At 60.3% G+C, this 56709-nt stretch carries 52 protein-coding genes and 3 tRNA genes (2 of these 55 only partly in view); 35 read left to right on the plus strand and 20 right to left on the minus strand.

Annotated elements, in window-relative coordinates; translation table 11 throughout:
- The 6 genes from bamC to N5D61_RS14930 all read left to right on the plus strand — a co-directional run.
- A protein-coding gene (gene bamC / locus N5D61_RS14905; protein ID WP_108235661.1) for an outer membrane protein assembly factor BamC crosses the window boundary here: on the plus strand, positions 1–583 show its 3' portion. The gene continues 533 nt to the left of window position 1, outside the view; only the last 583 of its 1116 coding nucleotides appear in the window; its start codon lies beyond the left edge, outside the window; its stop codon occupies positions 581–583.
- Positions 584–1342, plus strand: coding sequence for an MBL fold metallo-hydrolase (locus tag N5D61_RS14910; protein ID WP_279893369.1), 759 nt, complete (start codon positions 584–586; stop codon positions 1340–1342). It begins immediately after the preceding gene.
- A gap of 87 nt (positions 1343–1429) precedes the next feature.
- Positions 1430–2143, plus strand: a complete 714-nt coding sequence (gene purC, locus N5D61_RS14915; RefSeq protein WP_062382684.1) for a phosphoribosylaminoimidazolesuccinocarboxamide synthase — start codon at positions 1430–1432, stop codon at positions 2141–2143.
- Positions 2144–2233: 90 nt separating this feature from the next.
- Positions 2234–2323: transfer RNA gene (locus N5D61_RS14920), tRNA-Ser, on the plus strand.
- 99 nt (positions 2324–2422) lie between these two features.
- Positions 2423–2635, plus strand: coding sequence for a hypothetical protein (locus N5D61_RS14925; protein ID WP_177410976.1), 213 nt, complete (start codon positions 2423–2425; stop codon positions 2633–2635).
- A 205-nt stretch (positions 2636–2840) separates the two neighbouring features.
- Positions 2841–3140: a chorismate mutase gene (locus tag N5D61_RS14930; RefSeq protein WP_108235659.1), complete on the plus strand. Its 300-nt coding sequence runs from the start codon at positions 2841–2843 to the stop codon at positions 3138–3140.
- 66 nt (positions 3141–3206) lie between these two features.
- Here N5D61_RS14930 and N5D61_RS14935 read toward each other — a convergent pair whose 3' ends face one another.
- The 3 genes from N5D61_RS14935 to N5D61_RS14945 form a co-directional block, all read right to left on the minus strand.
- Positions 3207–3833: a LysE family translocator gene (locus N5D61_RS14935; protein WP_108235658.1), complete on the minus strand. Its 627-nt coding sequence runs from the start codon at positions 3831–3833 to the stop codon at positions 3207–3209.
- A gap of 457 nt (positions 3834–4290) precedes the next feature.
- On the minus strand, positions 4291–5529 hold the full coding sequence (locus N5D61_RS14940) for a saccharopine dehydrogenase family protein (RefSeq protein WP_108235657.1): 1239 nt from the start codon (positions 5527–5529) through the stop codon (positions 4291–4293).
- Between the two features lie 26 nt (positions 5530–5555).
- Positions 5556–6653: a carboxynorspermidine decarboxylase gene (locus N5D61_RS14945; RefSeq protein ID WP_108235656.1), complete on the minus strand. Its 1098-nt coding sequence runs from the start codon at positions 6651–6653 to the stop codon at positions 5556–5558.
- 388 nt (positions 6654–7041) lie between these two features.
- Here N5D61_RS14945 and N5D61_RS14950 point away from each other — a divergent pair, with 388 nt between their 5' ends.
- Positions 7042–8730, plus strand: a complete 1689-nt coding sequence (locus tag N5D61_RS14950; protein WP_279893370.1) for an NAD-dependent malic enzyme — start codon at positions 7042–7044, stop codon at positions 8728–8730.
- A gap of 199 nt (positions 8731–8929) precedes the next feature.
- Here N5D61_RS14950 and N5D61_RS14955 read toward each other — a convergent pair whose 3' ends face one another.
- Both N5D61_RS14955 and N5D61_RS14960 read right to left on the minus strand, forming a co-directional pair.
- Entirely contained in the window at positions 8930–9304 is a 375-nt protein-coding gene (locus N5D61_RS14955) for a DUF2931 family protein (protein ID WP_108235654.1), read from the minus strand.
- Positions 9304–9759: a PAAR domain-containing protein gene (locus N5D61_RS14960; RefSeq protein ID WP_279893371.1), complete on the minus strand. Its 456-nt coding sequence runs from the start codon at positions 9757–9759 to the stop codon at positions 9304–9306. Before N5D61_RS14960 ends, N5D61_RS14955 begins: the two co-directional genes overlap by 1 nt.
- 350 nt (positions 9760–10109) lie before the next feature.
- Between N5D61_RS14960 and N5D61_RS14965 the strand changes: the two genes are divergently transcribed.
- From N5D61_RS14965 to N5D61_RS14985, 5 genes are all read left to right on the plus strand, one after another.
- Positions 10110–11759: a phosphoethanolamine--lipid A transferase gene (locus N5D61_RS14965; protein ID WP_279893372.1), complete on the plus strand. Its 1650-nt coding sequence runs from the start codon at positions 10110–10112 to the stop codon at positions 11757–11759.
- Positions 11752–12417 carry a class I SAM-dependent methyltransferase gene (locus tag N5D61_RS14970; RefSeq protein ID WP_108235651.1) on the plus strand — a complete coding sequence of 222 codons (666 nt, stop codon included), beginning with the start codon at positions 11752–11754 and terminating at the stop codon, positions 12415–12417. The genes N5D61_RS14965 and N5D61_RS14970 overlap by 8 nt, the downstream gene beginning before the upstream one ends.
- Before the next feature lie 132 nt (positions 12418–12549).
- The gene (rnd, locus tag N5D61_RS14975; protein ID WP_108235650.1) at positions 12550–13683 is read left to right on the plus strand and encodes a ribonuclease D; all 1134 of its coding nucleotides are present in this window, start codon (positions 12550–12552) and stop codon (positions 13681–13683) included.
- Positions 13680–13973 carry a YcgL domain-containing protein gene (locus tag N5D61_RS14980; RefSeq protein ID WP_108235649.1) on the plus strand — a complete coding sequence of 98 codons (294 nt, stop codon included), beginning with the start codon at positions 13680–13682 and terminating at the stop codon, positions 13971–13973. Before rnd ends, N5D61_RS14980 begins: the two co-directional genes overlap by 4 nt.
- A gap of 126 nt (positions 13974–14099) precedes the next feature.
- A complete protein-coding gene (locus N5D61_RS14985; RefSeq protein WP_108235648.1) occupies positions 14100–15032 on the plus strand; it encodes a D-2-hydroxyacid dehydrogenase in 933 nt (310 codons plus the stop codon).
- Positions 15033–15117: 85 nt separating this feature from the next.
- Here N5D61_RS14985 and N5D61_RS14990 read toward each other — a convergent pair whose 3' ends face one another.
- Positions 15118–15711 carry a nitroreductase family protein gene (locus N5D61_RS14990; RefSeq protein WP_108235647.1) on the minus strand — a complete coding sequence of 198 codons (594 nt, stop codon included), beginning with the start codon at positions 15709–15711 and terminating at the stop codon, positions 15118–15120.
- A 276-nt stretch (positions 15712–15987) separates the two neighbouring features.
- Between N5D61_RS14990 and N5D61_RS14995 the strand changes: the two genes are divergently transcribed.
- Positions 15988–16437, plus strand: a complete 450-nt coding sequence (locus N5D61_RS14995; RefSeq protein ID WP_108235646.1) for a YcgN family cysteine cluster protein — start codon at positions 15988–15990, stop codon at positions 16435–16437.
- An 18-nt stretch (positions 16438–16455) separates the two neighbouring features.
- Here N5D61_RS14995 and N5D61_RS15000 read toward each other — a convergent pair whose 3' ends face one another.
- From N5D61_RS15000 to N5D61_RS15010, 3 genes are all read right to left on the minus strand, one after another.
- Positions 16456–16827 carry a DUF2892 domain-containing protein gene (locus N5D61_RS15000; protein ID WP_108235645.1) on the minus strand — a complete coding sequence of 124 codons (372 nt, stop codon included), beginning with the start codon at positions 16825–16827 and terminating at the stop codon, positions 16456–16458.
- An 81-nt stretch (positions 16828–16908) separates the two neighbouring features.
- Positions 16909–17397, minus strand: a complete 489-nt coding sequence (locus tag N5D61_RS15005; RefSeq protein ID WP_279893373.1) for an RNA methyltransferase — start codon at positions 17395–17397, stop codon at positions 16909–16911.
- A 113-nt stretch (positions 17398–17510) separates the two neighbouring features.
- A complete protein-coding gene (locus N5D61_RS15010; protein ID WP_108235643.1) occupies positions 17511–17888 on the minus strand; it encodes a YajD family HNH nuclease in 378 nt (125 codons plus the stop codon).
- Between the two features lie 144 nt (positions 17889–18032).
- On the opposite strand from N5D61_RS15010, the gene N5D61_RS15015 reads away from it, so the two are divergent.
- A complete protein-coding gene (locus N5D61_RS15015; protein ID WP_279893374.1) occupies positions 18033–18320 on the plus strand; it encodes a hypothetical protein in 288 nt (95 codons plus the stop codon).
- Positions 18321–18358: 38 nt separating this feature from the next.
- Here N5D61_RS15015 and N5D61_RS15020 read toward each other — a convergent pair whose 3' ends face one another.
- On the minus strand, positions 18359–18832 hold the full coding sequence (locus N5D61_RS15020) for a cyclic nucleotide-binding domain-containing protein (protein ID WP_108235641.1): 474 nt from the start codon (positions 18830–18832) through the stop codon (positions 18359–18361).
- Positions 18833–18922: 90 nt separating this feature from the next.
- Positions 18923–20980, minus strand: a complete 2058-nt coding sequence (locus N5D61_RS15025) for a S9 family peptidase (RefSeq protein ID WP_279893375.1) — start codon at positions 20978–20980, stop codon at positions 18923–18925.
- Positions 20981–21122: 142 nt separating this feature from the next.
- Between N5D61_RS15025 and N5D61_RS15030 the strand changes: the two genes are divergently transcribed.
- From N5D61_RS15030 to N5D61_RS15060, 7 genes are all read left to right on the plus strand, one after another.
- Positions 21123–21632 (plus strand): MFS transporter, encoded by a 510-nt coding sequence (locus N5D61_RS15030; RefSeq protein ID WP_279893376.1) that lies wholly within the window; start codon positions 21123–21125, stop codon positions 21630–21632.
- Between the two features lie 36 nt (positions 21633–21668).
- On the plus strand, positions 21669–22442 hold the full coding sequence (locus tag N5D61_RS15035) for a class II glutamine amidotransferase (RefSeq protein ID WP_108235639.1): 774 nt from the start codon (positions 21669–21671) through the stop codon (positions 22440–22442).
- Positions 22443–22455: 13 nt separating this feature from the next.
- Positions 22456–22980: a DUF2937 family protein gene (locus N5D61_RS15040; RefSeq protein ID WP_108235638.1), complete on the plus strand. Its 525-nt coding sequence runs from the start codon at positions 22456–22458 to the stop codon at positions 22978–22980.
- A gap of 190 nt (positions 22981–23170) precedes the next feature.
- Positions 23171–23923, plus strand: a complete 753-nt coding sequence (locus N5D61_RS15045; RefSeq protein ID WP_279893377.1) for a LamB/YcsF family protein — start codon at positions 23171–23173, stop codon at positions 23921–23923.
- Positions 23920–24624 carry a 5-oxoprolinase subunit PxpB gene (gene pxpB, locus N5D61_RS15050; RefSeq protein ID WP_279893378.1) on the plus strand — a complete coding sequence of 235 codons (705 nt, stop codon included), beginning with the start codon at positions 23920–23922 and terminating at the stop codon, positions 24622–24624. The genes N5D61_RS15045 and pxpB overlap by 4 nt, the downstream gene beginning before the upstream one ends.
- Complete coding sequence (locus tag N5D61_RS15055; protein ID WP_279893379.1) at positions 24621–25541, plus strand: biotin-dependent carboxyltransferase family protein; 921 nt, start codon at positions 24621–24623, stop codon at positions 25539–25541. Before pxpB ends, N5D61_RS15055 begins: the two co-directional genes overlap by 4 nt.
- Before the next feature lie 118 nt (positions 25542–25659).
- Entirely contained in the window at positions 25660–26238 is a 579-nt protein-coding gene (locus tag N5D61_RS15060) for a hypothetical protein (protein WP_279893380.1), read from the plus strand.
- A 48-nt stretch (positions 26239–26286) separates the two neighbouring features.
- Here N5D61_RS15060 and N5D61_RS15065 read toward each other — a convergent pair whose 3' ends face one another.
- The 4 genes from N5D61_RS15065 to N5D61_RS15080 all read right to left on the minus strand — a co-directional run bounded on the left by N5D61_RS15065 (position 26287) and on the right by N5D61_RS15080 (position 30767).
- Positions 26287–27132, minus strand: a complete 846-nt coding sequence (locus N5D61_RS15065; protein WP_279893381.1) for a hypothetical protein — start codon at positions 27130–27132, stop codon at positions 26287–26289.
- Between the two features lie 364 nt (positions 27133–27496).
- The gene (locus tag N5D61_RS15070; protein WP_279893382.1) at positions 27497–28675 is read right to left on the minus strand and encodes a VWA domain-containing protein; all 1179 of its coding nucleotides are present in this window, start codon (positions 28673–28675) and stop codon (positions 27497–27499) included.
- Between the two features lie 15 nt (positions 28676–28690).
- Positions 28691–29536 (minus strand): MoxR family ATPase, encoded by an 846-nt coding sequence (locus N5D61_RS15075; protein WP_279893383.1) that lies wholly within the window; start codon positions 29534–29536, stop codon positions 28691–28693.
- Positions 29537–29690: 154 nt separating this feature from the next.
- Complete coding sequence (locus N5D61_RS15080; protein WP_279893407.1) at positions 29691–30767, minus strand: DUF748 domain-containing protein; 1077 nt, start codon at positions 30765–30767, stop codon at positions 29691–29693.
- A 127-nt stretch (positions 30768–30894) separates the two neighbouring features.
- Between N5D61_RS15080 and cysK the strand changes: the two genes are divergently transcribed.
- The 5 genes from cysK (at position 30895) to N5D61_RS15105 (ending at position 36811) form a co-directional block, all read left to right on the plus strand.
- The gene (gene cysK, locus N5D61_RS15085; protein ID WP_108235632.1) at positions 30895–31869 is read left to right on the plus strand and encodes a cysteine synthase A; all 975 of its coding nucleotides are present in this window, start codon (positions 30895–30897) and stop codon (positions 31867–31869) included.
- A gap of 324 nt (positions 31870–32193) precedes the next feature.
- The gene (locus tag N5D61_RS15090) at positions 32194–33132 is read left to right on the plus strand and encodes an aspartyl/asparaginyl beta-hydroxylase domain-containing protein (RefSeq protein ID WP_108235631.1); all 939 of its coding nucleotides are present in this window, start codon (positions 32194–32196) and stop codon (positions 33130–33132) included.
- Positions 33133–33236: 104 nt separating this feature from the next.
- Positions 33237–34151 (plus strand): glyoxalase, encoded by a 915-nt coding sequence (locus N5D61_RS15095; protein WP_279893384.1) that lies wholly within the window; start codon positions 33237–33239, stop codon positions 34149–34151.
- 30 nt (positions 34152–34181) lie between these two features.
- On the plus strand, positions 34182–35564 hold the full coding sequence (locus N5D61_RS15100; RefSeq protein WP_279893385.1) for an alginate export family protein: 1383 nt from the start codon (positions 34182–34184) through the stop codon (positions 35562–35564).
- A gap of 392 nt (positions 35565–35956) precedes the next feature.
- Positions 35957–36811, plus strand: a complete 855-nt coding sequence (locus N5D61_RS15105) for a DMT family transporter (protein ID WP_279893386.1) — start codon at positions 35957–35959, stop codon at positions 36809–36811.
- A gap of 107 nt (positions 36812–36918) precedes the next feature.
- On the opposite strand, the gene N5D61_RS15110 is transcribed toward N5D61_RS15105, so the two are convergent.
- Entirely contained in the window at positions 36919–40392 is a 3474-nt protein-coding gene (locus N5D61_RS15110) for a PAS domain-containing hybrid sensor histidine kinase/response regulator (protein ID WP_108235628.1), read from the minus strand.
- Between the two features lie 232 nt (positions 40393–40624).
- Here N5D61_RS15110 and N5D61_RS15115 point away from each other — a divergent pair, with 232 nt between their 5' ends.
- A complete protein-coding gene (locus tag N5D61_RS15115) occupies positions 40625–41770 on the plus strand; it encodes a TDT family transporter (RefSeq protein WP_279893387.1) in 1146 nt (381 codons plus the stop codon).
- A 154-nt stretch (positions 41771–41924) separates the two neighbouring features.
- Positions 41925–43796, plus strand: coding sequence for an MFS transporter (locus N5D61_RS15120; RefSeq protein WP_279893388.1), 1872 nt, complete (start codon positions 41925–41927; stop codon positions 43794–43796).
- Between the two features lie 146 nt (positions 43797–43942).
- On the opposite strand, the gene N5D61_RS15125 is transcribed toward N5D61_RS15120, so the two are convergent.
- The gene (locus N5D61_RS15125) at positions 43943–44905 is read right to left on the minus strand and encodes a bile acid:sodium symporter family protein (protein WP_108235625.1); all 963 of its coding nucleotides are present in this window, start codon (positions 44903–44905) and stop codon (positions 43943–43945) included.
- A gap of 153 nt (positions 44906–45058) precedes the next feature.
- On the minus strand, positions 45059–45979 hold the full coding sequence (gene rdgC, locus N5D61_RS15130; protein WP_108235624.1) for a recombination-associated protein RdgC: 921 nt from the start codon (positions 45977–45979) through the stop codon (positions 45059–45061).
- A gap of 159 nt (positions 45980–46138) precedes the next feature.
- Between rdgC and N5D61_RS15135 the strand changes: the two genes are divergently transcribed.
- Positions 46139–46214, plus strand: a tRNA-Val gene (locus N5D61_RS15135).
- A 19-nt stretch (positions 46215–46233) separates the two neighbouring features.
- A tRNA-Asp gene (locus N5D61_RS15140) sits at positions 46234–46310 on the plus strand.
- A gap of 321 nt (positions 46311–46631) precedes the next feature.
- On the opposite strand, the gene nirD is transcribed toward N5D61_RS15140, so the two are convergent.
- Together nirD and nirB are read right to left on the minus strand one after the other, a co-directional pair.
- The gene (gene nirD, locus N5D61_RS15145) at positions 46632–47015 is read right to left on the minus strand and encodes a nitrite reductase small subunit NirD (protein WP_177410975.1); all 384 of its coding nucleotides are present in this window, start codon (positions 47013–47015) and stop codon (positions 46632–46634) included.
- Positions 47012–49570: a nitrite reductase large subunit NirB gene (gene nirB, locus N5D61_RS15150; protein ID WP_279893389.1), complete on the minus strand. Its 2559-nt coding sequence runs from the start codon at positions 49568–49570 to the stop codon at positions 47012–47014. Before nirB ends, nirD begins: the two co-directional genes overlap by 4 nt.
- 600 nt (positions 49571–50170) lie before the next feature.
- Between nirB and N5D61_RS15155 the strand changes: the two genes are divergently transcribed.
- From N5D61_RS15155 to N5D61_RS15175, 5 genes are all read left to right on the plus strand, one after another.
- Positions 50171–53968, plus strand: coding sequence for a bifunctional nitrate reductase/sulfite reductase flavoprotein subunit alpha (locus tag N5D61_RS15155; RefSeq protein ID WP_279893390.1), 3798 nt, complete (start codon positions 50171–50173; stop codon positions 53966–53968).
- A 277-nt stretch (positions 53969–54245) separates the two neighbouring features.
- Positions 54246–55034 (plus strand): FKBP-type peptidyl-prolyl cis-trans isomerase, encoded by a 789-nt coding sequence (locus tag N5D61_RS15160; protein ID WP_279893391.1) that lies wholly within the window; start codon positions 54246–54248, stop codon positions 55032–55034.
- Positions 55035–55457: 423 nt separating this feature from the next.
- Positions 55458–55907 carry a YkvA family protein gene (locus N5D61_RS15165; protein WP_279893392.1) on the plus strand — a complete coding sequence of 150 codons (450 nt, stop codon included), beginning with the start codon at positions 55458–55460 and terminating at the stop codon, positions 55905–55907.
- Positions 55908–56130: 223 nt separating this feature from the next.
- Positions 56131–56475, plus strand: coding sequence for a helix-turn-helix transcriptional regulator (locus N5D61_RS15170; RefSeq protein WP_279893393.1), 345 nt, complete (start codon positions 56131–56133; stop codon positions 56473–56475).
- Positions 56472–56709, plus strand: partial view of a hypothetical protein gene (locus N5D61_RS15175; RefSeq protein WP_108235618.1) — the 5' portion only. 137 nt of this gene lie beyond the right edge of the window; 238 of the gene's 375 nt are visible here — the first part of the coding sequence; its start codon is at positions 56472–56474; the stop codon falls past the right edge of the window. Before N5D61_RS15170 ends, N5D61_RS15175 begins: the two co-directional genes overlap by 4 nt.

A 56709-nucleotide genomic window follows, 5' to 3' on the forward strand; every position in this document is an offset into this window, starting at 1 on the left:
GCAGCGCAACACCAGCGAAATCTATATCGTCAGCGCCCAGCGTCCGGCTGGCAGCAGCGACGAGCCGGCCTTTTCGCCGCGCAGCGTCAACGTTGGCCTGGACTCGGTCCTCACCGACGACATGCTGGCCAGCCTGACCCGTACCGCCGAGAAGGGTGGTTCCGTGTCGTTGCTCGCTGCCCGTGACTACGACACCCCGAGCCGGGTATCCCTGAGCGAGGATGGCAGCGGCAACCCGGTGCTGAACCTGGGGGCGGACCTCGACCGCGCCTGGTCCAGCGTGGGCCGCGCGTTGAACCAGGGCGACTGGCGTGTTGAAGACATCAACCGCAGCCTGGGTCTGTACTACATCAACCTGGCAGAAAAAGCCGACCGGCCAGAGAACAAGCCTGGCTTCTTCGCCCGGATGTTTGGCAGCGAAGAGACCAAGGAGCAGAAGGAAGCTCGCGCCGAGCGGTATCAGGTACGCCTGAGCAAGGTGGGTGACAACGTCCAAGTGACCGTCGAGAAGAACATCAACACCGTAGCGCCGACCGACGTCGCCCGCCGCGTGTTGAGCGTCATTCAAGACAACCTCGGCTAAGTGCGTTTCGCGGTTCTGGGCAGCGGCAGCCGGGGCAACGGCACGCTGATCGCGAGCAACGACACGTACGTGCTGGTCGACTGCGGTTTCTCCCTGCGGGAAACCGAGCGTCGGCTGGACCGGCTGGGCGTCAGCGGTCGTCAACTGAGCGCCATCCTGGTAACCCACGAACATGCAGACCACGTGCATGGCGTGGGTTTGCTGTCTCGGCGATACGATGTTCCTGTATACCTCAGCGACGGCACGTTGCGTGGCATGCGCAAGCCGATTGAGGCGGGTGTCAGGCTGCAAGGCGGGCAGGGCGTGCAGATTGGCGGGCTGAACATCGACGTGGTGACCGTGGCTCATGATGCGCTGGAGCCGACGCAGTTCGTCTTCAATGACGGTCGCCGTCGCTTCGGGCTGCTGACCGACCTGGGCTCGTACTGCCCGGCGGTGCTCGATCGTTACCGTGGGCTGGACGCGTTGATGGTCGAGTCCAACCATTGCCGGGATCTGCTTGCGCGAGGCGCCTACCCGTATTTCCTGAAGCAACGGGTCGGTGGCGAGTTCGGGCATTTGAACAATCACCAGGCCGCCAGCCTGGTGAATGAGCTGGGATGGCAGGGCTTGCAGCATCTGGTGCTGGCCCACCTGAGCAGCAAGAACAACCTGCCGCATCTGGCCCGGCAATGTTTCGTCGACACCCTCGGGTGTGACCCGGACTGGCTACAATTGGCCGACCAGGATTCGGGGCTCGATTGGCGCGAAATCGCCTAGCGGCCCAACTGTTTACAGGGCGTCAGTCTCGCCCAGGCTATTTTTACCGGGCATCTGGCCCGACCATTTTTGCAAGCGGAGCCCATCATGGAAAAACGTGAAGAACTCTACCGCGGCAAAGCCAAGTCGGTTTACAAGACCGACGACGCTGACCGCTTGATCCTGCTGTTTCGCAACGACACCTCGGCGTTCGACGGCAAGCGCATCGAACAGCTCGATCGCAAAGGCATGGTGAACAACAAGTTCAACGCCTTCATCATGCAAAAGCTGGAAGCTGCGGGCATTCCCACTCAGTTCGACAAGCTGCTGGCCGACAACGAAGTGCTGGTCAAGAAGCTCGACATGATCCCGGTCGAGTGCGTCGTGCGCAACTACGCTGCTGGCAGCCTCGTCAAGCGCCTGGGCGTGGAAGAGGGTATGAAGCTCAACCCTTACACCTTCGAACTGTTCCTGAAGGACGACGCCAAAGGCGATCCGTTCATCAACGAATCCCACGTCGTTGCCTTCGGCTGGGGCACCGCCGAACAACTGGCGCGCATGAAAGAACTGTCGCTCAAGGTCAATGATGTGCTGACCAAGCTGTTCGACGACGCAGGCCTGCTGCTGGTCGATTTCAAACTGGAATTCGGCGTGTTCAGCGACGGCTCCATCGTCCTGGGCGACGAATTCAGCCCTGACGGCTGCCGCCTGTGGGACAAGGACACCAAGAAGAAAATGGACAAGGATCGCTTCCGTCAAGGCCTGGGTGATGTCATCGAAGCCTATGAAGAAGTCGCCCATCGCCTGGGCGTTCCGCTCTAACGCGCGAGCGCTGCAAGCATCTGAAAAAACGCGAGAAATTTGAAAAAAGGGTTCGCGTTTTTTTAACAAGCTGTTATGATGCGCGCCGTTGGAGAGATGCCGGAGTGGCCGAACGGGACGGATTCGAAATCCGTTGTACCTTCGCGGGTACCTAGGGTTCAAATCCCTATCTCTCCGCCATATATAAGGCCCCGAGCGTTTGTAGCGCTCGGGGCCTTTTTCATTTGGGGGGATTTTGCGGTAAAAGTGCCACCCTCAACCAACGCTTATGATTGCCCCATGGCCTGCCGCGAGAAGCGCGGCAGCACCTGGCGTGCCCAGATCCGTCGCAAAGAATATCCGACCCTTTCAGCCACCTTCGAGACCACGGCGGAAGCCCAGCGCCGGGCTGCCGAGATCGAGGGTGATATGTCGCGCGCGCGATTCGTCGATATGCATGCACCAGAAAGCACCACGCTTGCTGAGGCCCTGGGCCGTTATCTTTTGAGGTGACATCCACGAAGAAGGGCGCCAAATATGAAGAGGTCAGGTTCAAGAGGTGGAAGGAACATCGGATCGCCTCCAAGGCCGTACCTGCGGCGGTGGGCGCTGCGCCGATGCGGAGTTTCTTGGCGCCGCGTAGACCTACCGTTTAAATCTCGATAACGTAAGGTGTTGTAGACCTGAATACCTTGACCAATAAGAGGGATAAAAGACCATGGAAGTGCGTTGCACCTCAATCGATGAAGTTCGTAGAAATATAGATCGCATTGACCACGACGTGGTGGCGCTACTTGCCAAGCGCGCTGATTTCGTTACTCAGGCGGCTGCATTCAAAAAAAATTCCGATGATGTACGAGCTCCAGCGCGGGTGGAGCAGGTGATCAGCAAAGTGCGCTCGATTGCAGAGGATTGCGGCGCATCACCCGATATCGTAGAGAAGGTATATCGGACCATGATTGCGGCATTTATCGAAGAAGAACTAAAGACTCATTCAGACTTGAAAAACAAGCGTTGAGCTCGTCTTTTTAATCAACTTTGGCTCAGCAAGGCGGATAGATCAGCCTTGCTGAGCCGACCTAGCCTACTTTTGGCTAAGCGCCGCTATTGAGACTCCAGAAGCGACAAATGTAAGTCCGGCCCCGACATTCAGACCATTCACGACGCGGGGGCTTTTGCGTAGCACGCGGGACAGTGCAGTGGCAAACACGCCCATCAATGCGAACCCAACTGCCGTAAGTGCGGCGAACCATAGGCCATACACCAGCATTTGAACAGTCACCGAGCCGCGTTGTGGATCGACGAATTGCGGGATGAATGCCAGTACGAACAGTCCAGGTTTTGGGTTGAGTGCAGCCGAAAGCAATCCCGTTAGAAAAATGCTCGGCAATGTCTGCCGAGTTGCCGGTTGAAAGCTGATCAGGCTCCGAGACCGTAGAACCTTTATGCCAAGCCAAAGCAGATAACCGGCGCCTATGATTTTGACAATCCAGAACGCGACCGCAGACGTCTGCATGAGCAATGTCAAGCCAAGCGAAGCAGTCGTGACATGAAACAGAATACCTGCTCCAGACGCCATGCCAGATACGATGGCGGCAATCTTGCCCTGACTCATTCCTCGAGCTACAGCCAAGAGATTGTCTGGCCCTGGCGAAAGTACCAAGAGCAAGCAGGCTGCGGTATATGCAAGCCATATATCGATCGGAAACACTTTAATCTCCTTATGTCTCGACGAAGCATTTATTCACGCGTAGCGGGGGACTGTGCCTGTGCTCAGTTGCAAAGTCAAAGCTGCTGCACCTCTCTTTTAAGCGATTTGCTCACAGTTGCTGGCCCAGCGTTTGACAGCCGATCGACGCAATTTTTGCACGCTGATCGCGATCGCCGCCGGGATCATCGGACACGAAAACGGCGGAGTACTTCACGCGGCTTTGGTGATTGCTGAGGGCGTGCAGCGGGCCTTGGGGTGAAGTGTCCCCGAGCTTTTCCTGTGGACTTTGCGCCTGCGGTTCACCGCTTCGCGCCTCGACGGCTCATGCCAGATGACGTGCTCATCATCTCGGCGATTGCGTGAGTTTCAGCTCGTTCGTATTGAAGCGGGATGCGGGGCATTCGCGCCCCTCATCACAATGAGGTGCGCCCGGGCGGACGCACCTCGTCTTCAAGGCTCAGGCGTCCCAGGGGCGGTCGCCGTTCTCGTCCTTGATGCGGGTCGGCAGACCCATCACGTCCAACGCCTTGAGGAAGGCCTGCGCAGGCAGCTCCTCGACGTTGACCATGCGGTTCACGTCCCACTCGCCGCGGGCCACCAGCAATGCCGCAGCGACAGGCGGTACGCCGGCGGTGTAGGAGATGCCTTGACTGTCAGTTTCGGCAAAGGCTTCTTCGTGGTCGGCGACGTTGTAGATGAATACTTCGCGCGCCTTGCCATCCTTGGTGCCTTTGACCAGGTCGCCAATGCAGGTTTTTCCGGTGTAACCCGGTGCCAGTGAGGCCGGATCGGGCAGGACGGCCTTGACCACTTTCAGCGGAACGATTTCGACGCCTTCAGCGGTCTTGACGGGCTGCTCCGAAAGCAGGCCGAGGTTTTTCAGCACAGTGAACACATTGATGTAGTGCGCACCGAAACTCATCCAGAATCGCACGTTGGGCACGTCGAGGTTTTTCGACAGCGAGTGCACTTCATCGTGGCCGGTGAGATAAAGGTCTTGCGCGCCTACGACGGGCAGGTCGTCAGTGCGCTTGACTTCGAACATGGTGTTGCTGGTCCACTGGCTGTTCTGCCAGCTCCACACCTGTCCGGTAAATTCGCGGAAGTTGATTTCCGGGTCGAAATTGGTCGCAAAGTACTTACCGTGCGAACCGGCATTGACGTCGAGGATGTCGATCGAATCGATGCGGTCGAAATATTCTTGCTGCGCCAGGGCTGCGTAGGCGTTGACCACACCCGGGTCGAAGCCGATGCCGAGGATCGCCGTGATGCCCTTCTGTTGGCATTCTTCGAGGTGCTTCCACTCGTAGTTGCCATACCAAGGCGGCGTTTCGCAGACCTTGCCGGGTTCTTCGTGGATCGCCGTGTCCAGGTAAGCGACGCCGGTGTCGATGCAGGCACGCAGGACCGACATGTTGAGGAATGCAGAACCCACATTGATGACGATCTGCGATTCGGTTTCCAGAATGAGCGACTTGGTCGCTTCGATATCCAGCGCGTTCAAGGCGTAGGCCTTGATCTGTGCAGGCTGCTTCAGGCTGCCTTTGGCGTTCACGCTGTCGATGATGGCCTGGCACTTGGAGATGTTACGCGACGCGATGGCAATACGACCGAGCTCGTCGTTATGCTGCGCGCACTTGTGGGCCACCACCTTGGCGACACCTCCCGCACCAATGATAAGAACGTTCTTCTTCAATTTATTTCTCTCTCCTTTCTGCCAGCTTACGAAAGGCTGGACAGGTAATCGTCGAAACCAAACTCACGAACCACCTCGACTGTACCGTCGAGTTGTTTCACCGCGATGGACGGCATTTTCAGGCCGTTGAACCAGTTTTTCTTGACCATGGTGTAGCCCGCTGCGTCCACGAACGACAGACGATCGCCGATGGCCAGCGGACGATCAAATGAGTACTCACCGAAAATGTCCCCGGCCAAGCAGGATTTGCCACATACCATGTAGGTGTGTTCGCCTTCGCTCGGGGCCAGCTTCGCGTTCAGGCGATAGATCAGCAGGTCCAGCATATGGGCCTCGATCGAACTGTCGACCACGGCCAGGTGCTTGCCGTTGTACAGTGTGTCGAGGACGGTCACTTCCAGTGAGGCGCTCTGGGTAATTGCCGCTTCGCCTGGCTCGAGGTACACCTGCACGCCGTATTTCTGCGAAAAAGCCTTCAGGCGCGCGCAGAACGCATCGAGCGGATAGCCTTCACCCGTGAAATGGATGCCGCCTCCGAGGCTGACCCACTCGACCTTGTGCAGCAGTTGGCCGAAGCGTTCCTCGATGGTCGACAACATCTGATCGAACAGAGTGAAGTCGCCGTTCTCACAATTGTTGTGGAACATGAAACCGCTGACTTGATCGATGACCTTCTCGATCTTTTCCGGATCCCACTCGCCCAGGCGGCTGAAAGGGCGCGCCGGATCGGCCAGCAGGTAATCGGAGCTGCTCACCTGGGGGTTCACGCGCAAGCCGCGAACCTTGTCGGCGCAGGCCGGGGCATGGCGTTCGAGCTGGCTGATGGAGTTGAAGATGATCTTGTCGCAGTTGGCGAGCATCTCTTCGATCTCGTCATCCGCCCATGCGACGCTGTAGGCGTGGGTTTCACCCGCGAACTTCTGACGGCCCAGCTTCAGCTCATAGAGAGAGGAAGAGGTGGTACCGTCCATGTATTGCTGCATCAGGTCGAACACCGACCAGGTCGCGAAACATTTCAGCGCCAGCAGGGCTTTTGCGCCGGAGTGTTCGCGCAGATAAGCGATCTTCTCCATGTTGCGCAGCAGCTTCTGTTTATCGATGAGGTAGTACGGCGTGTTGATCATTTCGTGGCCTCCACCAATGCCTGCCGAAAAAGGACGGGGATTGTGCCTTCACTCGAAGTGGATCGAAAGGGTGAAGCACACTTTTTGCCGCGAATTGCGACGGTCGTGACTCATTTCTGCCTGTATCGAAACATTTTGTGTTCAGTCGCCGGGCAGTTGGTGTGGGCTTCCTGACGCCCGCGCCGCTGCTTCCCTCCGTGTTCAGCCGTCATTCAGCAATCAGGACGGTGACAAAATGTCGCAATCGCTTCGAGGCGAGTAAGATAGGCGCCCTGATTTCATCCCCTCATCGTTGTACTGCGCCAGCGTCGAGTGTCGTATTGATCGATCTCCGAGGCGCCGTAGCAAGCCCGCATTGACAGAGCAAATAGAAAGAAGGCGATTACTGATGACCAAGACTTCGCGACCTTTATACATTTCCTACGCAGGCCCCTCATTGCTGGAGATGCCGCTGCTCAACAAAGGCAGCGCCTTCACGCCACAGGAGCGTGTGGATTTCAACCTGATCGGGCTGCTGCCGCAAAACGTAGAAACCATCGAAGAGCAAGTAACCCGCGTCTACAGCCAGTACCGACAGTGCGCAAGTGACCTGGACAAGCACATCTACCTGCGCTCGATCCAGGACAACAACGAAACATTGTTCTTCCGCCTGCTCGACTCTCATTTGGAAGAGATGCTGCCCATTATCTACACCCCGACCGTGGGCCAGGCGTGCCAGGAGTTTTCGAAGATCTACCGCACCCACCGCGGCTTGTTCGTGTCCTACCCGGACCGTGATCGCATCGACGACATCCTGCGCAGCGCCACCAAGGACCGCATCAAGATCATCGTCGTGACCGACAGTGAGCGCATCCTCGGGCTGGGCGACCAAGGTATTGGCGGCATGGGCATTCCGATCGGCAAGCTGTCGTTGTACACCGCGTGTGGCGGGATAAGCCCGGCTTACACCTTGCCGATTGTGCTGGATGTCGGCACCAACAATCAGGAATTGCTGGACGACCCGATGTACATGGGCTGGCGCCACAAACGCATCACCGGCAAAGAGTACGAAGATTTCGTCGCGCTGTTCATCGAAGCCGTGCAGCGCCGCTGGCCGGACGTGCTCCTGCAGTTCGAAGACTTCGCCCAGACCAACGCCATGCCGTTGCTGGAGAAATACCGCGATGAGCTGTGCTGCTTCAACGACGACATTCAGGGCACCGCGTCGGTGGCGGTGGGAACGTTGCTGGCTGCCTGCAAGGCGAAGAATGAATCGCTGAGTCAGCAGCGCGTGGTCTTCCTGGGTGCCGGCTCGGCCGGTTGCGGGATCGCCGAACACATCATTGCCGCGATGGTCATCGAAGGCTTGAGCGAAACCGAAGCGCGCAAGCGGGTGATGATGGTCGACCGGTTCGGCTTGCTGACCGACAGCATGGACAACCTGCTGGACTTCCAGAAAAACCTGGCGCAAAAAGCTGCCGATGTCGCGGGCTGGTCGAGTGCCGACGGTTACCCGGAGCTGCTGGACGTGGTCAGGAACGGCCAACCGACGGTGTTGATCGGCGTGTCCGGCCAGCGTGGCCTGTTCACCGAGCAGATCATCCGCGAAATGCACAAGCACTGTGCCAAGCCGCTGGTCATGCCGCTGTCCAACCCGACCTCCAAAGTCGAGGTGACGCCGCAGGAAGTGCTGACCTGGACCAACGGCGATGCGCTGGTGGCGACCGGCAGCCCATTCGCACCGGTCACGGTCGGCGACCGCACGTTCCACATCGCGCAGTGCAACAACTCCTACATTTTCCCGGGCATCGGCTTGGGCGTGATCGCGGCGAAAGCCACGCGCATCACCGACAAAATGCTAATGGCTGCTTCCAATGCGTTGGCCGAGTGCTCGCCGATGGTGACGGGCAAAGGCGATGCCGTGCTGCCGCCGCTCAAGGAAATCCAGGCGGTGAGCAAGAAAATTGCCTTGGCCGTTGCCAAGCAGGCCCAGGCTGAAAATGTTGCGCTGGACACCTCCGACGAGATGCTGGTCGAGGCCATCGAGCGCAACTTCTGGATGCCGAACTACCGCAGCTATCGTCGAAGCGCAGTGTAACGAGCTCCCGCGAGCGGGCGTTTCAATCCGGCGGGCGCCCACTTGCTGACGGGGGAGTGACACCCTCGCTTGCGCCCGTCAGCGAGCGCCTACAGGGGGAGGTGCCACCGATGGTCCCGGGCGGCATCCCGACCTGCGCCGGGCACGTTGCACGATCTGCGTCATCAACTGTTTTGCGAACCATGGGCTATTCGTGTGCTCACCATGAGCCGTAAGGGACGCCGAATTTTTCGATGTAGGCCTGGGATTCGGCGGAGATCGGGTCGTACACACCGTTTGAATTTCCGTCCCACGGTCCCACTGGGTCGACCTTCGCCTGCACCTTAGTCACTGTAATGGGAGATAGGCAAGGTCCCGTCACCCATACTTTTGCGATGCCACCGGGAGCCAGCCCGATCACGATTGCTTCGCGGTATTGCTCCTCATTTTTTCCAGTAAAACGACAAAAAACCTTTTCTTTCTTGCGCATGATGTTGCGCACCGACTCCGGAATGTCGATACGCGTGTGGTAAGTTTGGGGTTCGACCTTTGATTGCCATCGGACGTAGATCTGCCTTGGCAGGTCGGCGCCCATCACGTATTTGCCTTAACCTCAGCCCGCAACGTGATCAGCGGCTCGAGTTCGACTTCTTCCTCCTCTTCCTCGAGGTCGTCGCCAGCGTCGTCAGCGGCGCTGGCGGGTTTGCGTGGGCTGGCAGGCGCAACGGCCGCGCTCGGGCCCAGCGAGTGATGGGGGGCGGGGATGGAAGAATTGCCAGCGTAAGTGGCACTCACTACCGACGGAATCAGAATGGACCGGCATGGGCAACCGCTGACGCTGTGCAGTGTGCCCGCGACCGGCAGGTTATCGGCTGTGAAGTGAGGCAGTCCGCCTTCGATTTGGTAAAGCTTGCCGTCGACGCCGCAACTGACGACGTCGCCCATGCGCGCCATGTCCAGCCCCTCGAGGTCGATGTTAGACGTCGCCTGCTGAACCTTCCCGCCGCAGGTCGTGCGGTCGAACAGGCGAATGAAAAAGCCTTCCCTCATCAATGTTCCTCCTGTGAACGTTGCCAGCCAGTGCAAAAGCGGCCGACCGGCGGGGCTCGGCATCATGGCCAGATCGGAGAGGGGCAGCTGTGTCAGGGCGCGCCAGAGGTCGTGCGACGGGGATGAAGAATGGCTAGTCCGTTTCCTACAGACAATGACGGGGTCAACATGCAGAACTTTAGAGGCCATCCGACGCGTTGGAAGTCAGCGGAAACCCTCGCCGTCAGACCCCACCTTTTGTTCGCATCCTTTTCACAAAAAATTGATAGCGCGGCCCCTAAAGTTCGCCACATCGGGGAAGCGACCTGTTCTTCATCCGACGCCCCCTTTTTTCAGGCACGTACCTTTCCATGTTGAACGTAAAAGCAGTTCGCCCCGAACTCGTGACCCTGCTCGCCAGCATTTTCTTATTAGCGGGATTTAACGTCACGCTGTGGCGGCATTTATTCACCCTCACCGATTTAAACGGCCAGGGGCTCTTGTTGCGCGGTGCGTTTGCCCTCATGGTGCTAGGCGCCTTCAATATCGTTCTGACGCTGTTTGCCTTCAAGCACGTATTGAAACCGTTATTGATTGTGTTGTTCATGGTCAGTGCTGGCGTCGCCTATTTCATGAACGAATATGGCGTCTTGATCGATTCGGGGATGTTCCGCAACTTTGCCGAAACCAATGCCACGGAAGTTCAGGGCCTGTTGTCGCTCAAGTTGATTGCTTACTTGCTGTTACTGGGTGGTGTGCCGTCCCTGATACTTTGGAAAACATCCATCCTCTACCGTCGCTGGCCGCGCGAAGTCTTGAGCAAGGTCGTCGTCTGCGTTGTCTGCGCCAGCGTGACGGGCGGGGTGGCGCTGATGAATTACCAAGGTTTGTCCTCCTTGTTTCGCAATCATCACGAACTGCGGCTGATGGTGGTGCCGAGCAACTACATCGGAGCGTCGCTGAGCTACCTCAGCGAACAGGTGAAGTCTGCCCGGCAGCCATTCGTGAGCATCGGTGAAGACGCGAAACTGGCCAGCGAGTGGCAACAACACAAACGCAAATCCTTGACTGTCCTGGTAGTAGGGGAGAGTGCGCGGGCCGAAAACTTCGGCATTCTGGGCTATAACCGCGACACCACCCCGGAGCTGAAAAAAGAACGCGGCTTGCTGACGTTCACGGATGTGCACTCCTGCGGTACGGAAACCGCGGTGTCGGTGCCGTGTATGTTTTCCAACATGGGACGCCGGGACTACAACGCCAGTGTGGCCAAAAACCAGGAGGGCATGCTCGATGTGCTCAAGCGAGCGGGGCTGGATGTGATCTGGCGCGACAATCAATCCGGCTGCAAGGGCACCTGCGATCGAGTGACTTTGCAGGACGTCAGCAACCTCCAGGATCCCCTGCTCTGCGCCGACCACGAGTGTCGCGACGAGATCCTTTTGCAGGGGCTGCAGCACTTCATCGATCAATTGGATAAAGACACCGTTCTGGTACTTCACCAGATGGGCAGCCACGGGCCTGAATACTTCAAGCGATATCCCAAGGCCTTCGAGAAGTTCACCCCGGTCTGTGAAAGCAATGCCCTGAATAATTGCTCGCGAGAAAGCATTATCAACGGCTATGACAACACGTTGTTGTACACCGATCATGTGCTGGCGACGTTGATCGATACCTTGCGGCGCAATCAGGACAAAGTGGACACCGCCATGGTTTACCTGTCGGATCACGGTGAGTCACTGGGCGAATACAACCTGTTCCTGCATGGCACGCCTTATATGCTCGCGCCCGATCAGCAGAAGCACGTGCCGATGATCGCCTGGTTCTCCGACAGCTATCAGCAAACGTTCGCCGTGGACACGCATTGCCTGCAGCAAGAGCGCAACGCGCCGTTGAGCCAGGACAACCTGTTCCATTCGATGCTCGGTCTGTTGCAAGTTCACACCCGCGTCTATAACCCCGCGCTGGATATGTTCGCCGGTTGTCGTGGGATCTACACCGACGGGGTGCTGGCCAATGAATGAGCCCACGACGGACCACTCCCCGCTGCAGGCCCATGTGCACCAGCATGAGCAGGGGCTGGCGCGACGCTTGAGCCTGTGGCGCGACGCTCAGCTAGCCCGCCTGGCCTTGCGCGACGCGGGCGATCCTGGCCTGGTACTGGATTTGCCGTCCGGTGCCGGTCGCTTCTGGCCCGTTCTCGCCGAACATGCAAACCGGGTGATACTTGCCGCCGATCCGTCCTGGGACATGCTCGACATTGCCCAGGCACAGTCGTCCACCGATGTACGCCAACGCATTCGGACGTTTCAAAGCTCCGCGCTGTGCATCGATCTGTCCGCCAACGCGGTGGATTGCATCTTTTGCATGCGGTTGTTTCATCACATCGCCGACAGTGACAAGCGCCGTGCGATTCTCGACGAGTTTTACCGAGTGACGCGGGACACGGCCATCGTTGCTCTGTGGGTCGACGGCAACCTGAAGGCATGGCGCCGCAAGCGCCTGGAACGACTGTCAGTGCGTGAGGGGGAGAAGTCGATGCCTCGCAACCGCTTCGTGGTGGGGCGCAGCCAGATCGAGTCGGAATTTCGCGATGCCGGCTTTCGGATCGTCGGCCACCATGATTTTCTTCCCGGCTATGCCATGTGGCGTGTTTACGTGTTGCGCAAAGTGGGTTCCTGAGCCTATGAGCGGTCGTCGGTGGCGCACAATTGCCGGACAGGCAGGATGAAGTTGGTCGAGACTTGCAGGACGGATGCCCGGTAAACGCTCTGAGCGATATATACTGCGCGCCATTCTACAAGGGAGAGCCGTGTGGCCATCGATATTCTCTGGATTCGCGACGACGAGAGCCTCGCCCACCATTGTGCGCAGTGGCAGAAATTGCCATTCGTCGCCCTCGACACCGAATTCATGCGGGTCGACACCTTTTATCCCATTGCCGGGCTGTTGCAGATCGGCGACGGTTCTCGCGCTTTCCTGATCGACCCCTTGCTGATCGACGACTGGGCGCCGCTGGCTGCGTTACTGGAAAACACCGCCGTCATCAAGGTGCTCCACGCCTGCAGCGAGGACCTGGAGGTGCTGTTGCGCCTGACGGGCAGCCTGCCCGCGCCGCTTTTTGACACTCAACTGGCCGCCGCCTACTTGAACCTCGGTTTTTCCATGGGCTATTCGCGATTGGTTCAGGAAGTCCTGAACATCGAATTGCCCAAAGGCGAAACCCGTTCGGACTGGTTGCAGCGTCCCTTGTCGGACACGCAAATCAGTTACGCCGCCGAAGATGCGGTACACCTTGCAGAAGTCTATGCGCTGCTGCGTCCTCGCCTGTCGGACGAGAAGTACGCCTGGGTGCTGGAAGATGGCGCCGAGCTGGTCGCCAATCTGCGCCGTGAAACCGATCCCTATGAGGTCTACCGCGAAGCCAAGCTGGCTTGGAAACTGTCTCGTGCGCAGTTGAACGTGCTGCGTGAGCTCTGCGCCTGGCGCGAGCAGCAGGCGCGCCTTCGCAACCAGCCTCGCAACCGGATATTGCGCGAGAATTCCCTTTGGCCGCTGGCAAAGGGGCAGCCGGACAATCTGGTTGCGCTGGCCCGAATCGAAGACATGCACCCCAAGACCGTACGTCAGGACGGCGAATTCTTGCTGGACCTGATCAAGACGGCAGGCAGCGTCTCCCCCGATCTATGGCCGCCGGCCTTGCCGGAGCCGCTGCCGATCGAAGCGTCGAGCGTGCTCAAGCGCCTACGGGCCATTGGGCAACACCAGGCCGAACGGCTGAACATGGCCCCGGAACTGATGCTGCGGAAAAAGACGCTCGAAGCCTTGCTCAAGACCGGGTTTCCTGACGGTCCCTACCAACTGCCCGATTCGCTGCGTGGCTGGCGCCGCGAGTTGATGGGCCAGATGCTGCTCGACAGCCTGGCCACTGCCGGAGAACAGCGTTGAAACAGATTTGCTCCATCTACCGCAGCCCGCGCAAAAACGAAATGTACCTGTATGTGCTCAAGAGCGAGGCGCTGGAACGAGTACCGGAAGGCTTGCTCAGCGTTTTCGGTAAACCGCAACACGCGTTCGACCTGGTATTGACCCCTGAACGCACGCTGGCACGCGAAGACATTCACACGGTGCTGGAAAACCTGGAAAAGCAGGGTTATCACTTGCAGATGCCGCCTGCCGAGGAGGAGTACATCGAGCACCTCCCCGAAGAGTTGCTGCGCCGCAACGACCCGGTCTGATCGCTCACACCCGCCGATCACCGCGGGTTTTTCCAAGGCTGTCCATGCGCCAGATCCGTTTCTGTCTTTGAGCGGGCAACCTGGGTGAGGGCGGTCGCACGTTCTGTTTTTTCGAGTTTTGATTTCATGCGCGTTCTGATCGCCGAACACGATTACGCTGTTTACACCGACCTGCTTCGCAAGGCCGCTCCCGATATCGAGGTCCTCAGCAGCGGCGACTCTGCCGAGCTGGCAAAAATGGCGGTGGATGCGCCGATCTGGCTGGGACAGCCTGATCTGCTCGCGACCCTGTTGCGTCAGGGTCACCGACCGCAATGGCTGCAGTCGACCTGGGCCGGTATCACGCCGCTGCTGGCCGACGGGCTCCAGCGCGATTACCGGTTGACACGGGCCGTGGGGATTTTTGGCCAGGTCATGGCTGAGTTCGTCCTGACCTACATGCTGGTGCACGAGCGCGAAGTGCTGGCGCGTCTGGTCAGCCAGGTCGAGCGCAAATGGGACACCCGGCCAGGCATGAGCCTTGCGGGGCGCAAGGCATTGATCGTCGGCACCGGTGACATCGGCCTGAGCGTCGCCCGCTTCCTGACGCCCTTTGGCGTGCAGGTGTATGGCGTGGCTTCGACGTCCCGTACGCTGGCGCCTTTCCTCGAAGTCGGCGCGCTGGACGACTTGCCCCGCCTGGTGGCGGACGCTGACTTCGTGATCAACCTGCTGCCCAATACCCCGCAGACCCACGACATTTACGACGCGAAGCTGTTCGCCCATTTCAAGCCATCGTCATTGTTCATCAATGTCGGACGGGGGGTGGCGGTGGTCGATGCGGATTTGGTCAATGCGTTGAAGGAAGGTCATCTGGCGGGCGCGGTCATCGATGTCTGTCGCCAGGAGCCGCTGCCGCAGCGCCATCCGTTCTGGACCGCGTGGGGCCTTTTGCTGACCGGCCACAGCTCGGCACCGACGTCGCCGCCCGCGATGACCCGCCTGTTCGTCGACAACCTGGCGGCCTACACGGCGGGTGAACCCCTGCGCGGGGAAGTGGACTTCGAGAAGGGGTACTGAGCCCCGCCAGACCGGGTCTCGCCAGACCGGGTCGCGTCAGACCGGGTCGCGCCAGACCGGATCCGTGCGGTCAGGGGGCTCAGGTTTACAAGCTGAAGTCCCCTTCGGCGACCAGTTCGGCGAGCGGGCGCCGTGGGCTCGGGGTTTCGCGGGCTTGCAGGTAGTCGGGCAGGCTCGATTTGTCGCCCAGCTTGCCGATGGCGACAGCGGCATGCAGCGCGTAACCGTCCGGGATCTTCAATTCCTTGCGGGTCAGTTCCTGGTCGAAGCCGGCCATGCCATGGGTATGCCACCCGCTCAAGCTGGCTTGCAATGCCAAATGGCCCCAGGCCGACCCGGTGTCGAAGGTGTGCCACAAGGCGGGCGTCTCTTCAGTGGCCCCGGGGGCCGTGAAGGTGGTCTTGGAGATCACGATGACCAGCGCCGCCGCATGCTGCGCCCAGCCCCGGTTGAACTCGTTCAGCAGGCCCAGAAAACGTTCCCAGTTCGGCGTGTCGCGACGTGCATACAGAAAGCGCCACGGTTGCGAGTTGTAAGCCGACGGTGCCCAGCGTGCCGCTTCAAAAAAGCTCAGCAACGTTTCTTGGGGGATACCCTCGCCGGTGAATGCGCGAGGCGACCAGCGGTCGGTGAATTGCGGGTGAATGGGGTAGTCGGCAATGCGAGGGTTGGCGCTCATGAAGGGCTGATCCTGAACAGGTTGAAGTGACCGCGTGCCCGGAGGCGCAGCGCGCGGCATCCATCAGATGGGCCGTGGACGGCAGGCATCGTCGAAACGGTAAGGCGTGATGCGGGGGTGGCAGGCGCTCAGCGCGGCCGCGTGAGGGCATAAAGCTACTTGGCCGCCCCGTTCATGACAACCCTGCGCTACCGACAGTCGCCGCTGCTTTCCCCCTGCGCGATGTGCCTCTAGACTGGCGGCCTTTTCATCAGCCGATACCGATTGCCTCACGCCATGGCCGCCAAAGTCGAACCGTTCTGGATGCGCAAGTCCCTTTCTCAACTCGATTCCAAGGAGTGGGAATCATTGTGCGACGGCTGTGGCCTTTGCTGCCTGCAGAAGCTCGAAGACGAGGAGGATGGCAGCGTCTATTACACGCGCATTGCGTGCAAACTGCTGGACTTGAACACCTGCCAATGCAGCGATTATCCGAACCGTAAGGCGCGAGTGCCCGATTGCATTCAGCTCACGCCTGGCCAGGCCGATGAGTTCAAGTGGTTGCCCCCCACCTGCGGGTATCGACTGGTCAGCGAGGGGAAGGACCTGCCCATATGGCACCATCTGGTGTGCGGTGATCGGGACCAGGTCCACAAACAGCGCATCTCCCAGTCCGGCCGCATGCTCAGCGAAGCCAGCGTGGCCGAAGACGACTGGGAGGATTACCTGATTTTCCGCGCGGGTTAACGCACGTCGCGCGCCGGTTTAAACGCCTTTGGACCCGGTCACCGCGTCCACGCTCTTCACGACGGCTTCTTCCGCAGCCACTTCGGCCTTGGTTTTGAGCTTGCTCAGCTCGGCACCGGCTTCCTCGATGCGCGCGCGGGCGGCAGCCATGTCGCTACGGCTTTTTTCCAGCAGGGACTTGGCCGAGCAATGGCCGGTGATGCCGCGAGCCAGTACTGCGCCACCAATGGCCAGTTGCACCAGGCCGAAAAGGCCACCACGGCGCAGGCCCTTGCCCATCATCAAGACGCCCCCGGCCAGCGAGCCGATGCGCTCCCAGCCTTGTACATTCTGTTCGGGAAGGTCACGCAGCGGACGTTCTACGCGTGTCAGGATCGGGGTATCGCTCATGAGGGTTCTCCATGAAAAGTAGGGTCCCTGTAGCTGACTGCCGCGTGACGAAACTGTTCCATGCGTTTATCGGGACGGTGGTCAGGTCCGTTCGGTTTCGCGTCCGAACAGTGGGCCGGAGCGGGTGTTGTTGCCTTTGGCCATGCGGTCGTACAAAACCACATTGACGGTCGCGGCCAGGTTCATGCATCCGGTGGTGGGGATGTACACCACGTCTTCACACCAATCACGAATCTCCTTGTCCAGCGAACCGTCCTCGGGGCCGAAAATGTAGATCGCTCGATCAGGGTGGGTGTATTCAGGCAGCGCACGGGCGCCTTCGACCAGCTCGACGGCGACGGGGACGCACCCCAGCGGGATGATTTTCTTCAGGTCGTCGATGCCGATCAGGGGGATGTCCTGATGGATTTTCTTGGTGTCAGTGACAAAGTCTCGCGCCCGCTCATAGCGCTTGCCGGTGTAGAACACCGACGCCACCCCGTAACAGCCTGCCGCGCGCATGACCGAGCCGACGTTTTCCGGTGATTTAGGGTTGAACAAGCCGATACAGGCATAGCGTTTGTTGGCCACGAGGGGAGGGTGCTCTTCGGAAAACGGGGGCGCAGTTTCAAGCTTCGAGCCTCAAGCTGCAAGTCAAGGCAACGGCCGGAGGGCCCGGCCGCGCCTTCCCGGCAGAGGGCGATTCAGGATTTGCCGCTGTCTTTCATCAAACCGGCCAGTGCGGCAAAAGGATTATGGGTGGCCTTGGCGGTTTTCGGTGTGCCGAGCGAACCCTCGGAGAAATACTGTTGGTCGGTGTAGCGCGAGTGCTCATTGTCATGGCAGTACAGGCACAGGAGCTCCCAATTAGAGCCATCCTGAGGGTTGTTGTCATGATTGTGGTCGCGATGGTGCACGGTCAGTTCGCTCAGGCGCTTGCCGGAGAACTCCCGGGCGCAGCGACCGCAGACATGCGGGTACATGCGCAAGGCCTTGTCGCGGTAACCCATTTCGCGGTCGCGTTGGGCATCGGCAAGGATGCGATCAAGTTTGGACGTATTGGTCGGCGTGCCCGAGCTCATGGTGTCACCTGTTTCGTGTGCGGTTGGCAGTGGGACGAGTTTAGCGCGTTGCTCGGGGTTCCACAGCCATCACCGACAGTGGCAATTTTCTCGCGCAAGAGTAGCCTGAGCCGCAGGAAAGAAGATTGGCTGCGGAGGCCAACGATGATGCGGTTGATTTTAGCGATGTCTGCGCTGACGATCATGGGCGTGTCGCCCGTCGTCGCCGAAACGTTGCAACCTGTCCTGAATACGCCCGAGCCGATCGCGGCGACCGCCGGTTCGCCTGGTACGGCGACCCCGACGCCTTATCCGCAGGTTTCCCCACCTGGGGTTCCACGCGTGGGCGGGCAGGGCAATCCGCCCTTGTTGCCGAAAATTCCGCAACCGGGGCCGCCCAAGGACGATGAGCCACTGCCGGCGCTGACCCCGCCCGCCAAGCCGGCGCCCTGAGAGGCACTCGGCAGCAGGCCTGCCAATGCCGGAAGCGGCTACTCGTGCTGCGCCAGCACTTGGCCGTCCATCATTCGCAGGCGCTTGGACATGGCCACCGCGATGGCCCGGATGATCTTGGCGGCGACTTTCGGCGCTTCGTTGAGCATCTTGTCCAGTGAGTCCTTGCCCAGGTTCAGCAGAGAGCAGGGCGACGCCGCGATGCAAGTGGCTGACCGTCGCTCCCCGTCCAGCACCGCCATCTCGCCAAACGCTCGACCGCTGCGCAGAAGGGCGGTTTCCACCTGCCTGCCTTCGCCGTTGAGTTTCTGAACCGACACCGTGCCCGAGTGGAGGATGCACATGAACGTGCCGGCGTCCCCCTCATTGAAAACTGCGTCGCCTTTATCGACGTGGCTGATGCTGAAATAGCCCGCAGCCGCGGAAAAGTCCGCTGGCGTGAGCGCGAGAAACAGCCCGCAGTCCATCAGCATTTCACGGATTTCATTGTTCAGAGAGGAATTCGTCGGCATGGCATATGTCTTTTCGGTGTCGAGAGAGCGGCCCCGGACCCCACAGGGTCGGGCGCCGTCAGATAGGACCCGTCGGGTGAAGAGAGTTCCTCAGGCCATTTGCAGGACCTTGAAGATAAAGCCGTATTCGAGCGCCACGTCACGTAATCCCTGATAGCGACCGCTCATCCCGCCATGCCCTGCACCCAGTTCGGTCTTGAGCAACAGCAGGTTGTCATCGGTCTTGGTGTCGCGCAACTTGGCCACCCATTTGGCCGCTTCCCAATACTGCACGCGGCTGTCGTTGTATCCGGCGATCACCAGCATCGCGGGATACGCCTGCGCACTGACGTTTTCATAAGGCGCGTAGGCCTTGATCCGAGCGTAGACCTCCGGCTCCTGAGGGTTGCCCCATTCGTCGTATTCGGTGACGGTCAACGGCAGATCCGGATCGAGCATGGTGTTGAGGACGTCGACGAACGGCACTTCGGCGATCGCCGCCTTGAACAACTCAGGGCGTTGATTCACGACCGCGCCGATCAGCAAACCGCCAGCGCTGCCGCCGCTGATCACCAACTGTTCGGAAGTTGTCAGGTGTTCTGCGATCAGGTGTTCGGCGCAGGCGATGAAGTCGTCGAACGTGTTCTGCTTGTGCGCTTGTTTGCCATTGCGGTACCAGGCCTCACCCAATTCCCCGCCGCCGCGCACGTGGGCGATGGCGAAGGCAACGCCGCGGTCGAGCAGGCTCAGCCGGGCATGGGAGAACCACGGGTCCAGGCTGGCGCCATAGGCACCGTAGCCATACAGGTAAAGCGGGACCGGCTGGCCGGCCAGTTCCCGTTTGACGACCAGGCTGATCGGCACTCGGGTGCCGTCGGCCGCAGTCGCCCACAGCCGCTGACTGACGTAGGCATCGGCGTCGAATTCACCCAATACTGGCGTTTCCTTGAGAACGACCTGTTCGCCGGTGGCCAGCATCAGTTGGCGAACCTGCGGCGGACGATTGAGGGATTGGTAGCGCAGTCGGATCCTGTCGCTTTCGAATTCGAGGGTGTCCTGCACATAGAGGTTGTACGCCGCATCCGGCAGTCGCACGCGGTAGGCGGGCAGGCCCTGGGGGTGGACTTCGACAATGGGCAGGCCGCCTTCGCGCAGGCTCAGGGTCAGGCCCCGGGCGTTCAGGCTGAACCCATCGAGCATGACCGTTTCGCTGTGCGGGACGAGGGTCTGCCATGTGCTGCGCTCCGGTACCCCGCTGGCCTGCTCGGGGGCATGGAACAGTGCGAAGTTGATACCGGTCTGGTTGCTGCGAATCAGCCAGCTCCAGGTGCCGTCGATCAAGCCATGGTCCACCGAGTACTCGTGGCCTTCACTGCGTGCAGCGATACAGGTGAAGGCCTGCTCCGGTGTGCTGGCGTCCAGTACCCAGCTCTCGCCGGTGGTTTTGCTGTCCAGTGCCAGCACCAGTTGGCGTTCGGAACTGGTGCGGTAGCAATGCAGGAAGAAGCGGCCATCGGGCTCGCTGAACACCAGATCGGCGTCATGGGTGCCCAGCCGGTGGCGATACAGCTTGTGAGGGCGATGGGTCTCGTCTAGTTCGCCAAAGAACAGGGTCTGGCTGTCGTTGGCCCAGGTCATGCTGCCATCGCAGTCCTCGAACGGCAGAGCGGTGATATCGCCAGTGTTCAGCTCCTTGACGAACAGACGATAAATCTCATCGCCGCTGGTATCGGTGCTGTAGGCCAGGCGCTGATGATCCGGGCTGATGCTGAACGTGCCCAAGGAAAAGAAGCCCCCGTTGGCCAGGGCATTGGGGTCCAGCAGCAGTTCTTCGGCGCTTTCGTCGACGGTGAGGGCGTCGTCCGCCGGGCGCGGGCAGCGGTAATGCCGGGCATACTCATCGCCTTCGGTGGTCCGGGTGTAATAGAGGTACGGGCCCCATGGCGACGGGAGCGACAGGTCGGTCTCCAGGATGCGGCTCTTGATTTCCTGAAACAGGGACTCGCGCAGTGCTTCCTGATCGGCCAGTTGCTCGTCTTGGTAGGTATTTTCGGCCTTCAAATAGTCGATCACCTCATCGGTGTCGCGGTTCTGCAGCCAGGCATAGGGGTCAGGGCCGTCGCCTTTGCGGGCAATCGGGGCGCTGGAAGTGCGGAGGGATGAATGCATGCGAGGCTCTCTCTGATGGGAAGCCGGCCGCTGCGAAAAGCACCTGCAAGGGCGCAGCGGACCGATTACTGAAGCCGGGTAAGCCAGGCCGGTGAAAAGTCGTTATCATAAGCGCCTCTTTACCTCCCTTACCACGGACGTCATGACCGACAACGACTATCTGATTGCTTGGGGGCTCTACGCGTTTGCCGCGTTGGGCTGTCTGTTGGTGTGGTTCAAGCTCACCGGCTGGATGTGGCGCTACCTTCGCGAGCCGCTGCGCGTCATTGGCGCGGTGCTGCTGTTCTGCCCGACCGTGATCGATCCGGTCAAGGAAACCTACGCACCCGCGCTGGCGATCAGTGTGCTGGACCTGGGCCTGAAGGTGGGCAACAACGTCTGGCGTGCCGCCCTGGATCTGTCGACCTATGGCGCCATCGCCTTGGGGGTGTATGTCGTTTTCGCGCTGATCCGCCTGCCGTTTCTGCGCAAGAAAAAGGCCCGACAAGCCCACGCAGAGGCCGTCGCCGCGCAAGCGGCCGCCGAGGAGAAAGAAAACGACGAGCCGTTTGCCGCGCAGGTACCTTCCCGCTACGGCAGCGCGGCGACTCCGCCGAGTAAAGGTGGCAGCGGTGGCACTGCCGGCCGCTACCGGGTCGAACCCAAGCTTTGACCGGCCTGCCTGCCGACGAACCTTCGAGACCCGAGCATGTGTGAACTTCTGGGCATGAGCGCCAATGTACCCACCGACATCGTGTTCAGCTTCACCGGGCTGATGCAGCGCGGTGGCCGCACCGGTCCGCACCGCGACGGCTGGGGCATCGGATTCTACGAAGGGCGCGGCCTGCGGGTGTTTCAAGACCCTGCGGCGAGCAGCGAATCCGAAGTCGCGCAACTGGTCCAGCGTTATCCGATCAAGAGCGAAGTGGTGATCGGCCACATCCGCCAGGCCAACGTGGGCAAGGTCTGCCTGTCGAACACGCACCCATTCGTGCGTGAACTGTGGGGGCGCAACTGGTGTTTTGCCCATAATGGGCAACTGGCGGACTTTCACCCCAGCGCCACGTTCTACCGTCCGGTGGGGGACACCGACAGCGAAGCGGCTTTTTGTGACCTGTTGAACCGGGTGCGTGAAGACTTTCCCGAGCCGGTCGAGGTGGAGCAATTGCTCCCGACCCTGGTGCAGGCGTGCGGCGAATACCGCAGCAAAGGCGTTTTCAATGCGTTGCTCAGTGACGGCGACTGGCTGTTCTGCTTTTGTTCGACCAAGCTGGTGCACATCACCCGCCGTGCGCCCTTCGGCCCGGCTCGGCTCAAAGACGTCGATGTGATCGTGGATTTTCAGGCGGAAACAACCCCTGACGACGTGGTCACAGTCATTGCCACCGAGCCGCTGACTGAAAACGAAACCTGGAATCGCTACGAGCCGGGCCACTGGAGCCTGTGGCGACGTGGCGAATGCGTGGCCGAAGGCCGAACCTGATCGAGAGGGACCTATGCTGCGAAGCTATGTGCGACTGGTGTTGTTCACCGCAGGCCTGTTGATCGGCGTGCAGATTCCGGGATTCATCAGCGACTACAGCAAGCGTGTCGAAGCCCATTTGATGGAAGCCCAGCAAACCTTGCGCGGGTACAACGAGACCGCCCAACGCTTCTTCAACGGTGATGTGCAGGCGCTGATCCAGCACTATCGCAATAGCGAAGACCCGGTCTTCCGCACGGACGCCAACAACATCAGCAACCTGCTGAGCCGCAATCAACTGCTCGACCGTGAATGGATGGCCCTGCAGGGCCCGTGGTATCTGCGTGCCTGGCACGTGCTGACGGCCGCCGACCCGGACATCCGCGCCGAGACCTGGAATGGCTACACCTGGCAAGTGCTGCTGTCGCCGGAAGTGATCGGCTGGGGCCTGGCCTGCGCGTTGCTGTTCTCGCTGGTGATCGAAAGCTTCGTGGTATTCATCGACTGGCTGTTCGTGGGCCGCGTCTACAAGCGTCGGGTCCGGCGGGAGTGGGAGTGAAGCTGCTCGCTTTCTTGTAGGAGAGAGCAGCGCGTTCACTTTTTCTTATCCTCCCCTCCCGTTTTTATTCGTTGGACGTTCCCGCCTCTTTCACCCAAAAATGCGCCTGCACACGACAGGCGTGTCTCAGCGGCGCTGCCCGCGTAGACTCAAGCCTCGATCCCCTCTCATTCACACAGGAGTTCACCCCTTGGGCCGCCTGTTATTGAATTGCGACATCGGCGAAAGCTACGGCGCGTGGACCATGGGCCTGGACGCCGAGGTCATGCCGTACATCGACTGCGCCAACATTGCTTGCGGCTTCCACGCCGGAGATCCGAGCGTCATGCGCAAGACCGTGGCCTTGGCGCTCAAACACGATGTCACCATCGGGGCGCACCCGGCGTACCCGGATCTGGTGGGTTTCGGCCGACGTTCGATGGCGTGCTCGCCACAGGAAATTCAAGACTTGCTGCATTACCAGATCGGCGGACTCGATGGCGTGGCTCGCGCCCAGGGCGGGCGGGTTCGCTACGTCAAACCCCACGGCGCGATGTACAACGACATGATGGCCAACCCAACCCAACTGCGCGCCGTCATCGAAGGCATTGCCCGCTACAACCCGGAACTGCCGCTGATGGTGTTGTCGATGCGCGACAACAGCGCGGTCCAGGCAATGGCCGATGAGTTCGGTGTCACCCTGTGGTTCGAGGCCTTCGCCGATCGCGCCTATGACAGCGCGGGCCGTCTGGTGTCACGCAGCCTGCCGGGCGCGGTGCATCACGAGCCGGAGCTGATCATCCAGCAAGCGATGACCCTGTCTCGTGGCGAGGCGTTGATCGCCAGCGACGGCAGCGAACTCAAGCTCAAGGTCGACACCCTCTGTGTGCACGGCGACAACGCCAGCTCCATTGCCGCCGTGCAGCGGATTCGTCAGGCGCTGGGAACGATGTCTGCATCATGAATGTGCGTATCGAGGTCGTGGCGATCGATTGCCTGATGGTGCGTCTGTTCGATGCCATCGACGAAGCCAACATGCCGTGGATGCTTGCCGCCAGCCAGCGCTTGCGCCATGGGTTCGGTGCCCATTTGATCGACCTGGTGCCGTCGTACACCACGCTGATGGTGCATTACGACCTGATGGCGCTGGACCCGCAGCGAGCCCGGGCCTTGATTGCCGAATCGTTGGAAAACCTTTCCCCCGATGCGGGCAGCGGCGGGCGCAGCCATGCGATACCGGTCTGGTACGACCTCAATGTCGGTCCCGAACTGACGCTACTTGCCAAACGCAGCGGATTGTCGGTGGACGAGGTGATTCGTCGTCACAGTCAGCGTGAGTATCAGGTTTTCGCGCTGGGCTTCGCGCCGGGCTTCGCCTTCATGGGCTTGGTGGAGGAAGTGTTGGCTGCGCCGCGGATCAAAACCCCGCGCAAACGGGTGGCGGCAGGCAGCGTCGGAATCGCTGAGCGCCAGACCGCCGCTTACCCGCTCGAGTCTCCCGGCGGCTGGAACATCCTGGGTCGCACTCCCGCCAAATTGTTCGATCGTGACATCGACGGCTACAGCCTCATGCAGCCCGGGGACACCGTGCGCTTCGATCCCATCGATCACGCTGAATTCATCCGCCTGGGCGGCGACGACACGCCATTGGAGGCCTTGGCATGAGCCTGCTGACGGTGAAAAGCAGTACGCCGCTTTGTCTGTTGCAGGACGCCGGCCGTTTTGGCGTGCGTCATCTGGGCGTGACGCAAGGGGGCGCATTGGACGGGTTGTCCATGGCCTGGGCGAACAAACTCCTGAACAATCCGCTCGACGCGGCGGTGATTGAAGTGGCGCTGGGCGGGTTGGTGCTGATCGCCGAGTCGGACTGTTGCCTCGCTTTGGCGGGTGCGGATCTGGGCGTGATGCTGGACGATCGTCCGATCGCGCCTTGGCGCAGCTTTTTCGTTCGTAAGGGCCAGCAATTGCGCTTCGTTCAGCCGGTTTCGGGGGCGCGTGCCTACCTCGCCGCGCCTGGCGGCTTTGATGCGGTCGATGTGCTGGGCAGTTGCGCGACGGTAGGAAGAGAAGGGCTGGGCGGCCTTGATGGCAGTGGCAAAGCGCTGAAGCAGGGCGACCAACTGAGCTACTCAGGGACCTCGTTTGAATTGAGCACCTTGCCCGATCACCTGATCCCGAACCTTGAAGACACCCGCCCGCTGGACGTCGTGCTCGGCGCCCAGATCGGCCAGTTCAGCGGCCAAAGCCTGTTCGACGCCTTCAACAGCGACTGGACCCTCGACAGCCGCGCGGACCGCATGGGCATGCGCCTTCTGGGGCCGGAGTTGGTGTATCAGGGCAAACCCATGATCTCCGAAGGCATCCCCCTTGGCGCCATCCAAATCCCCCCGGATGGCCAACCCATCGTCCTGCTCAACGACCGCCAGACCATCGGCGGCTACCCCCGCCTCGGCGCGCTGACCCCGCTATCACTGGCGCGGCTGGCGCAGAAGCTGCCGGGCAGCGTAGTGCGGATGAGACCGGTGGTGCAGGAAGTGGCATGGCGGGAGCAGGTGGGGTGGCTGCAGTTACTTAAGTGTTAAAACGGCGTTGTGGCTTTTTTCCCACGTACTGACCGGAGCGGTCGGTATGAATTACTCGGTCAGGTTTTTTTTGAGCCGGTCGCTATGCAGGTTGAAGACACCTGGATAGGAACACGCTATGAATTTGACTGTGATCGTGGACCAGCGTCATACATACAAACAGGCAGTACAAATTGCGTATGAAAAAGCCAAGCAGCTTGGCGACGTCGATCCTCAGACCGAAATGAAGTGTGAGTGGATACGAAATTGCCCGGAGCCTGCTGCGCAATACTATGAAAGGGACATGAGCGAGGTATTTGGCACCACTTCCGACGGCTGCACAATCGGCAGATCCTGGAGTTCGTATGACATGTACGAGCAACTGAAAATTGATGGTAAAAAAGCTCATGCACGGAGTATGGCGGACACGTTGGGCAAGGCGATGGGTGAATTCATGAATCGCGTGAGTCAACCTCATCCAGGATGGGCGGCCGAGGATTTGGCGTTCACCGTTAATGAACGTAGCGAAATCAGATTTTTTTCTAAAAGTGGAATAATCACGGCGGAGCACTGTGCGCGTCTTTCTGATTGGGCAAATCAGGAAACTAAACTTCAATCGTTGGCCACCGATTACATCATGGCGCTCGCCAGTGTGGTTAACCGCACGAGAGAAGGGCTAAGCGCAGAATATGCAAAGTATTTTGCAAGTTCTTGGTGAAAAGCGGATCGGTCTGAGCGATGCTGCTCAGACTGACCCTGTTATTTCTTAACGTACAACACGCTGACTGCAAATATGGGTAAGCGGTACGTTTTCCCCATTTTTGCTGCCGATTCCTCCATCCACATGTGAGCCTGGCGACATGTACCAAAAACCTGTGTTATAAGCCACTTGCCAGCGAGTTCGGAAGTCATACACCCCCACAAAGGGTTCTGTGACTTCTCTGCCTGTGCAGCCCGCGAGATTCACCTCTCCATTGACTGCTCCGTAGCTGCTGCTCATTTTCTCTGAAATAATCATTCTGTCTGTGGCAAGACTGTCCAAATTAAGCGCTAATTTGACGGCAACTCCCTCCACCGGATGACCGGTCGAGTCAAGTACGGTAGCCTGCCAGCTTGTTTTTCTGGAAAGTTTGGTGGTCGGAAAACGAATTGAAAATTGTTGGGCATCACCGGAAACGTCGTAGTTATGGATGAACGGGGCCGAACCGAATTCAATATGATAGGTGTCGTTGGCTGTCAGTGGCGTCGGTGTGTTTTTTGAAACTTTTATCTGGATGGCCTGACCTGGCTCCAGTGCCGAAGTGATCAGTGGCGAGAACGTGGGAACTGGGCGCCATTTTCCATTGATTTGATAATCGATTTTAAATTTTGATCGCCCACCGATCGGGTGGATTTCACTCACGATAACTTTCTGTCCTCGAGTGGCGGTAAAGCTGTAGTGTTTTTCACTGTTGTCGTTGTCCAGCGTTCCGATAACTGTGTTGAGCTTATCTGGTAATTCTACGATACGTACAGCTGTATCAGAGATCGAATCTTCAACACTCGCACGGGTTGCGTCAATGGCAGTTGCCGCCAGTGCGAGGCAGGCAAATAGCGATTTCATATTTCTCATTTAAGTATCCTTTCTTTAGGGGCAAGCGCGCTCGCTGAGTGGCGCGCTCAGTGCTTTATAAAATTAACTACCTGTAATGGTCAGGTACGGTCACGTCTATTTGCGACTGACAAAAGCGACGTAATCAATGAAGCGGAGGTTCGTCAAGAATTAAAACGTAGCAATGCAGTATGTTCGGTACTTAATTAAGTAATGAGTAGCTGTTTTAGAGGGCTGAGATTCTCAGGCACTTGTAAGGCGGGGCGCTGCTTAAGACAACGTGAAGGCTCAATGACTGGCCGCATTTGCGTAGCAATTTGGCTTGCAGCCAGCGACGTGGGTAGGCGCGCCGCCGCCGACAAACCGGACTGCTACAGTCTCAGCCTTACTTCGCCAAATACCGCATCCCTTCCTCCAACCCACGCAGCGTCAACGGATACATCTGGTCCTCGATCAAATCCCGCACGATGTTGGTCGAGGTGGTATAGCCCCATGCATCCTTGGGATAGGGGTTGATCCAGATGACCTTCTTGAACTTGGCCATGAAGCGTTGCATCCAGACGTAGCCCGCTTCTTCGTTCCAGTGTTCGACGCTGCCGCCCGGCTGAGTGATTTCATACGGGGCCATGGCGGCGTCGCCGATGAAGATCACTTTGTAGTCGGCGCCGTATTTGTGCAGCAAGTCTTGGGTGGATGTGCGTTCGGAGGTGCGGCGCAGGTTGTTCTTCCACACCGATTCATAAATGAAATTGTGGAAGTAGAAATACTCCATGTGTTTGAACTCGGTCTTGCACGCCGAGAACAGTTCTTCGCAGATCTTCACATGGGCGTCCATCGAGCCGCCGATGTCGAAGAGCAGCAGGAGCTTGACGGTGTTGCGGCGCTCAGGCCGCATCTGGATGTTCAACAGGCCGGCGTCACGAGCGGTGTGGTCGATGGTGCCGTCGATGTCCAGCTCGTCCGCAGCACCCTGACGGGCGAATTTGCGCAGGCGGCGCAAGGCGACCTTGATGTTGCGAGTGCCGAGCTCGACCTGATCGTCGAGGTTTTTGTATTCGCGCTGATCCCAGACCTTGACCGCCTTGCCCTGGCGCTTGCCCGCATCGCCGACGCGGATGCCTTCGGGGTTGTAGCCGCCAGAGCCGAATGGGCTGGTGCCTCCAGTGCCGATCCACTTGTTGCCGCCCGCGTGCCGCTCCTTCTGTTCTTCCAGGCGCTGCTTGAAGGCCTCGATGAGCTTGTCCAGGCCGCCCAACGACTGGATCTGCGCGCGCTCTTCATCCGTCAGCGAACGTTCGAACTCCTTGCGCAGCCAGTCTTCGGGAATCAGCGCCTGCAAGTGATCGTCAAGCTTTTCCAGCCCGTTGAAGTAGGCGCCGAAGGCCCGGTCGAACTTGTCGTAATGGCGTTCATCCTTGACCAGAATCGCGCGGGACACGTAATAAAACTCGTCCATGTCGGCGAATGTCACCCGATGCTTCAGCGCGTCGATCAGGTCGAGCAGCTCGCGCACCGAGACCGGTACTTTGGCTGCGCGCATTTCGTTGAACAGGTTGAGCAGCATGGCAATGGCTCCGGCTTAACGATTGCCGCGTCGGCTCATGAACGCCAGACGCTCGAGCAACTGAACGTCTTGCTCATTCTTCACCAAGGCGCCGGCCAGCGGGGGGATGGCCTTGGTCGGATCGCGCTCGCGCAGAACCGCTTCGCCGATGTTGTCGGCCATCAGCAGCTTCAGCCAGTCCACCAGCTCTGAGGTGGAGGGCTTTTTCTTCAGGCCCGGCACCTTGCGCACATCGAAGAACACGTCCAGCGCTTCGCTGACCAGGTCTTTTTTGATGTTCGGGTAATGCACGTCGACGATCTGCTGCAACGTGTTACGGTCGGGGAAAGCGATGTAATGGAAGAAGCAACGGCGCAGAAAGGCGTCCGGCAATTCCTTCTCGTTGTTTGAAGTAATGATGATGATCGGGCGTTTTTTTGCCCGGATCGTTTCGTCGATCTCGTAAACGTAGAACTCCATTTTGTCGAGTTCTTGCAGGAGGTCGTTGGGGAATTCGATGTCGGCTTTGTCGATTTCATCAATCAGGAGGATGACGCGCTCCTCGGCTTCGAAGGCTTCCCACAACTTGCCTTTTTTCAGGTAGTTGCGCACGTCGTGCACTTTGTCCACGCCCAGTTGCGAGTCGCGCAGGCGGCTGACAGCGTCATACTCGTACAGGCCCTGATGTGCCTTGGTGGTCGATTTGATGTGCCAGGTGATCAACTTGGCGCCGAAGGATTCAGCCAACTGCTCGGCAAGCATGGTCTTGCCGGTGCCAGGCTCACCTTTGACCAACAGCGGACGCTCCAGCGTGATTGCCGCGTTGACGGCCAGCTTCAGGTCGTCAGTGGCGACATAGGCGCGAGTGCCTTCGAACTTCATCGGAAAATCCTCGAACGTGGCGGACGGACGCGATGCCGCACCGCAAAAAAAACGGGGTAAGAATGAGTCGACTATAACGCGCGCCTCGTTCGACTGTGAACGCAGACCCTTTATTCAGTTGCTGAATGGCGGGTCGGCTTTCGACGCCCGTCGATCATTTCGCCTCGCTCTTCCCGCTGTCATATCGGGTGTTGAACGCCTGGACGAAAGCGTTGCGCAGAATCTGCAGAAATGCCTGAAACGCGCTGACCTTCTGGTTGTGCACACTGCCGTTGAGCTCGACCCGGGTGGCGAATTGATTTTTGCGCTGATTTTTCAGCACGGTTTCGCTGGCGCCGACCATGGCCTCCCAGACCGAGCGGAAGAAGCCCTTGTTCTGGTTCTCCACGTCCTGCTGCCAGTTGAAGATGTCGACGTCGCGCAGCAGGGGTTTGATGTAGCCGCTGAGCTGGCCCTTGTTTGCCTGCGCCTCGATGACGATGTCACCGCTACCCGCGTTGAAATCGAACTTGCCATAAGCCGAGGCGAAATCGTTCATGCTTTTGAGCTGCAGGTCCGTGGCGCGCAGCTTGAAGTCGAAATCCTCGAAGTTGCTGAAGGGATCGAAGGTGGCACTGGACTCAAGTGGCGATTGGCCCATCAGCAGGGCCTTGCCCTCGAAGCGCGCGTCGCGCTTACCCGCCTGATCGACGACATTGGTGATGTTGTAGATGCTCGCGTTGACCTTGTCGGCTTCGATTTTGACTTTGGGCGTGGAATTGAAGTTGCTGAAGGTGATTTTGCCGTTATCGACGCGCACCTCGTTGAGGGTGATGGGCAACAGCTTATCCAGTTGCGCGCGCCAGTCGGTCCCGGCACCGGTCTGCGACTGCTGTTTGTCGGTACCGCCGTCGACGAAATTGAGTTCCGGGTTCAGAAAGGCAACCTCGGCCACCACAGCATGGTCGTACCACAATGAGTGCCAACTCACCGACACGTCGATCAAGGGGGCCTTGAGCAGCGGAACGGGCACCTTGCCATCGGTCTTGACGATATCCAGGCCGTTGATCCGGTAGGCGCCGCGCCACAGCGCCAGGTCGACATCGGTCACATGGCCGCGGTAGTCGCCCATGTCGGCCAGTTTTTCATTGAGGTAGTTGCGCACCACGTAGGGCAGGGCAATGTGGATGGCGATCAGCAGCACGACGAGGCCCACGACTGTCCACAGCGGCCAGCTATAGCGACGTTTCATGACGACATTCTCCGGATGACTGAGGCTGTTGACTCCTGGCACCAGCATCGGTTCGCCTCGACTGGACGCCATACACGCTCAAGGCATAGGCTTTGGGCTTTTCCCCCACCTGCACAAGGACCCGGTCATGAGCCGTATTTTCGCAGACAACGCCCACTCCATCGGCAACACGCCGCTGGTCCAGATCAATCGCCTGGCGCCGCGTGGGGTCACGATTCTGGCCAAAATCGAGGGGCGCAACCCGGGGTATTCGGTCAAATGCCGCATTGGCGCGAACATGATCTGGGACGCGGAAAGCAAGGGCAAACTCAAGCCGGGCATGACCATCGTCGAGCCGACCTCGGGCAACACCGGGATCGGCCTGGCTTTCGTGGCGGCCGCGCGCGGTTACAAGCTGATGTTGACCATGCCGGCGTCGATGAGCATCGAACGTCGCAAGGTGCTCAAGGCGCTGGGCGCCGAGCTGGTGTTGACCGAGCCCGCCAAGGGCATGAAAGGCGCGATTGCCAAGGCTGAAGAATTGGTGGCCAGCGAACCGGCCACGTATTTCATGCCGGGGCAGTTCGAGAACCCGGCCAACCCCGCCATCCACGAAAAGACCACAGGGCCCGAAATCTGGAACGACACCGATGGCGCCATCGACGTGCTGGTCGCGGGCGTGGGCACCGGCGGCACCATTACCGGCGTTTCCCGCTACATCAAGAAAACCATGAACAAACCGATTCTATCCGTTGCCGTTGAGCCGATGATTTCGCCGATTATCACTCAGGCGCTCGCCGGGGAAGAAATCACCCCCAGCCCGCACAAGATTCAGGGCATTGGCGCCGGTTTCATTCCGCAAAACCTCGACTTGTCGATCATCGACAAGGTGGAGCTGGTCAGCGACGACGAAGCCAAAGCCATGGCGTTGCGCTTGATGCAGGAAGAGGGGATTCTCTGCGGAATTTCCTGTGGCGCGGCGATGCAGGCCGCCGTACGCCTGGCCGAGAAACCGGAAATGCAGGGCAAGACGATCGTCGTGATCCTGCCGGACTCGGGGGAGCGTTACCTGTCGAGCATGCTGTTCAGTGACCTGTTTACCGAGCAGGAATTGACCCAGTAGTCGTCTCTGACCACGGCCTGGCTTTTTACCGGGCCGACGAAGGCTTATGATGGGCGCCATTCAGATCCCGCCGCAGGCCTGATATAGGTCATGGGGCGGGTTTCGCAGTGATTTAGAATGCGTTCGATCAGCTTGCGATTCCTGTAGGAGCGTGGCTTGTCCCGCGATCTGCCGCAAAGCGGCAGTAAACCGGCGTAACCCGATGCATCTGACAGCACCGGTTGCGCCGCTTTACGACGACTGCGCCGCCGATCGCGGGACAAGCCACGCTCCCACAATGGCTTCAGTGCAACGATGGTTTCACGCCTGTTCAAGGAGCGTTTCATGACCCTTTCTTTTGCTGCCAAAGCGGCGATTCTGCTGCTGTTTTTGGGTAGCACGCTGTACGTGCACTTGCGCGGCAAGGCGCGTCTGCCGGTATTGCGCCAATTCGTGAACCACTCTGCATTGTTCGCACCCTACAACGCCCTGATGTACCTGTTTTCCAGTGTGCCGTCCAAACCGTACCTGGACCGCAGCAAGTTCCCGGAGCTGGACGTGCTCAAGGACAACTGGGAAGTCATCCGTGACGAGGCCATGCACCTGTTCGACGAAGGCTACATTCGCGCCGCCGCCAAGGATAACGACGCCGGCTTCGGATCGTTCTTCAAGAAAGGCTGGAAGCGTTTTTACCTTAAGTGGTACGACAAACCGCTGCCATCGGCCGAGGCGCTGTGCCCGAAGACGGTCGAACTGGTCAGCCGCATCCCCAACGTCAAGGGCGCCATGTTCGCGCTGCTGCCAGGCGGCAGCCATTTGAACCCGCATCGCGATCCGTTCGCCGGTTCCCTGCGCTACCACTTGGGCTTGTCCACGCCGAACTCCGATGACTGCCGGATTTTCGTCGACGGCAAGGTCTACGCCTGGCGCGACGGGGAAGACGTGATGTTCGACGAGACCTACGTGCATTGGGTCAAGAACGAAACCGAGATGACTCGGGTGATCCTGTTCTGTGACATCGAGCGGCCACTGAGCAACCGTTTCATGACTCGCGTCAACCGCAGCGTCAGCGCATTTCTCGGTCGCGCCACTGCGCCGCAGAACACCGATGACGAGCGGGTGGGCGGTATCAACCAGGCCTACGCGTTCAGCAAACGCTTCAGCAACGTGATCAGCGGCAAGGTCAAGCAGTTCAAGCGCGCCAACCCCAAGGCCTATCGCATCCTGCGTCCGGTGCTGGCGGTGGCGGTGCTGACGCTGCTGGGTTACTGGCTGTTCGGCTAGGTTTGTCGGAGGGCGCGCCAGAGCCTTCGGGTTAATAGCACGTCCATTCAATCCCGTACCGGCCCACGCATCGACCATGAGCGCACTGTTCGCTCCTGGAGAAGATGTGTATGCGCGCTCGATTTCTGATGATTTCCGCCACTGTTCTTGGCCTTGCCGGGCCTTTGGCGGTGGCGCCTGCCGTCTTCGCCCAGCCGGGGCCGGTCGCGGTCGCCGTGGCGCCGCAATATGACACCACCCACGTCTATGTCGCCCCTGCGGATGTCGACCGTTTCGTGCAGAGTTTCACGGCGACCTTCGGAGGGCAGAGCACGCCGCAGGTGGTCGTCAACGTGTTGCCCGTACCCAGCAGCACCACGTCGCAATTGATCCAGACGCCGGTGGGCACGGTGTCGCTGTTCGGTTTCACGACACCCATTCCTCACCCGTTCGGTCAGGAGCGCAATGGCTACCTGGTGAAAGACATGGACGTCGCGCTCAAGGAAGCCCGCAAGGCGGGGGCCGACGTGATCGTTTCCGATTTCCCTGATCCGATTGGCCGTGACGCCGTGGTCCAATGGCCGGGCGGCGTCAATATGCAGCTCTACTGGCACACCAAAACGCCGAACTACGCGCCGTTCCAGACGGTTCCGGAAAACCGCGTCTACGTCTCCAAAGACCGCGCACCGGCCTTCGTCAAATCCTTCTTGGCGTTCTCCCAGGGCAAAGTGGTGAACGACACGAAGAAAGCGCCGGGCGTGGAAATCGGGCGTGCCGATGTGACCTACGAACGCATCCGCATCGAATCGCCCTTCGGCAAGATGGTCGTGCTGGCCACTGACGGTCACCTGCCGTATCCGTTCGGCCACGACACCACCGGTTACGAAGTCAGTAATTTGAAAGAGACCTTGGGCAAGGCCGCGGCGGCGGGCGTGAAAACCCTCGTCGAGCCATTCACCAGCGAAGGTCGGCAGGCCGCAGTGGTCGAGTTTCCCGGGGGCTATGTCGCTGAAATCCATCAACTCAACACCGCGGGCTGACGGGTGGCTTGTACAGGAATCCGGCGGAGCTTGAGCGGTGTCTGGCTGGCCTTCAGCCTGCCGCTCATCGGTGCTCAGGCCCACGCCGCCGACGGCGCATCGCGTCCGGTCATCAAGACCAACCGCTGGCAGGAAGACTGGTCGGTGCTGGCGGATCCGGCCCTGCGCACCGAGCCGCTGGACAGCCTGAAGTACATCCCGTTGTCCGGCGACGATCCGCACACGTACCTGTCCTTGGGCAGTACGTTGCGCGAACGTTTCGAAATGAACGACGCCAGTAGTTTCGGCACGCGAAACATCGCACGCGATGCCTACCTGCTGCAGCGTTTTCAGGTCCACGCGGATCTGCATTTCAATGAAAACTGGCGGCTGTTCACCCAGCTCGAGGACGTGCGCGCCTACGACAAGACCACCCTTGGCGGTGCGGACCAGAACCGTACGGACCTGCGTCTGGCTTTTCTCGAGTACATCAATACCTTTGGCGACAACACCTTCAAGGCGCGGGTCGGGCGGCAGGATTTCGCGTTCGACCTGCAGCGTTTCATTTCTTCCCGTGATGGCCCGAACGTGCGGCAGTCGTTCGATGCCCTGTGGGCGGATTGGGAAACCGGGCTGTGGCGATTCATCGGGATCGCCAGCCGACCGGTGCAGTATCAGGACGAGCGCCATTTCGACGACCGCTCTAATCATGACTTCCGCTTTCACCTCTTGCGCGTCGAGCGGCTCGTCGGTGGCAGTAACGAGCTGTCGGCCTACGTCGGCCTGTTCGAGCGCGACGAGGCCAGCTATCTGGACGCTGACGGGGCCGAGCATCGAAACATTTTCGACGCCCGCCTGGGCGGATCGGCGGCAGGTTATGACTGGGACCTCGAGGCCATGGGGCAGACCGGTTCGGTCGGTTCCAAAAGCATTCGGGCCTGGGCGGCGGGCAGCCGGGTGGGGTATACCTTCTCGGACACGACCTGGACGCCGCGCCTTGGCCTGCAACTGGACGCTGCGTCGGGCGACCGGCAGCGCGGTGACGGGACGCTGGGAACGTTCAACCCGCTGTTCCCCAATGGCTATTACTTTTCATTGGGTGGCTACACCGGGTACGCGAACATTCTTCATATCAAGCCATCGATCACCGTCAAACCCATTACCAAGCTCAGTGTGCAGACCGCCATCGGCCTGCAGTGGCGCGAGACCACCGAGGATGCGGTCTACGTGCAGCCCAATATTGCCATCGCCGGGACGGCGGGGCAGGGCAGCCGCTGGACGGGTGCCTACGGTCAAGTGCGGACCGATTACGCCTTCACCCGTAACCTGAGCGGTGCGATCGAGGCGGTGCACTATGACGTCGGGCAGGCAGTGCGAGATGCCGGGGGGCATGACAGCAACTACCTGGGGGTCGAGTTGAAATTCAGTTGGTGACCCTCAGGGCCGGTGTCGCAATTGGCGGTTGCATGGGTGCCGGTCGGCTGGGTATAGTCGTCGCCGGTACTGCAACACGTTGCAATGTCCTGGTACTCCTCTTTCTCAAAGGCGCAGACAATGCCTGCATTCGGCCCACACATCGCGTTCCACGCCGCAGCCGTCGCTGCTGCCGATCCGTGCGGGTGCATGCAAGTCGCCTTTATCACGCGTTACCCTCCACCTTCTCCTGTGAGCAGCCCGGTCGTGTGCGTCGTCGCACCGCCTGCCGTGGTTGTGCTGGGCTGATCGACGCTTCTCACGCTGTCGATCCTCGCCTGCAACACCCAACAAAACGTATGTGAATCCGGTTTCGCGCCGGGTCCGATTTTGTCTGAATCACAGGTGACACCATGTTCGCTAACAAAGCCCTGGCCTCGCTGGCCACGACGACCCTGTTCGTTCTGCTGTGGAGCAGCGGAGCGATCGTTTCCAAGTGGGGTCTGACCCACGCATCGCCCTTTGCCTTTCTGTTGTTCCGATTCGTACTGGCGCTGATCGCGCTGGCCATTCTGATTCCCTCCCTGGGCTACAGGCTGCCCGCCACCGGCCAGCCGATGCGCTTCGCCCTGATGACGGGTGCCGTGCTGCTGGGCGCCTACCAAATCTGTTATCTGCTGGCACTGGACATGAAAGTGGCGCCGGGGGTCATGGCGACCATCATGGGCGTGCAGCCGATTCTCACCGCCGTCATGGTGGAGCGCAGCCGTTCAGTGTCGAGGATGTTCGGCTTGAGCTTGGGGCTGGCCGGTCTGGTGTTGGTGGTGTTCCAAGGGATTGGCGATGGTGGATCCCTGGCCGGCATGCTGTTCGGCGTGCTGGGCATGTTGGCCATGACCGGCGGCTCGATCATGCAGAAACGCATCACCGACAACCCGCTCGGCACCCTGCCGGTTCAGTATTTCGCTGGAACGCTGGTGTGCGCGGCCTTCGTGCCGTTTCAACCCTTCCACTTCGAGCACAGCGTCGGCTTCTACGTGCCTGTGCTGTATATGGGGCTGGTGGTTTCGGTCTTGGCGACCTTCTTGCTGTACCGACTGATCGCCCAGGGCAACCTGGTCAATGTCACCAGTCTTTTCTATCTGGTGCCCGCAGTGACCGCCATTATGGATTACCTGATCTTCGGCAATCGCCTGGCGTTGTTGAGCGTATTGGGCATGGTGTTGATCGTGGTGGGGCTGATGTTCGTGTTCCGCAAGTCGAAGTAGCGGCTCGCGGTGACCGTTGTTGCGGTCACCGTGGATCTCGCTCAACGCTAGGGGGCGATGGCGTTTCGTCAGCCGCCGCCCCCTGTTTCTGCTAGCGCGGGGGTCAATCAACTCAGGCTGACGTGGCGGCTCAGCAACGCACGCAGTGCGGCAGGCTTCACCGGTTTGGCCAGGTAGTCCAGCCCCGCGGCGTGCACCTGCGCCACCAGTTCCGGACGACCATCGGCACTGATCAACACGCCGGGCACCGGCTCGCCCAACTGCGTGCGCAGCCAGGCCATCAGATCAGTGCCGGTTTCGCCGTGGTCCAGGTGGTAATCCACCAGCGCCAGATGAGGGCGTACGCCCTCGTTGAGCAGGGCCTGGCATTCGTCGCGATTGCGCGCCGTCCACACTTGGCAACCCCAGCGGCTGAGCAGGCTGTTCATCCCGATGAGGATGCTGTCTTCATTATCGATGCACAGCACCTGCGTTCCGTTGAGAGCGGCTTTCTTCGGTTCTGTCCCCTCGGCTTGCGGCACGTCTTGCGTACGCGCCAGCGGCACCTCGACACTGAACACGCTGCCTTGGCCTGGCCAAGAGCGCACCTCCAGCGTGTGCCCCAACACGCGGCACAGGCCATCGGCAATCGCCAGCCCCAGCCCAAGACCCTTTTCAGCGCGGGTCTGATGGCTGTCCAGGCGTTTGAACTCCTCGAAGATCACCTGACGTTTGTCTTCGGGAATGCCCGGGCCTCGGTCCCACACCTCCAGGCTCACGTTCGCCCCCTTGCGTCGCACTCCCAGCAGGATCGGCCCTTTGGCGTAGCGGAAGGCGTTGGTCAGGAAGTTTTGCAGCACCCGGCGCAGCAGCTTGGCGTCGCTGGCCACGCGCAAGTGACTGCCGCGCACTCGAAAGCTCAAGCCTTGCTCGTGCGCCAGCGCCTTGAATTCGGCACCGAGGGTGTCGAACAGGTTGTTGAGGGGAAAAGGTGTGATGGTCGGCGTGAACTTGCCGTTTTCCAGCCGGGAAATGTCGAGCAAATCGCTGATCAGGTCTTCGGCGGAGCGTAACGAACTGTCCAGGTGCTGGATCAGTTTCAAGGCCTCCTCCGGGATGCGCTCGTCAACGTGCAGCAGCGCTGCGGAAAACAGCCGTGCGGCGTTCATGGGTTGCATCAGGTCGTGGCTGACCGCCGCCAGGAAGCGCGTCTTGGACTGGTTGGCCGCTTCGGCGTGGGCCTTGGCCTCGGTCAGGGCCAGGTTCAATTGCGAGAGCTCGCGGGTCCGTTCGGCCACGCGCTGTTCGAGGCTTTCGTTGGCGCCCTTGAGCGCCTGCTCGGCGTCGCGGAAGGCCGTGATGTCGGTGAAGCTCATGACGAACCCACCCCCTGGCATGGGGTTGCCGATCAGCTCGATCACACGGCCGTTGGGAAACAGGCGCTCGGAGGTGTGGGCACGACCCTGGCGCATCCAGTGCAGACGCCGGGCGACATGCACTTCCGCCTCACCCGGGCCCAGCAGGCCGCGCTCGGCGTTGTACCGGATGATGTCGGCAATCGGCCGGCCCACGCTGATCAGCCCGTCCGGGTAGTTGAACAGTTCGAGATAGCGGTCGTTCCAGGCCACCAGCCTCAAGGACTGATCCACCACGCTGATGCCTTGGGTGATGTTCTCGATGGCCCCTTGCAACAGCGCGCGGTTGAATTGCAGGACTTCCGACGCCTCGTCGGCGATGCGCACCACATCTTCAAGCTGCATGTCGCGGCCTTCGATGGCGGCTTTGACCACCGCGCGTGTGGACGACGTCCCCAGTACGCCAGACAGCAGGCGCTCGGTGTGGGCGATCCACTCACCGTTGGCGTTCTGATTCGGATTGAAGCCCTTGCCTTGCCGGTAGGCGAAGCGAATGAAGCTCTGTTGCGCGCGTTCTTCGCCGACGAAACGTGCCGACAGTTTGAGCAAGTCTTCGATTTGCACGGCCAGCAGAGAGCGCTGGTGAGGGCGCGCGTTCAACTCCTGGCCAATGAACCGCCCGGCCTGCCAGTGCTCGGAGACGCGGGTCCGCGAGAGCAGGGACACCCACACGAACAAGGCGAAATTCCCCGCCATCGACAGCACCACGCCTTGCGTCAATGGAGAAATCGGCAGGTTGAATGGATTGCCGTGCAGCCAAGCCAGGAGTGGAAAACTGTTCAACGACCAGCCCATGCTGTGCGTGGCCAATGGCAGCACCAGGGTGTAGAACCAGATGAACACCCCCGCCGCCAGACCCGCGAACACACCGCGGCGGTTGGCAGGCTTCCAGTAGAGGGCGCCGATCATGGCCGGGGCCAGTTGCGTGATCGCGGCGAAGGCGATCTGCCCGATGGTGGCCAGGCTGGCCGTCGAACCCAACAGGCGATAGCTGACGTACGCCAGCAGCAGAATCACGACGATGCTGACCCGACGGACCGAGAGCATCCAGTAGCGGAAGACTTCGAAGGGGCGTTCGGCCGTTTTGCGCCGTAACAGCCAAGGCAGCAGCATGTCGTTGGACACCATGGTCGACAGCGCGACGCTGGCGACGATCACCATGCCGGTGGCGGCCGACGCGCCGCCGATGAACGCCAGCATGGCCAGAGCCGGGTGAGCATGGGCCAATGGCACGCTGATCACGAAGGAGTCAGGCAGTACCGAGGTGGGCAGCAGCATCTGCCCGGCGAGGGCGATCGGCACCACGAACAGGCCGGCGAGCAGCAGGTAGGTCGGGAACACCCACTTGGCCAGGCGCAGGTCCTGCGGTTCGATGTTTTCCACGACGGTGACATGAAACTGCCGGGGCAGGCACACGATGGCCATCATCGCCACGCCGGTCTGCACCACCATCGACGGCCAGTTGATGGTTTCCTCCCAGTACGCCTCCAGCCGCGGTGCCAGCATGGCCTGATTGAACAGATCGTCGACCCCGTCATACAGGCCGAACGTCACGAACACGCCTACGGCCATGAACGCGAACAGCTTGACCAGTGATTCGAATGCGATGGCCAGCACCATGCCCCGGTGGTGCTCGGTGGCGTCCAGATTGCGCGTGCCGAAGACGATGGTGAACAGTGCCAGCACCAGCGACACGATCAGCGCCGTGTCCTGTGCGCGCGTGCCGGTGGCGTCGGCTCCCGCGCCGATCAGAATGTTCACCCCCAGCACGATGCCTTTGAGTTGCAGCGCGATGTAAGGGAGCACGCCGATCAGGCAGATCAGTGCCACCACCACCGCCAGTGTCTGGGATTTGCCGTAACGGGCGGCGATGAAGTCGGCGATGGAGGTGATGTTTTCCTGTTTACTGATCAGCACCATCTTCTGCATCACCCAGGGCGCCAGCACCATCATGACGATGGGGCCCAGGTAGATCGGCAAAAACGACCACAGTTGTTCAGCAGCCTGGCCGACCGCGCCGAAGAAGGTCCAACTGGTGCAGTACACCGCCAACGACAGGCTGTACACCCACGCGCGCAGACGCGGCGGCAAGGCTGCGCTGCGCCGGTCGCCGTAGAAGGCGATGGCGAACATGATGGCCATATAGGCCAGGGCGACGGCAGCGATCAATCCGCTGGACAGTGACATGACGACTCCGAATTCGGGCAACGACAATCGGCGGTGATCCTTCACCGGTTGGACAGTCTCGCATGGCGAGTGGCGTTCGTCTTTCTCGACCAAGGTCGCAGCGGCGGGGTGTCGCAGGGGACTGATTTCGCATATCTGTAAAATCTATGACTGATAGAGAAATTACCCGCTTAGTCGATAACAGTGGGCAATTTAATATGGTGACCACCTCACGAGAGGAGAGGAGCCGTCCATGAGTCACCCCTTGTTTCTGCTGCCCAAACCCTTCGGCCAATTGAGCCACCCCCTTGAAGTCATTCGCCAGTTCACCCCGAATTGGTTCGCTGCGACCATGGGCACAGGGGTTCTGTCAGCGGCCCTGACCCAGCTTCCTTTTCCGGTGCCCGGCCTGTGGTCACTGGCCGAGGCGTTGTGGTGCTTCGATGTCGTCCTGTTCCTGATCTTCGGTTTTCTATACGCCGCCCGCTGGGTGATGTTTTTCGATGAAGCGCGGCGGATCTTCGGGCATTCAACGGTTTCGATGTTTTTCGGCACTGTCCCGATGGGCTTGGCCACCCTCATCAATGGGCTGTTGATTTTCGGTCTGCCCCGTTGGGGCAGCGCGGTGATGCCCCTGGCCGAGATGCTGTGGTGGGTCGATGTGGTGATGGCATTGGCCTGCGGCATATTGATTCCATTCTTGATGTTCACTCGCCAAGAGCACAGCATCGATCAGATGACCGCCGTCTGGCTGTTACCGGTGGTGGCCGCGGAAGTCGCTGCGGCCAGCGGCGGTTTGCTGGCGCCGCATCTGACGGACGCGCACCGTCAGTTCAACGTCCTCGTCACCGGCTATGTGCTGTGGGGGCTGTCGGTGCCGGTGGCATTCAGCATTCTGACGATCCTGGTGCTGCGCATGGCGCTGCACAAGTTGCCCCACGCCAACATGGCCGCATCGAGTTGGCTGGCGCTCGGACCGATCAGCACCGGGGCGTTTGGCCTGTTGGTATTGGGCGCTGACTCACCAGCCATTTTTGCCGCCAATGGGTTGCCCGGCATCGGCGACGTTGCGGCAGGGCTGGGCTTGATCGCAGGCATCGTACTGTGGGGCGTCGGTGTGTGGTGGCTGCTGCTCGCCGTGCTGATCACCCTGCGTTACCTGCGCAACGGCATCCCGTTCAATCTGGGCTGGTGGGCGTTCACCTTCCCACTCGGTGTGTTTGCCCTGACCACCCTGAGGCTGGGCAGCGTGCTGCATCTGGAATTCTTCGCCGTGCTCGGCAGCGTATTGGTGATCGGGCTGGCAACGTTGTGGCTGGTCATCATGAAGCGAACGCTGGTGGGGGCCTACAAAGGCGAGCTGTTCGTTTCACCTTGCATCGCCAGATCGCGTGGCTGATTGCCCTCAGATCTGGCGGAGCGAAGCACATTTGCCCTGAAATGATCGACATCCCCTCGGCCAGCGTTTTCAATGTGGCTCGGGTCGGCGCTGTGGCGTCCTCCCGAAGCTGCATTCAAAAAGCCGAGCACGGCGCTATTCAGGACCACGGACGATGAGTCAGACGCAGTTCAGTTTGTTGGGCAAGCGGCGCTTTTTGCCGTTTTTCGTGACCCAGTCCCTTGGGGCGTTCAATGACAACATCTTCAAGCAATCGCTGATCCTTGCCATTCTCTACAAGCTGACCCTCGACGGTGACCGATCGATTTACGTCAACCTCTGCGCCTTGCTGTTCATCCTGCCCTTCTTCCTGTTTTCGGCACTGGCTGGGCAATTTGGCGAGAAATACCCCAAGGACAGGTTGATCCGCATGATCAAGGCGCTGGAGATCGGCATCATGCTGGTCGGGGCGCTCGGGTTCCTCTTCGACCACCTGTCACTGATGCTCGCGGCGTTGTTCGCCATGGGCACCCATTCGGCGCTGTTCGGCCCGGTGAAGTACTCGATCCTGCCCCAGCATTTGCATGAAAACGAACTGGTGGGTGGCAACGGGCTGGTGGAAATGGGCACTTTTCTGGCCATTCTGGCGGGCACCATCGCTGCCGGGATCATGATGTCGACGACGCACTACGCACCGGTGGTGTCCACCGCCATGGTCGCGGTGGCGTGTCTGGGGTACCTCGCCAGCCGAAGCATCCCCCCGGCAGCGGCCGCCACGCCCGACCTGCGCCTGAACTGGAACATTTTCAGCGAATCCTGGGCCACCCTCAAACTCGGCCTGGGGCAGACCAAAGCGGTGTCCCGCTCCATCGTCGGCAATTCCTGGTTCTGGTTCGTCGGCGCGATTTATCTGACCCAGATCCCGGCCTATGCCAAGGAATTTCTTTACGGCGACGAAACCGTCGTCACCCTGATCCTGACGGTCTTTTCTATCGGCATCGCCGCGGGTTCCTTGCTCTGCGAGCGGTTGTCGGGCCACAAAGTGGAAATCGGCCTGGTCCCATTCGGCTCCATGGGCCTGACGGTATTCGGGCTGTTGCTGTGGTGGCACTCGGGGGGATTCCCGCAAAACGTCCAGGACAACGACTGGCTGGCCGTCCTGAGTTACGACCAGGCGTGGTGGGTGTTGCTGGACGTCCTCGGTATCGGCATTTTCGGCGGCTTCTATATCGTGCCGCTGTACGCCCTGATCCAGTCCCGCACCCCGGAGAAAGAACGCTCGCGGGTGATCGCGTCCAACAACATTCTCAATGCGCTGTTCATGGTGGTGTCGGCGATCGTGTCGATCATCTTTCTCAGCGTGGTGAAAATGTCGATCCCGCAGCTGTTCCTGGTCATCTCGCTGATGAACATCGCGGTCAACGCTTACATCTTCAAGATCGTCCCCGAATTCACCATGCGCTTCATGATCTGGCTGCTCAGCCATTCCATGTACCGCGTCGAGCATCGCGACCTTGAGCAAATCCCTGATGAGGGCGCGGCGCTGCTGGTTTGCAACCATGTGTCGTTCGTCGATGCGCTGCTGATCGCAGGTTCGGTGCGTCGGCCTATCCGTTTCGTCATGTACTACAAAATCTTCAACCTGCCGGTGCTCAACTTCATCTTCCGCACGGCGGGCGCGATTCCGATTGCCGGGCGGGGCGAGGACCTGCTCATCTACGACCAGGCGTTCAAACGTATCGCCGAATACCTTGAAGACGGCGAGCTGGTGTGCATTTTCCCCGAAGGAAAACTGACCACCACAGGTGAAATCGACGCGTTCAAAGGTGGCATGACCCGCGTGCTGGAGGAAACCCATGTGCCGGTGATTCCCCTGGCGTTGCAAGGGCTGTGGGGCAGCTTCTTCAGCCGAGACCCCAATAAAGGTGTGTTTCGGCGGTTGTGGTCGCGGGTGACGCTGGTGGCGGGGCCTGCGATTGCGGGGGATGCCTCGCAACCTGCAGCGGTGCGCGAACGAGTGGCGGCGTTGAGAGGGGATGTGCGCTAGTCAAGGCACTCCGAGGAGAATCGGAGTGCCGTTCCTCTGGGCATCAGGCGATATCGACGTAGGCTGGAGCGCCGTTATCGCCAGCACCCTTGCATCGCGAATGAATTCGCTCTCACGGTATCGAGCGGGGTATCGGATGATACGGATCAGCCCACCACCGGCCGGTCTTCCGTCACGGCATCATCCGGCGCCATTTTCCTGAAATACGTCGAAAGCAACGCCCCGGATATGTTGTGCCACACGCTGAACAGCGCGCTGGGCACTGCCGCCAGTGGCGAGAAGTGGGCGCTGGCCAGTGCGGCGCCCAGGCCGGAGTTCTGCATGCCGACTTCCAAGGCCAGCGACTTGCGTTGCGGCAGCGGCAGTTTGAACAGCTTGCCGGTGAAGTAGCCCAGCAGGAAACCGAAGCTGTTGTGCAGGACGACCACGGCCATGATCAGCAGACCGGATTCGGCGATCTTCGCCTGGCTGGCGGCCACCACGGCGCAGACGATCATCACGATACTGACCACCGAAATCAGCGGCAGCACATCGACGGCATAACTGACTTTTTCGCCGAGCACGCGCTGGGCGATCACGCCGAGGATGATGGGCAGCATCACGAATTGCAGGATCGACCAGAACATATCCATGAAGGACACCGGTAACCAGGCGGAAGCCAGCAGCCAGATCAGCGCCGGGGTCAGCAGCGGGGCGAGGAGGGTGGTCACGGCAGCGATGGCGACCGAGAGCGCCAGGTCGCCTTTGGCCAGCCAGGTCATGACGTTGGATGACGTGCCGCTCGGACAGCAACCGACCAGAATCACCCCGACGGCGATTTCCGCCGGCAGATGGAACACCTGGCACAGCAGCCACGCCACCCCTGGCATGATCACGAAATGGGCGACGACGCCCAGCGCTACGCGCCAGGGATGGCGAACGACCTCAGCGAAGTCTTCAAGCTTCAGGGTCAAGCCCATGCCGAACATGACCAGCCCCAGCAGCGGAACGATCAGGGTCTTGAGGCTGATGAACCAGGTCGGAAACAGGAACGCCAGGACGGCGAACAGCAGCACCCAGTAGGCGAAGGTGTTGCCGACAAAACGACTCAATGCAGCCAGCGCACGCATGGCTTGCTCCTTTTATTGTTAATAGACACAGATTCCAACCTGTAGGAGCGCGCTTGCCCGCCATTGCGGTGTGTCATACAGCTTCTATGCGTCTGACACACCGCAATCGCGGGCAAGCGCTCCTACAGGGTTGCGGCGTTAGATTTTACGGGCTCAGATCCCCTGCGGAATCTCTTCGCCACCCAGTGCTTCGAACAGTTCTGGCAGGAATTCGCCGAAGGTCAGCATCATCAAAGTGAAGCTGGCATCGAGCTGGCCCAACGCGTCGTCGCCGCCATCCTGCTCGGCCTGATCCTGGAGCAGGTCTTCGAATTTCAGGCGCTTGACGCTCAGTTTGTCGTCCAGCACGAACGATAATTTGTCTTGCCAGGCCAGGGACAGTTGGGTGACGACCTTGCCCGTGCTCAGGTGCAGCTGGATTTCGTCGCTGGTCAGGTCTTGACGCTTGCACTTCACGATGCCGCCGTCTTCGTGGGTGTCGCGCAGTTCGCATTCGTCCAGCACGAAGAAGTTGTTGGCGGTTTCGCCGGTCTTGACCCAGTCGGTCATGATCGCGGTTGGCGCGGTCTTGACGGTGACCGGGCGCACCGGCAGCGAGCCAACCACTTCACGCAGGGTCGACAGCAGGTCTTCGGCGCGTTTCGGGCTGGAGGCGTTGACCAGGATCAGGCCTTGCTTCGGCGCGATGGCCGCGAAGGTGGAGGATTTGCGAATGAAGGCACGCGGCAGGAACGCCTGGACGATTTCATCCTTGAGCTGATCGCGTTCCTTTTTATAGACCTTGCGCATTTGCTCGGTCTCGATTTCTTCGATTTTCTCTTTCAGCGCATCGTTGACCACGCTGCCGGGCAGGATGCGCTCTTCCTTGCGGGCCGAGACCAGCATGAAATCGCCGCTGACGTGCACCAGCGGAGCGTCCTCGCCCTTGCCGAACGGCGCGATGAAACCGTACGTGGTCAGCTCCTGGCTGGCACAAGCGCGTGCAGGCTTGGTCGCCAGTGCGGTTTCCAGCGCCTCGGCGTCAAATGGCAGATCCTGAGTCAGGCGATACACGAGCAGGTTTTTGAACCACATGGGTTACATCTCTCCTTATACAAAGGGGGGCATTATTCGCTGCTGCGACCCCGCGGCCAACCCTGATGTAAGCCTTTGGCAGGATTATAAAAATTATTTGAAAAAGTGCTTGCCAGAGGTAGGAACGCTCCGTAGAATGCGCGCCACACCGAGAGACAAGGGTGATTAGCTCAGCCGGGAGAGCATCTGCCTTACAAGCAGAGGGTCGGCGGTTCGATCCCGTCATCACCCACCACTCGATGAAGGTGTTACGCGCAGCGGTAGTTCAGTCGGTTAGAATACCGGCCTGTCACGCCGGGGGTCGCGGGTTCGAGTCCCGTCCGCTGCGCCATATTGAGTATCGAGGCCCTTGAACTCCTCGATGCGACAGAGAAAGCGACCTTAGGGTCGTTTTTTTGTGCCTGGAATTTGGTCGTTGCCCGATGCTGATTCGCTTTTGATTCTGCTTGACCGCCGGGCTGCCATAGAAGCAAACGGTGTTGGACCGATTCAGCCCGAAGGACGTAGGCGCGTGGCGTGTCTCGCGATCTGGTGCGAAGCGGCAATAAACCCTGCGAGCTCGGTGTGACTGACACCCTCCAGGTGTCTGATCTTGCTGCCGCTTCGCGCCAGATCCCGGGGCAAGCACCGCTCCTAAGTCCACCTGGGCAGCTCAAAGCCCTTGCACATCAATCTCCACCACGTCCCCATTCAAGCGTGCCGGCCAAGTGCGCAGCGTGAGCGTCGGGTCTTCCAGGCATGCGCCATCTTCCAGCCGGTAATGCTGCTTATACAGCGGCGAGGCGATCACCAGGCTGCCGGCGACGCTGCCGATCAACCCGCGTCCAATCACATTGACCCCCGACACGGGGTCGCGATTGTCCACCGCGAACAACTGGGGCGTGCCGCTGATGCAGGCGACGTAAAACAGCGCCACTTGCTGATTGCCTACCAGCGCAACAACACCGGAGTTGAGTACCAAATCCTCCCGGGCGCACACCGCGCGCCAGGCTTGGCTTCTGGAAGGGTCCATCATGACAGCACCGATCGGGCTCATTGTGAAATCTCCACAGCAATCAGGTTGAGGTCATCAGTGCGCGCCGGGCGGCGTTGGCTGCGCTCCTTGATGAACTGAATGTCCGGGTCTGGCCGTGCATCGTTGACGAAGGTACGGAAGCGCTTGAGCTTTTCCGGACTCTTGAGGGCGTTGGCCCATTCACACTCGTAGCGGTCGACCACCCATTGCATCTGCCCCTCCAGTTCGGCGGCCAGCCCCAGGCTGTCGTCGATGACCACGGCCTTCAGGTAATCCAGCCCGCCCTCCAGCGATTCGCGCCACACCGAGGTGCGTTGCAGCTTGTCAGCGGTGCGGATGTAGAACATCAGCACCCGGTCGATGTAGCGAATCAGCGTCTCGTCATCCAAGTCGGTGGCGAAAAGCTCGGCATGGCGCGGACGCATACCGCCGTTGCCACACACATACAGGTTCCAGCCATTTTCGGTGGCGATCACGCCAATGTCCTTGCTCTGGGCTTCGGCGCATTCCCGGGTGCAGCCCGACACCGCGAATTTCAGTTTGTGCGGCGAGCGCAGCCCCTTGTAGCGGTCCTCGATACGCAATGCCATCTGCACGCTGTCCTGCACGCCGTAGCGACACCACGTGCTGCCCACGCAGGATTTCACCGTGCGGGTCGACTTCCCATAGGCGTGCCCCGTCTCGAACCCGGCGGCGATCAGCTCGGCCCAGATGTCCGGCAATTCGTGCAACTGGGCGCCGAACAGGTCGATGCGCTGGCCGCCGGTGATTTTGGTGTACAGGTCGTATTTCTTCGCCACCGCGCCAATCGCGATCAGGCCGTCCGGGGTGATCTCGCCAGCGGGAATGCGCGGCACCACCGAGTAGCTGCCGTTCTTCTGCATGTTGGCCATGAATGTGTCGTTCGTGTCCTGGAGGGGCACCAATGAAGGGTCCATGATCGGCTTGTTCCAGCAAGACGCAAGGATCGAGCCGACCGCTGGCTTGCAGATGTCGCAACCAAGATGGCCCTTGCCGTGACGGGTGAGCATGTCTTCGAATGTTTCGATTTTTTCGACCCGAGCGAAGGCGTATAGCTCCTGACGGGTATAGGCGAAGTGCTCGCACAGGCTTTTGTCCACGGCCACGCCGCGAGCGGTCAGTTCGTGTTCGAACACGCTTTTCAACAAGGCCGCACAGCCGCCGCACCCGGTGGCTGCCTTGGTGCAGGCCTTGATCGCCGCCAGGTCCGTGCAGCCGCTGTCGATGGCCGAGCAGATCGAGCCCTTGCTGACGTTGTGGCAGGAACACACGGTGGCCGTGGCCGGAAGGGCATCGGCCCCCAGCGTTGGGGCGCCTTCACTCTGCGGCATGATCAGGCTGGCCGGGTCGGCGGGCAGCTTTATGCCGTTCTGTGCGTATTGCAGCAGTGTGTCGTAATAGCTGTTGTCGCCCACCAAAACCGCTCCGAGTACCCGCTTGCCATCGGCGGAGACGACCAGACGGCGATAACTGGCCGTTGCCTCATCGATGAAGCGGTAACTGCGTGCGCCGGCCAGTGCGCCGTGGGCATCGCCGATCGAGCCGACATCGACGCCCAGCAACTTCAGCTTGGTCGACATATCGGCGCCGAAGAACGGCTCGGCCGCTTGACCGCACAGTTGTGCGGCCACATTGCGTGCCATTTGATACCCCGGTGCGACCAGGCCGAATACGCTGCCGTTCCAGGCCGCGCACTCGCCGATGGCGAAAATGTCGGCGTCGCCGGTACGGCAATGTTCGTCGATGGCGATCCCGCCCCGAGGGCCCAGTTCCAGGCCGCATTGGCGGGCAAGCGCGTCCTGAGGCCGAATGCCTGCCGAAAATACGATCAGGTCGGTTTCAAGGTATTCATCTGAGGCGAAATTCATGCGGTAGCGGTACGTTTCTCCCGCCGTGATCGATTGCGTCGCTCGCGACAGGTGCACGCCCACGCCCAGCGCTTCGATACGGGCCTTCAATGCCGCGCCGCCGAAGTCATCGAGTTGCACCGGCATCAGGCGCGGGGCGAATTCCACCACATGGGCCTCCAGCCCCAGGGATTTGAGGGCATTGGCGGCTTCCAGGCCCAGCAGACCACCGCCGACCACCACGCCGCGTTTGGCCTGGCGGGCCGCGGCGCGAATGGTGTCAAGGTCGTTCAGGGTGCGATACACCAAGCGCGAATGGCCTTCGGCGCCTTCGATTGGCGGTACGAAAGGGTACGAGCCTGTCGCCAACACCAGCTTGTCATAGCCAAAGCAGCCATGGGCGGTGATCACTTCACGGCGGACGCGGTCGATTTCCAGCACGGGCACGCCCAGGTGCAGGGTGAGCCCAGGGCGTTCGTAAAGCATTGCCTCGCTCAAGGCCAGTGACTCGGCGTCCCGGCCTGTGAAGTATTCGGAGAGGTGAACGCGGTCGTAAGCGCGTTGGCCTTCTTCGCCAAACACGTGGATACGATAGCGGTCGAGCGCACCGGCAGCGATCAGTTGCTCCACGCAGTGATGGCCGACCATGCCATTACCGACGACGATCAGGGTCTGCACAGCTTCAAGAGGGGCGACATTAGCGTTCATTTCGAGTCCCGGCCTAGGCCAATCAGGTTTTCGAAAGCAAAAAAAAGGCGCCCGGAACCTATGGGTTCCAGGCGCCTTTGCCTGTTCTGTTCAAGGGGTCCGCTCGACAGCGCTGTCAGCGGAACCTGTGTGGCCCCTTGGCGGATCCTCGTTGATCGGCGGGGGCTGCCAGCCAACATGGGCTGGACATGGTTAGAGCAAAGCAACGGTTGTGCCAGTGGTTACCGATTCGTTGACCCTCGGCCCCTTTACCGCCCCCGGGTGCCAGGAAACGCAGGCGATCACCACGAACAAACCGCCGCGACTTGCTTGCGATCAAGCGGGCAGAACCCAGAACACGCCGATCACATTTGGCACGGAAAAGGTGCATGTGCGTTCGTATTGCCCCAGCCTGAAGCCGTCGTGCAGGGGGTGCGCGTTCACTCTTTATAGAGCCAAGCCTCATCGTTTCGGCACCTGGCCATGACTGGCCTGGCGTTTGCAGATGCCCGAACACAGGCAATCAACGCCGATTGCCCACTTCACGACAAAGGCGCCGTGTACTCCCCGTCATCTGAGGGTGGAGAACAAGGCGTCTTTTTCGTTTCTGGAAGGTGGGATATGGCGAGCAACAGCGTACGAAGTGTGTGTCCTTATTGTGGTGTCGGTTGCGGCATCGTCATGCAGGTCGAGGACAATCGCGTGGTCAAGGTCCGCGGTGACAAAGCTCATCCCGCCAATCTCGGCCGTCTGTGCACCAAGGGCACCACGTGCGGTCAGGCGATTGCCGCGCCAGGGCGCATGGCGTCGGCCTACGTACGCCGTCACCCGGATCAGGACCCAATACCTGCCGCCATCGACAGTGCAATCCGTGAGACGGCGCGTCGGCTGAGGTCGATCCTCGACCGGGACGGCCCAGACGCACTGGCCTTTTATGTCTCGGGACAACTGTCTCTTGAGGCCCAGTATCTGGCTAACAAGTTAGCCAAAGGCTTCGTACGGACGAATCACATCGAATCGAACTCGCGGTTGTGCATGGCCAGTGCGAGCAGCGGCTACAAGCTGTCGCTTGGCTCGGACGGGCCGCCCGGCGCCTACGATGATTTCGATAAAGCGACGCTGTTTTTCGTCATCGGCGCGAACATGGCGGACTGTCACCCGATCCTGTTTCTGCGCATGATGGATCGGGTCAAGGCCGGGGCCAGGCTGATCGTCGTCGACCCGCGGCGCACGGCCACGGCAGACAAGGCCGACCTGTTCCTGCAGATCAACCCCGGCACCGATCTGGCGCTGCTCAACGGTTTGCTGCATTTGCTGCTGCAAAACGGTGACATCGATACCGCTTTCATTGCCGCCTATACCGAAGGCTGGGAAGCCATGCCGGGATTTCTCGCCGACTACACGCCGTCCCGGGTCGCGCAACTGACCGGCCTGGCGGAAAGCGCCATTCGGCGAGCCGCGCAGATGATCGGCCAGGCGCCCGAATGGATGAGCTGCTGGACCATGGGCTTGAACCAAAGCACCCATGGCACCTGGAATACCAACGCGCTGTGCAACCTGCATTTGGCCACGGGGGCGATTTGTCGTCCTGGCAGCGGTCCGTTTTCCTTGACCGGCCAACCCAATGCGATGGGCGGCCGCGAAATGGGCTATATGGGGCCGGGACTTCCCGGGCAGCGTTCGGTACTCGTCGAAGAAGATCGCCGGTTCGTGGAACAGCTGTGGGCGATCCCCCAGGGCAGTCTGGCTCAGAAGGTGGGAGGGGGCACCATTGATCTGTTCGAGCAAATGCGTGACGGCCGGATCAAGGCCTGTTGGATCATCTGCACCAACCCGGTGGCCAGCGTCGCCAACCGCGGGGCCGTCATCGAGGCCCTGCAGGCGGCTGAGTTGGTCATCGTTCAAGATGCCTATCTCGACACCGAGACCAACCGCTACGCCGACATCTTGTTGCCCGGGGCGCTCTGGGCCGAAGCGGAAGGGGTGATGATCAATTCCGAGCGCAACCTCTGCCTGACGCAAAAGGCGGTTCAGGCACCTGGCGAGGCCATGGCCGACTGGCAGATCATCGCGCGGGTGGCCTGCGAAATGGGCTTTGCCGAGGCGTTCAGCTATGCCTCTGCTGAAGCGGTATTCGAGGAGATCAAACAGGCGTGGAACCCCAAGACCGGTTACGACATTCGCGGTGCCTCATATTCGCGTTTGCGTGATCAACCTTTGCAATGGCCGATTGCGCCCGACGGCGAGGGCTCGCGAAATCCAGTGCGCTACCTCAATACCGGCGTCAGCCAAACGCTGAAGTTGGACGATCAGGGCCGTCGTCCGGCCATCGTGTTCGCCACCCCGTCCGGCAAGGCGCAGTTCATGCCACGCCCGCACCTGTTGCCCGCCGAAATGCCCAGCGATGCGTTCCCGATGGTGCTCAATACCGGCCGCCTGCAGCATCAATGGCATACGCTGACCAAGACCGGCAAAGTTGCCACCCTGAACACGCTCAACCCAGGTCCCTTCATCGAAATTCATCCCGAGGACGCCGAAGTGTTGGGCATCGTCGACCAGGACGCCGTAGAAGTGCGGTCTGTCCGGGGCCGTGCCGTGTTGCCTGCGCTGGTCACGGATCGCGTGCTGCCAGGCAATTGCTTCGCGCCGTTTCACTGGAACGACGTATATGGTGACAACCTGGCCATCAACGCCGTGACCAGCGACGCGGTCGATCCTCTCTCGCAGCAGCCGGAATTCAAGTGCTGTGCGGTGGCGTTGAAGAAAGTCGAACTGATCGGTCATCAATTTCTCGATCTGCCGCAGGCCAACGGCGACGAGGAGCAGGCGATGGAAGGTGAGCCCCTGTTGACCGTGCTTTGGGCTTCGCAGACGGGCAACGCCGAGACGCTGGCCAAAGGCTTTGGTAGCCGTTTGCGCGCGGCGGGCGTGCCGGTGCGCGTGTCGTCGATGGACGGTTTCGCGGTCGATCGGCTGCACGCGGCCGGGCAGGTGGCGCTGATCAGCAGCACCTTCGGCGATGGCGAAGCGCCCGATAACGGTCGGCGTTTCTGGCAGGCGCTGAGCGCGCAGCAGGCGCGTTTCGAGTCGCTGCGCTACGCGGTACTGGCATTGGGTGATCCCAGTTATGAAAGCTTCTGCCAGCACGGCAGGCAATTGGATCAGCGTCTGTCGAGCCTCGGCGCATCGCCGTTGATGCCTCGCATGGAGTGTGATCCGGATTTCGAGGATCAGGCCCAGGCCTGGTTCAGGGCGCTCCAGCAGGCGCTGGCGCTGGACCTTCCCGAAATCGAGCCACAGGACGGCCCAGTGCCTGTGAGCCGGGCGCGACCTCATCCGGCGCGGCTGTCGATCAATCGCCGCCTGAACGGCGAGGGCGGGGCCAAGGACACTCGGCAATTCGCCTTGGCGCTGGGCGATTCACGCATGACTTACGAGGCGGGCGATGCGTTGGGCGTTTGGCCACGCAATTGTCCGGCGTTGGTGGAAGAGGTGCTGGCCTTGACGGGGCTGCCCGCCGAACAGGTGGTGAAGTTGCCGAAGGCGGGGGACGTTTCGCTGCGCACCGCGTTGTCGAACCACCTGGAAATAGCCCGTCCGACCCCGGAAGTGATGCGCTTCATTGCACAGCGCAGCGCCAGTCAGGACTTGCAGACGTTGCTCTCGGAACCCTTCAAGGGTGAGCTGAAAAGCTGGCTCTGGGGACGGCAACTGGCCGATGTGTTGCGCGAGTTCCCACTGCGCTGTGCTGCGCAGGAGCTGCTCAGCCATCTCACGCCGCTGCAGCCTCGTCTGTATTCGATTGCCTCCAGTGCCAAGGTTCATCCGGACGCTGTGCACCTGACGGTCGCGGCCTTGCGATACGGCACGCGCAAGGGGGTCGCTTCGACGTTTCTGGCCGATCGCGCCGAGGATTGCGAGGTGCCGGTGTTTCTTCAACCGACCCGACATTTTCGCGTGCCCGTCGATGGCGACGTGCCGATGATCATGATCGGACCTGGCACAGGCGTGGCGCCGTTTCGCGCCTTCCTTCAGGAGCGTCAGGCCCGGGGCGACCGCGGGGCCAACTGGCTGTTCTTCGGCGAACAGCACGCGGCGACCGATTTCTACTACCGCCAAGAATGGGAGGCGATGCAAAAAAGCGGGTTATTGACCCGCCTCAGCCTTGCGTTTTCCCGGGATCAGGCTGAGAAAGTCTACGTCCAGCATCGGATTCGTCAGCAAGGCGCCGAGCTGTGGCGCTGGTTGCAGGAGGGGGCGCGGGTTTATGTCTGTGGCGATGCCACACACATGGCCCGGGACGTCGATCGCGCGCTGCGGGATGTCATCGCGGAGCAAGGTGGGATGAGTGCGGAGGGCGCGGATGAATACCTGCGCCTGCTGGCCGATGGGCAACGCTACCTGCGGGATGTGTATTGAGATCAGGCATTGGGGCGCTCCGATACTGCGGGCCACGATGGCGGTCTCGTGGCTTTTCCGCGCCTCTTCTTGGTTCGGCAACGGACGAGCAAAGTGTGCGCCGCCTTGGGCGGCTGAACCTCGACTGAACAGTTTTCTCGATCTGAGAAGAAAACCTTTGGCCACCTGAACTTATCTGTCTTTTCTCCCTCTCATGCCGGTAGCCATTGATCGCGGCAGCCTGATAAGCTCGCGGCTTTACTCGTTTGCCCTTTCGGCGCATGAACAAGGAAACAGGATGAAACAGCATCGGTTGGCAGCGGCGATTGCCCTGGTCGGTCTGGTACTCGCGGGCTGCGACAAGCAAGCCAGCACCGTTGAACTGAAAACCCCCGCACAGAAAGCCTCTTACGGTATCGGCCTGAACATGGGCAAAAGCCTGGCTCAGGAAGGCATGGACGATCTGGATTCCAAAGCCGTAGCGCTGGGTATCGAAGACGCCGTCGGCAAGAAAGAACAGAAGCTCAAAGACGAAGAGCTGGTAGCAGCCTTCGGCGAACTGCAGAAACGCGCAGAAGAGCGCATGGCCAAAATGGCCGAAGAGTCGGCTGCGGCTGGCAAGAAATTCCTCGAAGAGAACGGCAAGCGCAAGGAAGTCACCACTACCGCTTCCGGTCTGCAGTACGAAATCATCAAGAAGGCTGACGGTCCTGTACCGAAGCCGACCGATGTCGTGACCGTTCACTACGAAGGCAAACTGACTGACGGCAAGGTGTTCGACAGTTCCGTCGAGCGTGGCAGCCCGATTGATTTGCCTGTTAGTGGCGTGATTCCAGGTTGGGTCGAAGGCCTGCAATTGATGCACGTCGGTGAGAAGATCAAGCTCTACATCCCTGCGGATCTGGCTTATGGCGCGCAAAGCCCTAGCCCGATGATTCCGGCGAACTCGGTGCTGGTTTTCGATCTGGAACTGCTGGGCATCAAGGATCCGGCTGCTGCGGGTAACGACCCGGCCGCCGCCGGCGCCGATGAGGAAGAAGAAGCCGCTCCGGCTGCTGAACCCGCCAAGCCTGCTGCTAAAAAGTAAGCGACACGTCGTTTACTGCGATGATCGAATGCCCCGTCTTGACGGGGCATTTTTCGTTGAGGCGGAAAAAAGATCGAACCGGGCAGGGATACCGGCAGTCCCAATAACGGTGTGAAGCGGACCCAATGCCGGGATTTATTGACCGGTTCGGCAGGTTTGCGCCTCTGCCGAAGGCGTGACGCACGCTCGGCTCTGCGCTGGAGAACGCGGGTGGATGTGAGTAAAAAACACGCGATCTAGGCTAGGCCCCTTTAAAGCGGGCATTTCAGCGTGGAAAACCGAGGCTGTTCACAAGGTTATCCACAATTTGTGTGGATAACCTACGCGTGCCCGGCCCGTGACTGATGAACCACACGGGCTGGCTTGAATGGTAGACGGGCCTGCCGATTTTTATCGGCTTTTGGCCCTCTTGCTGGAGTCGATATGAGAACACCCTGGAACTTTCTTCGTTATTTGCCCATGGCCAAACGGCTGATGGCGGCAGGGCGTTTACCTGCTCTGCTGTTCGCTGTGGCGGGCAAGGCGGCCAAAGACGGCAATCGCCTGGGGAAGCTCAAGGACGATCTCAAGCTGCTTCAGGCGCTTTGTCTGGCGTACTGGCGGGGTGAATACAGAGCCATCAGTGGCAAAGCCATCCTGGCGGTCGTGGCGGGGCTCATGTACTTCCTGAGTCCGCTGGATGCGATACCTGACTGGATTCCGGGGCTGGGCATGCTCGATGACATTGCCGTGTTGGCCTGGGTCATGAAACACCTCGACGCCGAACTCAGCGCCTTCCGCGTCTGGCGCGAGCGGCAGAATCCGCAAAAGCTTGCGGTCGTCGAGCGCCTGCCTGCGACGCCTCAATTGCTGGAGCAGGAAAAGAAGGTTTGATCACGCATCGACTCGCCGACCTGGCAATGGGGCGGGTCAGGTCGGCTGCTCGCTTTCCATTCGCTTATTCCGCGCTCGGTGTAATCGCAAGCCCTTTCAAAACGTCGCTGTTGAGAAAACTCTGTCGATAGTTCGCACGTCCTCCCCCGTCATCCGCTGTTAAGATGCCGCATTACAAAGAAAAAGCATACAAAAATCAGCTTTTCGTCCTACAGGGGGTGGTATGGATCTTCAGGTTATTTCTCGCGATGGAGAGCCAGAATATGCGGTACTGCCGTGGGCGCAGTATCAGGCCCTGTTGCAGGCCGCCGGTGTGAACCGTCCGCAATCCGCCGTCGGCGGGGCTGACGTCGAACCCCAGAGCCCACGTTCCGATCGGCCAGCGCTCGATCAACTGGGCGCGTTGCGTCGCGCCAGAGGGCTTGAGTTGGCTCAACTGGCGCGGTCTGTCGGCATCAGTCCGTCGTACCTGGAATTGATCGAAAATGGCAGCCGCCAACCCGATGCCGCCATCCTGCGGAGTCTGGCATGGGAGCTGGGTGTGCCGGGTTGGCGGGGTGAGGCATGAGCGTGCGAATCAGCCGTCAACACTGGGAAGCGCTGTTAGCCGAGCTCGAGGTAGCGCGCCGTCAACGCCACTTGGTGACCTACCGCGCGTTGCTCGAACGTGTGCAGTTGCCCGCTCCGGCCATGCAGACGCTGGCTGCCGCGCTCGAACACCTGGCGGCCATCGACACCCGCGCCGATCAGCCCTTACGCAGTGCCTTGGTCATCAGCCAGGGTGCCAGCCGCTTGCCGCGCA

The organism is Pseudomonas sp. GD03842 (assembly GCF_029841165.1).
Taxonomy (GTDB): domain Bacteria; phylum Pseudomonadota; class Gammaproteobacteria; order Pseudomonadales; family Pseudomonadaceae; genus Aquipseudomonas.

Excerpts from the sequence above, each read along its gene's own strand:
- purC (WP_062382684.1), top strand. The coding sequence starts at position 1,430 with ATGGAAAAACGTGAAGAACTCTACCGCGGCAAAGCCAAGTCGGTTTAC.
- N5D61_RS14925 (WP_177410976.1), top strand. The coding sequence starts at position 2,423 with ATGGCCTGCCGCGAGAAGCGCGGCAGCACCTGGCGTGCCCAGATCCGT.
- N5D61_RS14930 (WP_108235659.1), top strand. The coding sequence starts at position 2,841 with ATGGAAGTGCGTTGCACCTCAATCGATGAAGTTCGTAGAAATATAGAT.
- N5D61_RS14945 (WP_108235656.1), bottom strand. The coding sequence starts at position 6,653 with ATGATCAACACGCCGTACTACCTCATCGATAAACAGAAGCTGCTGCGC.
- N5D61_RS14950 (WP_279893370.1), top strand. The coding sequence starts at position 7,042 with ATGACCAAGACTTCGCGACCTTTATACATTTCCTACGCAGGCCCCTCA.
- N5D61_RS14955 (WP_108235654.1), bottom strand. The coding sequence starts at position 9,304 with ATGGGCGCCGACCTGCCAAGGCAGATCTACGTCCGATGGCAATCAAAG.
- N5D61_RS14960 (WP_279893371.1), bottom strand. The coding sequence starts at position 9,759 with ATGAGGGAAGGCTTTTTCATTCGCCTGTTCGACCGCACGACCTGCGGC.
- N5D61_RS14965 (WP_279893372.1), top strand. The coding sequence starts at position 10,110 with ATGTTGAACGTAAAAGCAGTTCGCCCCGAACTCGTGACCCTGCTCGCC.
- N5D61_RS14970 (WP_108235651.1), top strand. The coding sequence starts at position 11,752 with ATGAATGAGCCCACGACGGACCACTCCCCGCTGCAGGCCCATGTGCAC.
- N5D61_RS14985 (WP_108235648.1), top strand. The coding sequence starts at position 14,100 with ATGCGCGTTCTGATCGCCGAACACGATTACGCTGTTTACACCGACCTG.
- N5D61_RS14990 (WP_108235647.1), bottom strand. The coding sequence starts at position 15,711 with ATGAGCGCCAACCCTCGCATTGCCGACTACCCCATTCACCCGCAATTC.
- N5D61_RS14995 (WP_108235646.1), top strand. The coding sequence starts at position 15,988 with ATGGCCGCCAAAGTCGAACCGTTCTGGATGCGCAAGTCCCTTTCTCAA.
- N5D61_RS15000 (WP_108235645.1), bottom strand. The coding sequence starts at position 16,827 with ATGAGCGATACCCCGATCCTGACACGCGTAGAACGTCCGCTGCGTGAC.
- N5D61_RS15010 (WP_108235643.1), bottom strand. The coding sequence starts at position 17,888 with ATGAGCTCGGGCACGCCGACCAATACGTCCAAACTTGATCGCATCCTT.
- N5D61_RS15015 (WP_279893374.1), top strand. The coding sequence starts at position 18,033 with ATGATGCGGTTGATTTTAGCGATGTCTGCGCTGACGATCATGGGCGTG.
- N5D61_RS15020 (WP_108235641.1), bottom strand. The coding sequence starts at position 18,832 with ATGCCGACGAATTCCTCTCTGAACAATGAAATCCGTGAAATGCTGATG.
- N5D61_RS15025 (WP_279893375.1), bottom strand. The coding sequence starts at position 20,980 with ATGCATTCATCCCTCCGCACTTCCAGCGCCCCGATTGCCCGCAAAGGC.
- N5D61_RS15030 (WP_279893376.1), top strand. The coding sequence starts at position 21,123 with ATGACCGACAACGACTATCTGATTGCTTGGGGGCTCTACGCGTTTGCC.
- N5D61_RS15035 (WP_108235639.1), top strand. The coding sequence starts at position 21,669 with ATGTGTGAACTTCTGGGCATGAGCGCCAATGTACCCACCGACATCGTG.
- N5D61_RS15040 (WP_108235638.1), top strand. The coding sequence starts at position 22,456 with ATGCTGCGAAGCTATGTGCGACTGGTGTTGTTCACCGCAGGCCTGTTG.
- pxpB (WP_279893378.1), top strand. The coding sequence starts at position 23,920 with ATGAATGTGCGTATCGAGGTCGTGGCGATCGATTGCCTGATGGTGCGT.
- N5D61_RS15055 (WP_279893379.1), top strand. The coding sequence starts at position 24,621 with ATGAGCCTGCTGACGGTGAAAAGCAGTACGCCGCTTTGTCTGTTGCAG.
- N5D61_RS15060 (WP_279893380.1), top strand. The coding sequence starts at position 25,660 with ATGAATTTGACTGTGATCGTGGACCAGCGTCATACATACAAACAGGCA.
- N5D61_RS15065 (WP_279893381.1), bottom strand. The coding sequence starts at position 27,132 with ATGAGAAATATGAAATCGCTATTTGCCTGCCTCGCACTGGCGGCAACT.
- N5D61_RS15070 (WP_279893382.1), bottom strand. The coding sequence starts at position 28,675 with ATGCTGCTCAACCTGTTCAACGAAATGCGCGCAGCCAAAGTACCGGTC.
- N5D61_RS15075 (WP_279893383.1), bottom strand. The coding sequence starts at position 29,536 with ATGAAGTTCGAAGGCACTCGCGCCTATGTCGCCACTGACGACCTGAAG.
- N5D61_RS15080 (WP_279893407.1), bottom strand. The coding sequence starts at position 30,767 with ATGAAACGTCGCTATAGCTGGCCGCTGTGGACAGTCGTGGGCCTCGTC.
- cysK (WP_108235632.1), top strand. The coding sequence starts at position 30,895 with ATGAGCCGTATTTTCGCAGACAACGCCCACTCCATCGGCAACACGCCG.
- N5D61_RS15090 (WP_108235631.1), top strand. The coding sequence starts at position 32,194 with ATGACCCTTTCTTTTGCTGCCAAAGCGGCGATTCTGCTGCTGTTTTTG.
- N5D61_RS15095 (WP_279893384.1), top strand. The coding sequence starts at position 33,237 with ATGTGTATGCGCGCTCGATTTCTGATGATTTCCGCCACTGTTCTTGGC.
- N5D61_RS15105 (WP_279893386.1), top strand. The coding sequence starts at position 35,957 with ATGTTCGCTAACAAAGCCCTGGCCTCGCTGGCCACGACGACCCTGTTC.
- N5D61_RS15110 (WP_108235628.1), bottom strand. The coding sequence starts at position 40,392 with ATGTCACTGTCCAGCGGATTGATCGCTGCCGTCGCCCTGGCCTATATG.
- N5D61_RS15115 (WP_279893387.1), top strand. The coding sequence starts at position 40,625 with ATGAGTCACCCCTTGTTTCTGCTGCCCAAACCCTTCGGCCAATTGAGC.
- N5D61_RS15120 (WP_279893388.1), top strand. The coding sequence starts at position 41,925 with ATGAGTCAGACGCAGTTCAGTTTGTTGGGCAAGCGGCGCTTTTTGCCG.
- N5D61_RS15125 (WP_108235625.1), bottom strand. The coding sequence starts at position 44,905 with ATGCGTGCGCTGGCTGCATTGAGTCGTTTTGTCGGCAACACCTTCGCC.
- rdgC (WP_108235624.1), bottom strand. The coding sequence starts at position 45,979 with ATGTGGTTCAAAAACCTGCTCGTGTATCGCCTGACTCAGGATCTGCCA.
- nirD (WP_177410975.1), bottom strand. The coding sequence starts at position 47,015 with ATGAGCCCGATCGGTGCTGTCATGATGGACCCTTCCAGAAGCCAAGCC.
- nirB (WP_279893389.1), bottom strand. The coding sequence starts at position 49,570 with ATGAACGCTAATGTCGCCCCTCTTGAAGCTGTGCAGACCCTGATCGTC.
- N5D61_RS15155 (WP_279893390.1), top strand. The coding sequence starts at position 50,171 with ATGGCGAGCAACAGCGTACGAAGTGTGTGTCCTTATTGTGGTGTCGGT.
- N5D61_RS15160 (WP_279893391.1), top strand. The coding sequence starts at position 54,246 with ATGAAACAGCATCGGTTGGCAGCGGCGATTGCCCTGGTCGGTCTGGTA.
- N5D61_RS15165 (WP_279893392.1), top strand. The coding sequence starts at position 55,458 with ATGAGAACACCCTGGAACTTTCTTCGTTATTTGCCCATGGCCAAACGG.
- N5D61_RS15170 (WP_279893393.1), top strand. The coding sequence starts at position 56,131 with ATGGATCTTCAGGTTATTTCTCGCGATGGAGAGCCAGAATATGCGGTA.